General features: G+C 67.3%; 48 protein-coding genes and 1 tRNA gene (2 of these 49 running past the window's edge). 22 read left to right on the top strand and 27 right to left on the bottom strand.

Annotated elements, in window-relative coordinates; translation table 11 throughout:
- A protein-coding gene (betA, locus tag BMX57_RS08500) for a choline dehydrogenase (protein ID WP_092365085.1) crosses the window boundary here: on the bottom strand, positions 1-726 show its start. 933 nt of this gene lie to the left of the window's left edge; only the first 726 of its 1,659 coding nucleotides appear in the window; it begins with the start codon at positions 724-726; its stop codon lies beyond the left edge, outside the window.
- Positions 727-912: 186 nt separating this feature from the next.
- Here betA and choX point away from each other — a divergent pair, with 186 nt between their 5' ends.
- From choX to choV, 3 genes are all read left to right on the top strand, one after another.
- Positions 913-1,836 carry a choline ABC transporter substrate-binding protein gene (gene choX, locus BMX57_RS08495; RefSeq protein ID WP_092365082.1) on the top strand — a complete coding sequence of 308 codons (924 nt, stop codon included), beginning with the start codon at positions 913-915 and terminating at the stop codon, positions 1,834-1,836.
- Positions 1,837-2,083: 247 nt separating this feature from the next.
- On the top strand, positions 2,084-2,920 hold the full coding sequence (gene choW, locus BMX57_RS08490; RefSeq protein WP_092365079.1) for a choline ABC transporter permease subunit: 837 nt from the start codon (positions 2,084-2,086) through the stop codon (positions 2,918-2,920).
- Positions 2,917-3,942, top strand: a complete 1,026-nt coding sequence (gene choV, locus BMX57_RS08485) for a choline ABC transporter ATP-binding protein (protein WP_092365076.1) — start codon at positions 2,917-2,919, stop codon at positions 3,940-3,942. Before choW ends, choV begins: the two co-directional genes overlap by 4 nt.
- Before the next feature lie 6 nt (positions 3,943-3,948).
- Here the strand turns inward: choV and BMX57_RS08480 are convergent, their stop codons facing one another.
- Both BMX57_RS08480 and BMX57_RS08475 read right to left on the bottom strand, forming a co-directional pair.
- Positions 3,949-5,271: a GH1 family beta-glucosidase gene (locus BMX57_RS08480; protein ID WP_092365073.1), complete on the bottom strand. Its 1,323-nt coding sequence runs from the start codon at positions 5,269-5,271 to the stop codon at positions 3,949-3,951.
- Between the two features lies 1 nt (position 5,272).
- A complete protein-coding gene (locus BMX57_RS08475) occupies positions 5,273-6,304 on the bottom strand; it encodes a substrate-binding domain-containing protein (protein ID WP_092365547.1) in 1,032 nt (343 codons plus the stop codon).
- Between the two features lie 225 nt (positions 6,305-6,529).
- Here BMX57_RS08475 and BMX57_RS08470 point away from each other — a divergent pair, with 225 nt between their 5' ends.
- The 7 genes from BMX57_RS08470 to BMX57_RS20660 all read left to right on the top strand — a co-directional run bounded on the left by BMX57_RS08470 (position 6,530) and on the right by BMX57_RS20660 (position 14,663).
- Positions 6,530-7,798, top strand: coding sequence for an ABC transporter substrate-binding protein (locus BMX57_RS08470; RefSeq protein WP_092365070.1), 1,269 nt, complete (start codon positions 6,530-6,532; stop codon positions 7,796-7,798).
- A gap of 89 nt (positions 7,799-7,887) precedes the next feature.
- Positions 7,888-9,123, top strand: a complete 1,236-nt coding sequence (locus BMX57_RS08465; protein ID WP_092365067.1) for a carbohydrate ABC transporter permease — start codon at positions 7,888-7,890, stop codon at positions 9,121-9,123.
- Positions 9,124-9,137: 14 nt separating this feature from the next.
- On the top strand, positions 9,138-10,298 hold the full coding sequence (locus BMX57_RS08460; protein WP_092365064.1) for a carbohydrate ABC transporter permease: 1,161 nt from the start codon (positions 9,138-9,140) through the stop codon (positions 10,296-10,298).
- Positions 10,299-10,307: 9 nt separating this feature from the next.
- Positions 10,308-11,969, top strand: a complete 1,662-nt coding sequence (gene bglA, locus BMX57_RS08455) for a beta-galactosidase BglA (RefSeq protein WP_229724217.1) — start codon at positions 10,308-10,310, stop codon at positions 11,967-11,969.
- Between the two features lie 13 nt (positions 11,970-11,982).
- Positions 11,983-13,074, top strand: a complete 1,092-nt coding sequence (locus BMX57_RS08450; RefSeq protein WP_092365061.1) for an ABC transporter ATP-binding protein — start codon at positions 11,983-11,985, stop codon at positions 13,072-13,074.
- A gap of 614 nt (positions 13,075-13,688) precedes the next feature.
- A complete protein-coding gene (locus BMX57_RS08445; RefSeq protein ID WP_092365058.1) occupies positions 13,689-14,387 on the top strand; it encodes a fumarylacetoacetate hydrolase family protein in 699 nt (232 codons plus the stop codon).
- Between the two features lie 99 nt (positions 14,388-14,486).
- Positions 14,487-14,663, top strand: a complete 177-nt coding sequence (locus BMX57_RS20660; protein ID WP_177175422.1) for a hypothetical protein — start codon at positions 14,487-14,489, stop codon at positions 14,661-14,663.
- On the opposite strand, the gene BMX57_RS08440 is transcribed toward BMX57_RS20660, so the two are convergent.
- Positions 14,660-15,874: a winged helix-turn-helix domain-containing protein gene (locus BMX57_RS08440; RefSeq protein ID WP_092365055.1), complete on the bottom strand. Its 1,215-nt coding sequence runs from the start codon at positions 15,872-15,874 to the stop codon at positions 14,660-14,662. The two genes, BMX57_RS20660 and BMX57_RS08440, sit on opposite strands and share 4 nt — an antisense overlap.
- Before the next feature lie 4 nt (positions 15,875-15,878).
- Complete coding sequence (locus BMX57_RS08435; RefSeq protein ID WP_092365052.1) at positions 15,879-16,904, bottom strand: LacI family DNA-binding transcriptional regulator; 1,026 nt, start codon at positions 16,902-16,904, stop codon at positions 15,879-15,881.
- 113 nt (positions 16,905-17,017) lie between these two features.
- Between BMX57_RS08435 and BMX57_RS08430 the strand changes: the two genes are divergently transcribed.
- Together BMX57_RS08430 and thpR are read left to right on the top strand one after the other, a co-directional pair.
- Positions 17,018-17,094 (top strand) — tRNA-Arg (locus BMX57_RS08430).
- Between the two features lie 52 nt (positions 17,095-17,146).
- Entirely contained in the window at positions 17,147-17,692 is a 546-nt protein-coding gene (thpR, locus tag BMX57_RS08425) for an RNA 2',3'-cyclic phosphodiesterase (protein ID WP_177175421.1), read from the top strand.
- Here the strand turns inward: thpR and BMX57_RS08420 are convergent.
- The gene (locus tag BMX57_RS08420) at positions 17,662-19,038 is read right to left on the bottom strand and encodes an MmgE/PrpD family protein (RefSeq protein WP_092365046.1); all 1,377 of its coding nucleotides are present in this window, start codon (positions 19,036-19,038) and stop codon (positions 17,662-17,664) included. The two genes, thpR and BMX57_RS08420, sit on opposite strands and share 31 nt — an antisense overlap.
- 104 nt (positions 19,039-19,142) lie before the next feature.
- On the opposite strand from BMX57_RS08420, the gene BMX57_RS08415 reads away from it, so the two are divergent.
- On the top strand, positions 19,143-20,030 hold the full coding sequence (locus tag BMX57_RS08415) for a LysR substrate-binding domain-containing protein (protein ID WP_092365043.1): 888 nt from the start codon (positions 19,143-19,145) through the stop codon (positions 20,028-20,030).
- Positions 20,031-20,129: 99 nt separating this feature from the next.
- Here the strand turns inward: BMX57_RS08415 and BMX57_RS08410 are convergent, their stop codons facing one another.
- From BMX57_RS08410 to BMX57_RS08390, 5 genes are all read right to left on the bottom strand, one after another.
- On the bottom strand, positions 20,130-22,547 hold the full coding sequence (locus tag BMX57_RS08410; protein WP_092365041.1) for a GcvT family protein: 2,418 nt from the start codon (positions 22,545-22,547) through the stop codon (positions 20,130-20,132).
- 110 nt (positions 22,548-22,657) lie between these two features.
- The gene (locus BMX57_RS08405; protein ID WP_092365038.1) at positions 22,658-23,908 is read right to left on the bottom strand and encodes an aminotransferase class V-fold PLP-dependent enzyme; all 1,251 of its coding nucleotides are present in this window, start codon (positions 23,906-23,908) and stop codon (positions 22,658-22,660) included.
- 33 nt (positions 23,909-23,941) lie between these two features.
- Positions 23,942-24,439 (bottom strand): potassium channel family protein, encoded by a 498-nt coding sequence (locus BMX57_RS08400; protein WP_092365035.1) that lies wholly within the window; start codon positions 24,437-24,439, stop codon positions 23,942-23,944.
- A 71-nt stretch (positions 24,440-24,510) separates the two neighbouring features.
- Positions 24,511-25,416 carry an oxygen-dependent tRNA uridine(34) hydroxylase TrhO gene (trhO, locus tag BMX57_RS08395; RefSeq protein ID WP_092365032.1) on the bottom strand — a complete coding sequence of 302 codons (906 nt, stop codon included), beginning with the start codon at positions 25,414-25,416 and terminating at the stop codon, positions 24,511-24,513.
- Between the two features lie 38 nt (positions 25,417-25,454).
- Positions 25,455-26,330 (bottom strand): aminoglycoside phosphotransferase family protein, encoded by an 876-nt coding sequence (locus BMX57_RS08390; protein ID WP_177175420.1) that lies wholly within the window; start codon positions 26,328-26,330, stop codon positions 25,455-25,457.
- A gap of 142 nt (positions 26,331-26,472) precedes the next feature.
- Here BMX57_RS08390 and pncA point away from each other — a divergent pair, with 142 nt between their 5' ends.
- A complete protein-coding gene (gene pncA / locus BMX57_RS08385) occupies positions 26,473-27,063 on the top strand; it encodes a bifunctional nicotinamidase/pyrazinamidase (RefSeq protein ID WP_092365027.1) in 591 nt (196 codons plus the stop codon).
- 179 nt (positions 27,064-27,242) lie between these two features.
- Positions 27,243-28,532 carry a nicotinate phosphoribosyltransferase gene (gene pncB / locus BMX57_RS08380; protein WP_092365024.1) on the top strand — a complete coding sequence of 430 codons (1,290 nt, stop codon included), beginning with the start codon at positions 27,243-27,245 and terminating at the stop codon, positions 28,530-28,532.
- 10 nt (positions 28,533-28,542) lie between these two features.
- Here the strand turns inward: pncB and BMX57_RS08375 are convergent, their stop codons facing one another.
- The 6 genes from BMX57_RS08375 to BMX57_RS08350 are packed head-to-tail and all read right to left on the bottom strand — an operon-like array spanning position 28,543 to position 36,002.
- Positions 28,543-29,994 (bottom strand): aldehyde dehydrogenase family protein, encoded by a 1,452-nt coding sequence (locus tag BMX57_RS08375; RefSeq protein ID WP_092365021.1) that lies wholly within the window; start codon positions 29,992-29,994, stop codon positions 28,543-28,545.
- Positions 29,987-31,600, bottom strand: a complete 1,614-nt coding sequence (locus BMX57_RS08370; protein ID WP_092365018.1) for an ABC transporter ATP-binding protein — start codon at positions 31,598-31,600, stop codon at positions 29,987-29,989. Before BMX57_RS08370 ends, BMX57_RS08375 begins: the two co-directional genes overlap by 8 nt.
- Positions 31,597-32,412: an ABC transporter permease gene (locus BMX57_RS08365; protein ID WP_092365015.1), complete on the bottom strand. Its 816-nt coding sequence runs from the start codon at positions 32,410-32,412 to the stop codon at positions 31,597-31,599. The genes BMX57_RS08370 and BMX57_RS08365 overlap by 4 nt, the downstream gene beginning before the upstream one ends.
- Positions 32,409-33,356 (bottom strand): ABC transporter permease, encoded by a 948-nt coding sequence (locus BMX57_RS08360; protein WP_092365541.1) that lies wholly within the window; start codon positions 33,354-33,356, stop codon positions 32,409-32,411. The genes BMX57_RS08365 and BMX57_RS08360 overlap by 4 nt, the downstream gene beginning before the upstream one ends.
- Positions 33,357-33,398: 42 nt before the next feature.
- On the bottom strand, positions 33,399-34,463 hold the full coding sequence (locus BMX57_RS08355) for a ligand-gated ion channel (protein ID WP_092365538.1): 1,065 nt from the start codon (positions 34,461-34,463) through the stop codon (positions 33,399-33,401).
- A gap of 51 nt (positions 34,464-34,514) precedes the next feature.
- Positions 34,515-36,002 carry an ABC transporter substrate-binding protein gene (locus BMX57_RS08350; RefSeq protein ID WP_092365012.1) on the bottom strand — a complete coding sequence of 496 codons (1,488 nt, stop codon included), beginning with the start codon at positions 36,000-36,002 and terminating at the stop codon, positions 34,515-34,517.
- 174 nt (positions 36,003-36,176) lie between these two features.
- On the opposite strand from BMX57_RS08350, the gene panB reads away from it, so the two are divergent.
- Positions 36,177-37,019 carry a 3-methyl-2-oxobutanoate hydroxymethyltransferase gene (gene panB / locus BMX57_RS08345; protein WP_092365009.1) on the top strand — a complete coding sequence of 281 codons (843 nt, stop codon included), beginning with the start codon at positions 36,177-36,179 and terminating at the stop codon, positions 37,017-37,019.
- Positions 37,016-37,867 (top strand): pantoate--beta-alanine ligase, encoded by an 852-nt coding sequence (gene panC / locus BMX57_RS08340; protein WP_092365006.1) that lies wholly within the window; start codon positions 37,016-37,018, stop codon positions 37,865-37,867. Before panB ends, panC begins: the two co-directional genes overlap by 4 nt.
- Before the next feature lie 9 nt (positions 37,868-37,876).
- Here panC and BMX57_RS08335 read toward each other — a convergent pair whose 3' ends face one another.
- The 9 genes from BMX57_RS08335 to BMX57_RS08295 form a co-directional block, all read right to left on the bottom strand.
- Positions 37,877-38,419, bottom strand: a complete 543-nt coding sequence (locus BMX57_RS08335; RefSeq protein WP_092365534.1) for an isopentenyl-diphosphate Delta-isomerase — start codon at positions 38,417-38,419, stop codon at positions 37,877-37,879.
- Between the two features lie 142 nt (positions 38,420-38,561).
- Positions 38,562-38,966 (bottom strand): c-type cytochrome, encoded by a 405-nt coding sequence (locus BMX57_RS08330; protein ID WP_092365004.1) that lies wholly within the window; start codon positions 38,964-38,966, stop codon positions 38,562-38,564.
- 77 nt (positions 38,967-39,043) lie between these two features.
- The gene (locus BMX57_RS08325; protein WP_092365000.1) at positions 39,044-40,078 is read right to left on the bottom strand and encodes a P1 family peptidase; all 1,035 of its coding nucleotides are present in this window, start codon (positions 40,076-40,078) and stop codon (positions 39,044-39,046) included.
- Positions 40,079-40,109: 31 nt separating this feature from the next.
- Positions 40,110-40,856, bottom strand: a complete 747-nt coding sequence (locus BMX57_RS08320) for an SDR family oxidoreductase (RefSeq protein WP_092364997.1) — start codon at positions 40,854-40,856, stop codon at positions 40,110-40,112.
- Positions 40,857-40,917: 61 nt separating this feature from the next.
- Entirely contained in the window at positions 40,918-41,337 is a 420-nt protein-coding gene (gene arfB, locus BMX57_RS08315) for an alternative ribosome rescue aminoacyl-tRNA hydrolase ArfB (RefSeq protein ID WP_092365531.1), read from the bottom strand.
- 263 nt (positions 41,338-41,600) lie between these two features.
- Positions 41,601-42,239 carry a queuosine precursor transporter gene (locus BMX57_RS08310; protein WP_092364994.1) on the bottom strand — a complete coding sequence of 213 codons (639 nt, stop codon included), beginning with the start codon at positions 42,237-42,239 and terminating at the stop codon, positions 41,601-41,603.
- A gap of 93 nt (positions 42,240-42,332) precedes the next feature.
- Positions 42,333-43,253 (bottom strand): esterase-like activity of phytase family protein, encoded by a 921-nt coding sequence (locus BMX57_RS08305; RefSeq protein WP_092364991.1) that lies wholly within the window; start codon positions 43,251-43,253, stop codon positions 42,333-42,335.
- Positions 43,226-44,086, bottom strand: coding sequence for a penicillin-insensitive murein endopeptidase (gene mepA / locus BMX57_RS08300; RefSeq protein ID WP_177175419.1), 861 nt, complete (start codon positions 44,084-44,086; stop codon positions 43,226-43,228). Before mepA ends, BMX57_RS08305 begins: the two co-directional genes overlap by 28 nt.
- Before the next feature lie 2 nt (positions 44,087-44,088).
- Positions 44,089-45,453, bottom strand: a complete 1,365-nt coding sequence (locus BMX57_RS08295) for an MFS transporter (RefSeq protein WP_092364988.1) — start codon at positions 45,451-45,453, stop codon at positions 44,089-44,091.
- A gap of 128 nt (positions 45,454-45,581) precedes the next feature.
- Between BMX57_RS08295 and BMX57_RS08290 the strand changes: the two genes are divergently transcribed.
- The 3 genes from BMX57_RS08290 to yaaA all read left to right on the top strand — a co-directional run bounded on the left by BMX57_RS08290 (position 45,582) and on the right by yaaA (position 48,794).
- The gene (locus tag BMX57_RS08290; RefSeq protein ID WP_092364986.1) at positions 45,582-45,869 is read left to right on the top strand and encodes a YggT family protein; all 288 of its coding nucleotides are present in this window, start codon (positions 45,582-45,584) and stop codon (positions 45,867-45,869) included.
- A gap of 81 nt (positions 45,870-45,950) precedes the next feature.
- Positions 45,951-47,990 carry a DNA helicase RecQ gene (gene recQ / locus BMX57_RS08285; RefSeq protein ID WP_092364984.1) on the top strand — a complete coding sequence of 680 codons (2,040 nt, stop codon included), beginning with the start codon at positions 45,951-45,953 and terminating at the stop codon, positions 47,988-47,990.
- 33 nt (positions 47,991-48,023) lie between these two features.
- Entirely contained in the window at positions 48,024-48,794 is a 771-nt protein-coding gene (gene yaaA, locus BMX57_RS08280) for a peroxide stress protein YaaA (RefSeq protein ID WP_092364982.1), read from the top strand.
- Here yaaA and BMX57_RS08275 read toward each other — a convergent pair.
- Complete coding sequence (locus BMX57_RS08275; protein ID WP_092364979.1) at positions 48,782-50,974, bottom strand: response regulator; 2,193 nt, start codon at positions 50,972-50,974, stop codon at positions 48,782-48,784. The genes yaaA and BMX57_RS08275 overlap by 13 nt on opposite strands.
- A gap of 138 nt (positions 50,975-51,112) precedes the next feature.
- Between BMX57_RS08275 and BMX57_RS08270 the strand changes: the two genes are divergently transcribed.
- Positions 51,113-56,539, top strand: a complete 5,427-nt coding sequence (locus BMX57_RS08270; RefSeq protein ID WP_092364976.1) for an alpha-2-macroglobulin family protein — start codon at positions 51,113-51,115, stop codon at positions 56,537-56,539.
- 15 nt (positions 56,540-56,554) lie between these two features.
- Positions 56,555-57,671, top strand: the 5' portion of a protein-coding gene (pbpC, locus tag BMX57_RS08265) for a penicillin-binding protein 1C (protein WP_177175418.1). 914 nt of this gene lie beyond the right edge of the window; 1,117 of the gene's 2,031 nt are visible here — the first part of the coding sequence; the start codon lies at positions 56,555-56,557; its stop codon lies off the right edge, out of view.

The following is a 57,671-nucleotide window of genomic DNA, read 5'->3' as shown; positions in this document are numbered from 1 at the left end:
CACCTCGACCTGTCCGCCGCGTTCGACCTCGACACCGGTGGCTCGGCCATCCTCGATCACGATCTTTCGGGCCAGCGCGCGCACCAACTCGCAATTGGGCCGCTTCAGCGCGGGGCGCAGATAGGCGTTGGCCGCGGACCAGCGCCGGCCCTTCCAGACGGTCTGCTCGAACGGTCCGAACCCTTCCTGCTTTTCGCCGTTGTAGTCGTCGGTGACCTCATAGCCGGCCTGCCGTCCGGCATCGACAAAGGCCTGGTAGAGCGGGTTTCTGCGCGGCCCGCGGGTCACATACATCGGACCGTCGGTGCCGCGCCAGGCGGGGTCGCCGCCATGCCCGCCATCGTGCCATGATTCCATGCGCTTGTAATAGGGCAGCACATCCGCATAGCCCCAGCCCGCCGCGCCGCTTTCCGCCCAATGGTCGAAATCGCGCGCGTGACCGCGCACATAGACCATGCCGTTGATCGAGGACGACCCGCCGATCACCTTGCCGCGCGGCGTGACCAGGCGCCGGCCGCCCAGATGCGGCTCGGGCTCGGTCTGAAAGCCCCAGTCATACATCGACATGTTCATCGGATAGCTGAGCGCCGCGGGCATCTGGATGAACGGGCCGGCATCGCTGCCGCCATGTTCGATGACCAGCACCGAGGCCCCGGCCTCGGACAGCCGATAGGCCATTGCACACCCGGCCGACCCGGCCCCGACGATGACAAAATCCGCTTCCATATCCGCCTGTTTCGTTCCTGGCCATGGCCCCGGATCGCCTTGCACGGTGCCAAATGGTGGCTTGACCGGCAGGCAACCGCCAATAGGCTCGTGGCGCGAGCTTCGACCCAGCAGCTCAAATGAGTTGCAATGTGAAGCTTGTTGGATTTTAATTGACTCGTCAATCAAGAAAACGGGGAGCTGACAATGACCATGAAAACCGCCCTTTCCGCGCTGGCGCTGACCGCGCTGGCCGGCACCGCCTCTGCCGAATGCGGCACCGTGACCTTTTCGGATGTCGGCTGGACCGACATCACCGCGACCACTGCCGCGACGACTGTCGTGCTCGAGGCGCTGGGCTATGAGACGGACATCAAGGTCCTGTCGGTGCCGGTGACCTATACCTCGATGGCCGAGGGCGACGTGGATATCTTCCTGGGCAACTGGATGCCCACGATGGAGGGCGACATCGCCGCCTACCGCGAGGCCGGCACGGTGGACACCGTGCGCGAGAACCTGGAGGGCGCGAAATACACGCTGGCGACCAACGCGCCGGGCGCGGCGCTTGGCATCGGCGATTTCGCAGACATCGCCGCGCACAAGGACGCGCTGGAGGGCAAGATCTATGGCATCGAGCCGGGCAATGACGGCAACCGGCTGATCCAGTCGATGATCGACGGCAACGCCTTCGGCCTGGAGGATTTCGAGGTCGCGGAAAGCTCGGAACAGGGGATGCTGGCGCAGGTCGCGCGGGCCACCCGCAAGGACGAGCCGGTGATCTTCCTGGGCTGGGAGCCGCACCCGATGAACGCCAATTACGACATGACCTATCTGACCGGCGGCGACGAGTTCTTCGGCCCCGACCTGGGTGGGGCCACGGTCTATACCAACACCCGGGCAGGCTATGTTGATGAATGTCCCAACGTCGGCGCGCTGCTGAACAACCTCAAGTTCTCGCTGGAGATGGAGAACGAGATCATGGGCGCGATCCTGGACGATGGCGAGGATCCGGCCGATGCGGCAACGGAATGGCTCAAGGCCAACCCGGATGCCTACATGGCCTGGCTGGACGGCGTGACCACCAAGGATGGCGGCGATGCGGCCGCGGCGGTCAAGGCCGCGCTGGAATAAGGCACAAGGGGCGGGCCTTCGGGTCCGCCCCGCCGTGACATGAGCCATTCGACCCTGTTCCGGGGACACCAGCATCGCGGCGGCATTAATCACATCCAGCCTCCAGCGCAGGATGCGCCCGCGGGTCATGGGGTTGGTGTGGAACACGAACTCTGGCATGACGGTCTCTGCGACCCGTCTCGCCGCCGCCGCCCCCACACGCGCCCGTTTTCCGCACACGTGCCAAGCCAAAGCGAAGGAAGCGTTCATGCTTGACTGGATGACAGAACACAAGATTCCGGTGGGCGACACCGCCGGCGCGCTTTTCGACTGGGCGCAGGACAATGGCGCCTGGTTCTTCGACGGGCTGGCGGTGGCACTGGAAGCACTGATCGACGCGATCCTGTGGGTCATGCAGACCCCGCATCCGCTGATCGTGGTCGCAGTGTTCGTAGCGCTGACCTGGGTGCTGCAGCGCAGTTGGCGGACCTGCCTCTTCGTCGCGCTTGGGTTCCTTTTCATCCTCAACCAGGATTACTGGGAAGAGACCACCGAAAGCCTGACGCTGGTGCTGTCGGCCTGTGTGGTCTGCATGGCCATCGGTACGCCTATCGGCATCGCCGCGGCGCATCGCCCGGCGCTTTACCGAACAATGCGGCCGGTGCTGGACCTGATGCAGACCCTGCCGACCTTCGTCTACCTGATCCCGGCCATCGTGTTCTTCGGCATCGGCATGGTGCCGGGCCTGATCGCCACGGTGATCTTCGTTCTGCCGGCGCCGATCCGGCTTACGCATCTGGGGGTGTCCTCGACACCCACCGCGCTGCTCGAGGCGGCCGAGGCGTTTGGCGCCACCTCCAGCCAGAGGTTGTGGAAAGTCGAACTGCCCTATGCCTTTCCGCAGATCATGGCTGGACTAAACCAGACGATCATGCTGTCGCTGTCGATGGTGGTGATCGCGGCGCTGGTCGGGGCCGACGGGCTGGGCGTTCCGGTGGTCCGCGCGCTCAACCAGGTGAACACGTCGCTGGGGTTTGAAAGCGGCTTCATCATCGTCGTGGTGGCCATCATGCTGGACCGTATTCTGAGGGTGGAACGCAAATGACCGTGGCAGTCGAGTTCGACAAGGTGTCCATCGTGTTCGGCAAGCAGCCCGCAAGCGCTTTGCCGCTGATGGATCAGGGGCAGAGCCGTGGCGAGGTCCAGAAGGCGACCGGCCAGGTGCTGGGCGTGCATGATTGCTCGCTGACCGTGGAAGAGGGCGAGATCCTGGTGCTGATGGGCCTGTCGGGGTCGGGAAAATCGACCCTGTTGCGGGCGGTCAACGGGTTGAACCCGGTGGTGCGCGGGTCGGTGCGGGTCAATGACGGCGATCGGATGGTGGACATCACCGGCGCCGATGCCGCCACCCTGCGCCACATGCGGCTGGAGCGGATCGCGATGGTGTTCCAGCAATTCGGCCTGCTGCCCTGGCGCAGCGTGCGCGAGAATGTCGGGCTGGGCCTGGAGCTGGGCGGCGTGGGTGCCGACGAACGGGCCAAGCGGGTGGACCGGCAGCTGGCGCTGGTGGGTCTGTCGGACTGGGCCGAGCGCAAGGTGGGCGAGCTGTCGGGCGGCATGCAGCAGCGCGTGGGGCTGGCCCGCGCCTTTGCCACCGATGCGCCGATCCTGCTGATGGACGAGCCGTTCTCGGCGCTGGATCCACTGATCCGGACGCGGTTGCAGGACGAGTTGATCGAGCTGCAGCGCGACCTGAAACGCACCATCATCTTCGTCAGCCACGACCTGGACGAGGCCTTCAAGCTGGGCGACCGCATCGCCATCATGGAGGGTGGCCGGATCGTGCAATGCGGCACGCCCAAGGAGATCTTCTCGGACCCGGCCAACGACTACGTGGCGGATTTCGTGGCGCATATGAACCCGCTGGGCGTGCTGTGCGCGCGCGACGTGATGCAGCCCTCGGACACCGAGGCGGCGATCACCTGCGGCCCGGACACCGATATCCGCGAGGTGATGGGCATCGTGCAGGAAACCGGCAAGCCGGTCGGCGTGGTCGAGGACGGCGCGCAGATCGGCCAGATCACCCGCGACGGCGTTCTGACCAAGCTGCTGGATCCGCGCGCCTGAGCCCGCTCAGCCGCGCCGCAGGGCGCGGGCCAGCGCGTGATAGGACGCTTTCGGCGTGCGCTCCAGCGTGTCGAAATCCACATGCACCAGGCCGAACCGCTTTTCATAGCCCAGCGCCCATTCGTAATTGTCGAGCAGCGACCAGATGAAATAGCCCTGCAGCGGCACGCCCTCGTCGATCGCCCGCCTCGCCTGTTCCAGATGCGCGTCGATATAGTCGATGCGCGCCTGGTCCGGCACCGCGCCGTCGACGATTTCATCGGGATTGGCCATGCCGTTCTCGGTCACGTAGAGCGGCAGGTCCCCGGTGTATTCCCGCGCGGTGCGGGTGAGAAAGCGATGGATCCCCTCGGGAAAGATCTCCCAGCCCATCTGGGTCTTGGGCAGCGGCCCTTCGGCCTCCTCGTGATGCGGCCAGGGGCCCTCGCTGGGGCGGATCAGTTTGCGGGTGTAGTAGTTCAGGCCGCACCAGTCGACCGGGGTGCCGATGGTGGCAAAATCGTCCTGCCAGTTCTCGGGCAGATGCGGCTCTAACCCGGCCAGAACAGTGTCGGGATAGCTGTGCTTGAACACCCCGCTCATGAAGAACCGGTTGTAATAGCCGTCATAGAGGTCGGCCGCGGCGCGCGCGGCGTCGGTGTCGTCGGCCGGGTCGGCCCATTCCATGTTGAACACCGCGCCCAAATTGCCCATGCCCAGCGCGCGCATGGCCTGGATGGCGCGGCCATGCGCCAGCAGGACGTGGTGCATCGCCCGCGCGGTGGCGCGGATGTCGCGCAGCCCCGGCGCGTGATGGCCCAGGAAATGGCTCAGCCAGCCGACGCACCAGGGCTCGTTGATCGGCGCGACGCTGAACATGCGGTCGCCGATCCGGCCCATGATCGCGCTGGTGAAATCGGCGAAGCGGTCGGCGATGTCGCGGTTGCGCCAGCCGCCGATATCGGCCAGCGGCTGCGGCAGCTCCCAGTGATAGAGCGTGGCGCAGGGCTTGATCCCGCGGGCCAGCATCGCGTCGGTCAGCCGGTCATAGAAATCCAGGCCCTCGGGATTGACCCTGCGCCCGTCCGGCATGACCCGCGCCCAACTGGTGGAAAACCGGTAGGCGTCGAACCCGGCATCGGCGACCAGGTTCAGATCCTGCTCGTAGCGGTGGTAGTGGTCGCAGGCGCGATCCCCGTTTTCGGCCCGCACCACGTTGCCGGGCGTGGCCGCGAAACTGTCCCAGTGGGTCTGGCCGGCGCCGCCGAAGACGTGCCCCTCGATCTGATAGGCGGAAGTGGCGGTCCCGAACAGAAATCCGTCGGGAAAGTCCTGTCTGCTGTGCTGCATGTCAGTGTCCTGTCTTGGCTGGCCCGGTGGAGCGCCCGACCACCAGTTCGGCCTCGAGCATGAGCCGGTTCGGTTCGGGTGCGGGGTTCTCGATGCGGTCTATCAGCATCTCGGCCAGGATGCCGCCGGCCCGGCGCACGGATGATCGCGTGGCGGTAAAGATCGGCACGTCTCCGCCGTTCCTGAGGTAGGACAGATCGTCGTCATGGGTGATGACCGAGACGTCGCGCCCCATGACCAGCCCGGCCTCTTCGATGGCGCGGCGCACGCCGATGGCCGAGATCATCGAGGCCGCCAGGATCGCGGTCGGGGGATCGTCCATGCGCAGCATGTCGCGGGTTTCGCGATGCCCGTAGATCTCGGTCATCTCGGCGCTGCGCATCAGCGCCGGGTCGGGGTCGATGCCGGCCTCGCGCAGGGCGCTGAGATAGCCGTCGCGGCGGCGATGGGCGAAATCCATCGTCTCCAGCCCGTTGATCAGGGCGATCCGCCGATGCCCCAGGTCGGTGAGGAAACGGGTGGCGCGCTGGAATGACCGCTTGTTGTTCACGTCGACCCAGCCATAGGGCTGCGAGATGCCGCTGGCGCGGCCATGCACGATGAAAGGGATACCGATCTCGTTCAGGATCGGGATCCGCGTCTCGTTCACCCGCGGGCCCTGCAGGATGATGCCGTCCACCGACCCGCGCGAGATCAGCGCGCGGTAGGCCTGCGCTTCGTCGCCGTCCGCGACCCGGGAAAAGATCATGTCATAGCCCGCCTGCGCGCAGGCCTCGGACGCGCCGGCGACAAAATCCCCGAAGATCGGGTTGACCATCTCGTGCTGGGTCGAAGAGGGGATGACGTGGCCGATCACCCTCGCGCGGCCCGTGGCCAGCCCCTTGGCGCGGCTGTTGGGGTGGTAGTTGAACCGCCGCGCGGCCTCTTCGACGCGCTGGCGGGTGGCCTCGCTGACCTCGGGATAGCCGTTCAGGGCGCGGCTGACCGTGGTTTGCGACAGGTTCAGTTTTTCGGCCAGCGTCTTGAGGTTCATCGGTGTCAAAGCGGTTTGGATTTCGGATGACAGCATCAGAGGGCAGATTCCGTCGATGGTCAATGGATTATGATGGCGCGATCCTATAGTATTCATCCTAGCGTGATTTTTGAGCTTTGTGTTGACAGGTCGGGTCAAGGTTGCTCTAACGCTGTCACTCAAAGCGCTTTGAAAAGCGCGACTCAGGAGGACAATCCGCACATCTGTGCTGATGGGAGGAAGATTATGAGGAAACAGTTTCTTGCAGGCGCCGGGGTTCTGGCGCTGTCCACCGGGATGGCTCAGGCCGAAAGCCTGACCGTCTTCGGGCCCTGGCTGGGTCCGGACCAGGCGAATGTCGAGACCGTTCTGGCCGATTTCGCCGAGAAGAGCGGCCATGACGTGGCCTATGTCGGCTCCGACAGTTTCGAACAGCAGATCCGTATCGACGCCGAGGCCGGATCGGCCCCGAACGTCGCCGTGTTCCCGCAGCCGGGCCTGGCATCGGACATGGCCAGCGAAGGTTTCCTGACACCGCTCAAGGACGGCACCGGCGACTGGATCCGCGACAACTATGCCGCCGGCCAGTCCTGGGTCGATCTGGGAACCTACGAGGGTCCGGACGGGTCCGAGGATCTCTATGGCTTCTTCTACAAGGTCGATGTGAAGTCGCTGGTCTGGTACCTGCCCGAGAATTTCGAGGACGCCGGCTATGAGATCCCCGAGACGATGGAAGAGCTCAAGGCCCTGACCGACCAGATCGTCGCGGATGGCGAGACCCCGTGGTGCATCGGCCTGGGTTCGGGCGGCGCGACCGGCTGGCCGGCGACCGACTGGGTCGAGGACATGCTTCTGCGGACACAGCCGCCCGAGGTCTATGACCAATGGGTCGCCAACGAGATCCCGTTCGACGACGAGCGTGTCGTCGGCGCCATCGAGGAGTTCGGCGAGTTCGCGCGCAACGACGACTATGTGGCCGGCGGCGCCGGCGCGGTGGCGACCACCGATTTCCGCGACAGCCCCAAGGGTCTCTTCGATGCCCCGCCGCAATGCTACATGCACCGGCAGGCCAGCTTCATCCCGGCCTTCTTCCCCGAAGGCATGGTCGTGGGCGAGGATGTCGATTTCTTCTACTTCCCTGCCTACGAGGAAAAGGACCTGGGCACCCCGGTTCTGGGTGCTGGCACGCTGTGGGCCATCACCAACGAGAACGAGGCGGCGCACGACCTGATCGCCTATCTGCAGACGCCCGAGGCGCATGAGATCTGGATGGGTCTCTCGGGCTTCCTGACCCCGCATACGGGCGTGGACCCCGAGAAGTTCTCGGATCCGACCCTGCGCAAGATGAACGACATCCTGCTCAGTGCGACGACCTTCCGTTTCGACGGGTCCGACCTGATGCCCGGCGGTGTCGGCGCGGGCAGCTTCTGGACCGGCATGGTGGACTATGCCGGCGGCAAGCCTGCCGAAGAGGTCGCGTCCGAAATCCAATCCTCCTGGGAGGCGCTGAAGTAGGCGCAGCCCGACCGGGATGGCCCGTCCTCATGGGCCATCCCGTTTACTGACGTTTCTGACCAATACCAGCCAGTTCCAGGGAGGGCGCCATGCATCCTGCGATTCAGGGTTTATTGACGATCATCATCGGTGTCGGCGGCTGCATCGGGTATTTCTACCTCTCGAACCAGCTGCTCGACCGGGTGCTGTTCCCGGCCAGGGGGCCGAATGCGGGGCGCAACATCAACCGCGCCAACATCGTCCGCCCCTGGCTGTTCCTGTTTCCGGCGCTGTTCGCGCTGGGGCTCTACCTGGCCTACCCTGTGGTCGAGACCCTGCGCCTGTCGCTGACCGACCGGACCCAGGACGGCGCCTTTGTCGGGCTGGCCAATTACTCACAGATGTTCAGCGAGCCCAAGTTCTGGGAGGCCATGCGCAACAACATGCTGTGGCTGATCGTGGTGCCGGCGGCCTCGACCGCGTTCGGCCTGCTGGCCGCGCAGCTGACCGACCGGATCAAATGGGGCAGTCTGGCCAAGTCGCTGATCTTCATGCCGATGGCGATCTCGTTCGTCGGCGCTTCGGTGATCTTCAAGCTGATCTACGACACCCGCCCCGAGGACCAGGCGCAGATCGGCGTGCTGAACGCGATCTGGCTGCAGTTCGAGGGCGGCGCGGGCAGTTTCCTGTTCCTCAAGCTGCTGCCGATCCTGATCCTGCTCTGCTTTGCCGGAATTGTCGCCTATGTCGGCTGGATCTTCGTGCAGCCGATCATGAACTCCAGGGAAAAAGGCGGCGGTGCGGGCTTCGTTCCGCTGCGGGTGCTGGTCGCGGCGGCCTCGGTCTATCTGGTGGTGCTGTCGCTGATCTCGGTGGTCGAGACCCTGTTCGCGAGCCTGCCATACGGTGTGCCGCAGCAATGGCTGACCATCCCGTTCTGGAACAACTTCTTCCTGATGGTGGTGCTGATCTGGATCCAGACCGGCTTTGCCATGGTGATCCTGTCGGCGGCGCTGCGCGGCATCCCCGAAGAGACCATCGAGGCCGCGATCGTCGACGGCGCCAACCCGCTGCAGATCTTCTTCAAGATCAAGTTGCCGCAGATCATGGGCACGATCGTGGTGGTCTGGACGACGATTACCCTGGTCGTCCTCAAGATCTTCGACATCGTGTTCGCCATGACCAACGGCCAGTGGGAGACGCAGGTTCTGGCCAACTACATGTATGACAAGCTGTTCCGCACCAACGACTGGGGCGTCGGCTCGGCCAGCGCCATCGTCATCATGGTCCTGGTCTCACCGATCCTGATCTGGAACGTCTACAACGCGCGCAAGGAAATGCGCTGAGCGAGGGCTGAGAGATGGACAATATCGCAGGAACCAAATCCAGCCTGACATGGGCCGTGCATATCTCGGTGGCCCTGCTGGTGGCGCTCTGGCTGTTCCCGACCGTGGGACTGTTCGTGTCGTCCTTCCGCACGGCGGACCAGATTTCCAGCTCGGGCTGGTGGGCGTCGATCTTTCCGACCGAGCAGAATGTGGTACTGCGCGCCGCCGATCCCGAGGACAACCGGGTGGCCGATGGCGACGGGTTCGTAGTGTCGGGCAACATCTTTGACGACAGCGATCACGGCACCCAGACCGACATCCGCGCCTGGGGTACCTCGTCGCGGGACGTGGCCGCTTATGAGCCCGGCGAGACCGCCGACCTGGGTGAGGGCGAAAGCCTCACGCTCATGGCCGATGGCGGCTACGAGTGGCGCGGCGACGACGATCAGATCTCGGGCCGCGGCCAGCGGGTGTTCGTCTCGATCACCGCGCCGCCGGACTTCACGCTGGAGAACTATCGGCAGGTGCTGCTGTCGGGCGACGCCACGGACAGCATGGCCAAGGCGTTCTTCAACACGCTGACGGTGACCATCCCGGCGACGATCATCCCGATCGTCGTGGCGGCCTTTGCGGCCTATGCGCTGGCCTGGATGGACTTCCCGGGCCGGGCCCTGCTGATCGCCTGCGTTGTCGGCCTGCTGGTGGTGCCGCTGCAACTGGCGCTGATCCCGCTGCTGCGTCTGCATCTGGGGATCGGCATCGGCAAGGGATATCTGGGCGTCTGGCTGGCGCATACGGGGTTCGGCCTGCCATTGGCGGTCTACCTCTTGCGCAACTACATGGTCGGCCTGCCGCGCGACATCATCGAGAACGCGCGGGTGGACGGGGCGACCGAATTCCAGATCTTCACCAAGATCATCCTGCCGCTCAGCTTTCCGGCGCTGGCCTCCTTCGCGATCTTCCAGTTCCTGTGGACCTGGAACGACCTGCTGGTCGCCAAGGTGTTCCTGATCGACGCCACCGGGCAGACAACCGTGATGACGGCGCAGATCGTGGAGCTTTTGGGCACCCGCGGCGGCAATTGGGAAATCCTCGCCACCGCGGCCTTCGTGTCGATCGCGGTGCCGCTCGCGGTCTTCTTCGCAATGCAGAAATACCTGGTCCGCGGCCTGCTGGCCGGGTCGGTGAAATAGGGACTGACAATGAACATCAAGGCGGAATTCGACATGCCCGCACAACTTACGCCGGACAAGGACTGGTGGCGCGGCGCGGTGATCTACCAGATCTATCCGCGCAGCTTCCAGGACAATAACGGGGACGGAATCGGCGATCTGCTGGGGATCGCCAACCGTCTGCCGCATATCGCCTCGCTCGGCGTGGATGCGATCTGGGTGTCGCCTTTCTTCACTTCGCCGATGAAGGATTTCGGCTATGACGTGAGCGACTATTGCGACGTCGATCCGATGTTCGGCAGCCTGGCGGATTTCGATTCGCTGGTCAGTGCCGCCCATTCGCACGGGTTGCGGGTGATGATCGACCTGGTGCTGTCGCATACCTCGGACCAGCACCCCTGGTTCATCGAAAGCCGCGCGTCGCGGGATAATCCCAAGGCGGACTGGTATGTCTGGGCCGACCCCAAGCCCGATGGCACGCCGCCCAACAACTGGCTGTCGATCTTCGGCGGGTCGGCCTGGCACTGGGATTCCCGGCGCGAGCAGTATTACCTGCACAACTTCCTGACCTCGCAACCCGACCTGAACTTTCACAACCCGCAGGTTCAGGACGCGTTGTTGAACGTCGCGCGGTTCTGGCTGGACCGGGGCGTCGACGGCTTCCGGCTGGACACGATCAACTTCTATTTCCACGACGACCAGCTGCGCGACAATCCCGCGCTGGAGCCTGAGCGGCGCGACGATTCCATCGCGCCCAGCGTGAACCCCTATAACCACCAGGAGCACATCTATTCCAAGAACCGCCCCGAGAACCTGGACTTCCTGCGCCGGTTCCGCGCGGTGCTCGAGGAATACCCGGCGGCCGCGGCCGTGGGCGAGGTGGGCGACGCCCAGCGCGGGCTGGAGATCATGGGCGAATACACATCGGGCAACGACAAGGTGCAGATGTGCTATAGCTTCGAGTTCCTGTCCAAGACCAAACCGACCGCGGCGCGGGTGATCGAGGTGCTGCGCCGCACCGACGAGGCGGCGGCGGATGGTTGGGCCTGCTGGGCCTTCTCGAACCATGATGTTGCGCGCCACGCGACCCGGTGGGATCTGAACCCGGCCGCCCTGCGGGCGCTGTGCACGCTTCAAATGTGCCTGCGCGGCTCGGTCTGCCTCTATCAGGGCGAAGAGCTGGGCCTGCCCGAGGCGGATGTCGCCTTCGAGGATCTGCAGGACCCCTATGGCAAGGAGTTCTGGCCGGAATACAAGGGCCGCGACGGCTGTCGCACACCGATGCCCTGGGAGCCGTCGAACCAGAATGGCGGCTTCAGCGCGGGCTCTCCGTGGTTGCCGGTCAGCCACGATCACCTGCAACGCTCGGTGGCCGCGCAGGAGCGCGATCCCGGCGCGCTGCTGCATCACTATCGCAAGGCGATTGCCTTCCGGCATACCCATGCGTCGCTGACCAAGGGAAGCCACGACCGGTTGGAAAACGAGGGCAGCATCGTGCATTTCGTCCGCCGGCACGGCCGCGAGACGCTGTTCTGCGCGGTGAACCTGAGCGGCGAGCCCGCGGTGATGGATATGCCCCAGGGCGAGTGGCACCAGGTCGGGCTGGAGCTGGGCAGCGCGGCGCCGGCGCCGGACGGCAAGCTGCATCTGGGCCCGTGGCAACCGGCGCTTGCCGTTCAAATCGAACATTAGGAAAGGGACAGGGATGGCCAATCTCAAGCTGACAGGCGTCGACAAGACCTATGGCGGTTCGGTGAGCGTGCTGAAGGATATCAACCTCGATATCGACACCGGCGAACTGATCGTCTTCGTTGGCCCTTCGGGCTGCGGCAAGTCCACCCTGCTGCGGATGATCGCGGGTCTGGAACAGATCACCGGCGGCGAGCTGCAGATCGACGGGCAGGTCATGAACGACGTGCCGCCCGCCCAGCGCGGGATCGCGATGGTGTTCCAGTCCTATGCGCTCTACCCGCACATGACGGTGCGCGAGAACATGTCCTTTGCCCTGAGACTGGCCAAGAAATCGCAGGCCGAGATCGACGAGGCCGTGGACAAGGCGGCCAAGGTGCTGCAGCTCGACCCGTATCTGGACCGGCTGCCCAAGGCGCTGTCGGGCGGCCAGAGGCAGCGGGTGGCGATCGGTCGGTCGATCGTGCGCGATCCCAAGGTCTATCTGTTCGACGAGCCGCTCTCGAACCTGGACGCCGCCCTTCGGGTCGCTACCCGGATCGAGATCGCGCGTCTCAAGGAGGCGATGCCGGACCGCACCATGATCTACGTGACGCATGACCAGGTCGAGGCGATGACCCTGGCCAGCCGGATCGTGGTGCTGGCCAACAAGGGCATCGCGCAGGTCGGCAGCCCGCTCGAGCTCTATGAGCGCCCGGAAAACGAATTCGTGGCCCAGTTCATCGGCTCGCCGTCGATGAACCTGCTGCCCGGCAAGATCACCGGCACGGGCGAGACGACAACCGTCGAGCTGGCCGATGGCGGGGTTGCGGTGTCGGCGATTCCGACCACCGAGGGCGACAAGGGCAAGACGGTCAATATCGGCGTCCGCCCCGAGGATTTCGCACCGACCGAGGGGCAGCACATCTTCTCGGGGAAGGTGGACATCACCGAGGCGCTGGGCGAGGTGACGCTGCTCTATTTCGATGCCGATGGCGCGGAACCGGGCATGATCGCAAAGCTGCCGGGCATCCAGAAGGGGCTGCGCGGCGAAACCGTGAAACTGACGGCGGATCCGGACAAGGTGCATTTGTTCCACGACGGGCACTCGATGCGCCGGGCGAACTAGGCGGACGGGAATAATCGGGTACGGAGACCTGGGCGGCGCGTCATCGGCGCTCCGCTTTTTTCATGCGCTGCCGGTATCCAGGGACAAAAAAGTCCCGCCGGAGAGGAGGGGGGTTCTCTCCGGCGGGCGACCAGGCCGGGTGTAGCTGCTGTGCCTGGCAAGCGGTACGACGGACGGATCCGAAGCACCGCAGCCTCAGGGCGCGAGACGGGGCCGAAAAATAAGCCCCGTATGAACGTCCGCGGGTATCTGGGGGATAGTCCCGCAAACAACGCCCCGAAGGATTTTACTCTGACTACCGTCACCGGTCGAACCGGCATGCGACAGCCCGAGCAATCGTCTGATCCCACAAAGAGCGATCGGAAAGCAGAGTGCAAGGAATAACCTTTGCATCGAGGTTACTCCTTGGAAATTGCGCGGATTTATGCCGATACAATCCTAGGTTGTTGTTCGAAAGCGGCAGATTTCCGCCGGAATGGGCCTGATCGCGTGAATGAGCCGTCAGGTGGTTGCCAGGTGATTCGGTGCCGTGCCTTTGACGATGCAGCTTGGCGGGCTTGCTCCGAGCCACGACACGACCCACAGTCGCCACACCGAGATACCGGAGGATCCACATGGCCCGACCGCTGTTCCCGCTGCCCGACATCCCGGGTATCCCCGTCCGTGGCGAGACTGCCACCTATCCGATCGGCCGGATCTTCTGCGTGGGCCGGAACTATGCCGCGCATGCCGCCGAGATGGGCGTCGAGGTCGACCGTGAGGCGCCGTTCTATTTCACCAAATCGGCGGCCAACGCGGTGCTGAGCGGAACCGTGGCGTCCTATCCTCCCGGCACCGAGGATTACCACCACGAGATGGAGCTTGCCGTGGCCGTGGGGCGCCAATTGTTTCAAGCGGATAGGGCCGAGGCCGGCAGGGCCGTTTTCGGATATGGCTGCGCGCTCGATATGACCCGGCGCGACCTGCAGATCCGCGAGCGCAAGAAGCAGCGGCCCTGGGATCTGGGCAAGGATGTCGAGAATGGCGCGGTGTTCGGCCCGCTGACACCCGCCGCCGACTGGCAGCCGCGCGGCGACACTGCAATTCGCCTGAGCGTGAACGGAGAGGAGCGCCAGGCGGCGACCCTGTCCGAGCTGGTTTGGACAATCGACGAGATCCTGGCCCATTTGTCCGGATTCTACCACCTGCGCCCCGGCGACCTGATCCTGACCGGAACGCCGGCAGGTGTCGGCCCGGTCCGGCCCGGCGACCGCTTGCGGGGCGTGGTGGACGGGCTCGATCCGGTCGAATTGATGCTGGGCGAACCCGCCTGATCCGGCGGTCAGGTAACAAAACGTGACTTGCAGGGCATTGACCGACTCGGTTCGCTGACGGATTTTATGATTTCAGAGAGGGGCTCGGACCGAAAGAAAATGCAGATCGACCGTGGAAAAACCGACACCCGGAACGCCGACGCGCTGGCGACCGAGATCTATGGGCTGCAGGGCCCCTGCGTGGGCTGCACCGATTGCGTCGGTCTGTGCGAGGCGTTGATCGAGACCCTGGTGCTGCCCGACCTCGTCCTGTCCCGCAAGCGCGACAACGGCTAAAGCGCGTCGCGCAGCCAGCCCGCATCGAACCCGACATCGTCCAACCCGGCAAAGCGGCGCACCCGGTCCAGTTCCGCCTCGAGCCGGCGCGTGCGTGCGGGCGACCACCTGATACCGCGTTCGGGCCACAACGCGCGCACCTGCAGAACGCCCGCGTCGCGCCGGGCCTTCATGTCGATCCGCCCGATCAGGCGGTCGCGCTCCATCAGCGGAAAGACGTAATAGCCGTATTTGCGTTTCGCCTCGGGCACGAAGACCTCGATCCGGTAGTGAAACCCGAACAGCCGCTCGGCCCGCGCCCGGTCCCGCAGCGCCGGATCGAAGGGGCTCAGCACGCGTATCCGGCCCGGTGCGGGGCGCGCGCGGTCGGCCGCTTCGACGGCATCGAACCGGGCAAGGCACGGCCGGTCCGACCCGTCGGCACAGGTCACGGCGATGCGTTCGACCTCACCCCGCGCCAGCGCGCGCTCACACCAGGGCTTGGCCTCGTCCGGGCGCACGGTGTCCCAGAAGGCCGCAATCTCGCCCGATGTCGCAAAGCCCAGCCGGTCCAGTGCGGCATTGCACAGCCAGTCCACCGTCGCCCCCTCGTCGCAGGGCAGTGCACCGGGACAGAGATCCGCCTCGATCACCCGCTCGGTCAGGTCATAGACCTTTCGAAACCCCTCGCGCCCGACAACGGTCAATGCACCGGAGCGCCACAGATATTCCAGCGCGGTCTTGGACGGATGCCAGTCCCACCAGCCGCCCGAGCCTTTCCGCTCGTCGCTGCCCACATCGGACGAGCTGACCGGGCCGTGGTCGCGGATGCGACGCAGGACCGCCTCGAACCGCTCTTCGAACCCGTCGCGGCGCCAGTTCTTCCACCGCGCCTTGAGCAGGTCGGCATCGCGGCGAAAGCGCAGGTGCCACTGCGGGTAGAATGCCATCGGGATCACCGCGGCATCATGGGTCCAATGCTCGAACAAGGTCCGATCGACTTCGTAGAGCCTTTTGAGGTTGCGCGCGCGATAGGTCGGGCGACGCGAGAACAGGATCATGTCATGCGCGCGCGCGACGGTGTTGATGCTGTCGAGTTGGACGAAGCCGAGCCGGTGAATCAACTCCAGCAGGGCGTCCCCCTTGGCCGGCCCGGCGGGTTGTTCGGCCAGGGCGTGCCGGTCCAGGAACAGGGCCCGGGCCGCCGCATTGTCCAGACGTTGCACGGCCACCGGGTCAGCGCCGCTTCAGCGTGTCGCCATAGCTGATCTTGGGGGCCAGCGTCACCTGCGTCTCGATCCCGGTCTCCGGGTCTTCCAGGCGGGTCGCGATGATCTCGGCGGCGGTGCGCCCGATCTCCAGCCGGCAGGCATCCATCGTCGCCAGCCGGCGCGGCAATCCTTGCAGCAGTTCGACATCGTTGAACCCGGCCAGCCCGATCTGGCCGGGAATGTCCACGCCCTGTTCCAGCAGGTAGAGCAGCCCTCCGGCACCGATCATATCGTTGGAATAGTAGAGAAAATCCAGATCCGGCGAGCGTTCCAGCATGGCCTGCGTCATCTCGCGCCCCTTGGCCAGCGCCGAGCCGCCGGAGTAGAAATCCCGGTCTTCGATCTCGATCCCGTTCTTGGCCAGAACCTCGGTGAACCCCTCGAACCGCTTCCGCGCCCGGTGGTCCAGCGGCATCTTGGTGCCCATGAAGCCGATCCGGCCATAGCCCGCCTTGAGGATCGCCTGCGCCATCTCGCGCCCCGCCCGGCGATGCGAGATCCCCACCATCGCATCGACCGGCTTGCCGTCGGTGTCCATGATCTCGACCACGGGAATGCCCGCGGCCTGCAGCATGGCGCGGCTGGCATCGGAATGCTCCAGCCCGGCGATGATGACGCCCGAGGGACGCCAGGACAGCATCTCGTAGAGCACTTTTTCCTCTTTCTCCGGCAGATAGTCGGTGACGCCGACCACCGGCTGAAGATCAGTGTTCTCGAGCACCTGGTTGATCCCGGTCAGGACCTCGGGAAAGACCATGTTGGACAGCGACGGGATGATCACCGCAACCAGGTTCACCCGGCTGGAGGCCAGGGCGCCCGCGATCTTGTTGGGTACGTATCCCAGCTCCTTTGCCGCCTCCAGGACGCGGGCGCGGGTGGCTTCGGAAACGTCGCCGCGATTGCGCAGAACACGGCTCACGGTCATTTCCGAAACCCCGGACGCCTCGGAAACATCGCGGAGGGTGAGCGGGCGTTTTGTATCTGATGCCAAGGGATTTCCTGCAGGTGGTTTGGTCGGATGCTACAGTGAAGCAACGAACCGGCGCAAGCGCCAGCAAACCCCCATGACAACCCGAAGAATTCCGGCTAGACACGGCCGCGAACGGCCCCGTGGCTCAACTGGATAGAGCAGCCCCCTCCTAAGGGGCAGGTTGCAGGTTCGAATCCTGCCGGGGTCGCCACGCCGTGCATCGGCGCCGGCCAAGATGGATGATCCCAGGTCCGGGATGGAACATGCGCAGTTTTCTTGCCCTGCCACTCTCCGAAGACGCGCGCGCCCGGCTGGGTGCGTTGCAAGCGTCGATTCCGGTTGGGCGGGCGGTGCCTGTCGACAACCTGCATGTCACGCTGGCGTTTCTGGACGACCGCAGCGAAGCGGACCTGTCGGCGCTGAACGACGAGCTGGAGCTTGCGGACCTGCCGGCCTGCGCACTGCGCCTGGAGGGGCTGGTCGCGCTGGGTGGGGCGGCGCCGCGCGTGATCGGGGCCGCGGTCGTGCGGGACGCGGCCCTGGACGCCCTGCATTCGGAAGTGCAGCGCGCGGTGCGGCGGGCCGGCCTGAAGTTGCCGCGCCGGCGATTCCGCCCGCATGTGACCCTGGCACGGCTGCAACCCTGGGACGCGGGTGACGTGCCGCAGATCCTGGCGGCCGAGTCCGGGTTTCGTCTCGATGCGGGTCCGGTGGCCGAGCTTGTGCTCTACCGGTCGGTGTTGCGCCGGGACGGGGCGCGCCACGATGCGCTGGCGGCCTATCCGCTGGCCGGGGCCGACGGCGCATAGATGAGCTCGGCCAGGTCTTCAAAGCGGCTGCCGGGCTGCACCAGCCTCAGGGTGGCATCGCGGATGGCGCCGGCGCGCGTGGCGCCTAGAACCGGCGCCGCGAAATCAATGTATTTGCCGATCACCTCGTCACGCTCCATCGGAGCCTCGGGTCCGCCGCGCGCATGGACATCGCCCGAGGCCAGCTCTTGGCCATCGGTGGTCTCGATCACCACATCGGCCCAGCGCCCCTCGGGAAAACGCCAGTTGTGGCGGGGCGATTCGGACACGGTGATGCGCCGGATCATCTCGGCCACGCGGGCGTCGCGCAGACCGTCGCCCGAGATGTGCTCGACCCCGATCCGCCCGTGCACGATCTGCACTGCAACCGCGAATGGCAGCGAATACTGCGCCTGCGAGGTGGTGTCCGGAAGCCCGGGAAACAGGCAGACGGCCTGGTGAAAGCTTGCGATCCGCACGGCGCGGATCCGCTCGGGCGGCAGGTCGTGTTCGGCCATCACCTGGCGCACCGCGTCGATCGCGGCATGGGCCCAGCGGCAGATCGGGTAGGGTTTCACATATTGGTGGTCCATCTGCCAGAACCGGCCGAGATCCTGCCAATAGGCCGCGACCGCATCACCCTCGACGGTGATCGCCGGGGCGCCGGTGAAGCCGCGTTCCGCCAGGATGGCCGCCGACAGGCCGGTCAGCGCGCCCCAGCCCGAGCCGTCATGCAGCATGGTCGGATTGGCGATCTCGCGCATCATCTGGCTGCGCGGGCCGTGATATTCGGCGATGCCCAGCGCCTGCCGCAGCTGCTCCGGGCTGTGTCCGCGCAGGCGGGCGGCCATCGCGGCCACGCCCAGCGCGTTCCACGCCCCGGAGGTGTGATAGTCGCTGACCGTGCCGTGCAGCGCCATGCCGGCCCGGCCCGCGACCTCGTAGCAGATCACCAGGGCCGCCAGCGCCTGCTGGCCGCTCAGACCCGGCGCATGCTCGGCCAGTGCGGCCAGCGCGGGAACAGCCACCACGCCGATATGCCCCTTGGTCGGGTTATAGCCGTCATGGGCGTCCAGGTTGTCGGTCTGCGTCGCGGCGGCATAGGCCGCCCCGGCCAGGCCGACCGCGCGCCCGTCGAACAGCATCCGGGCCTGAGTCGCCTTCTCAGCGCTGGCAAACAGCAGCGTCGCCGTCTCGCGGGCGATGACCCCGGCCTGCATCGGCGCGGCGGCGATGGTGACGCCCAGCGTGTCGAGCATCATCAGCGCCGCGAATTCGCGTGTTCGCGCGGGGATCGCCTCGGGCGCGGTGTCGAGCGTGAAGGCGGCGAGGCGCCCGAACGGGGTCTGTCGGCTGCCGGTGTCCATCCTGTCAGGCTCGGACAGGCAAAAACCGGGCGCATGTCCTTTCCCGACATGGCATGTCGTCATCGGGGTCTTTTGCGCGGGATGCCGGTATTAGGGTGGGCGCCATGAAACACTTGCCGCATCTTCCATTCCTGCGCTCCTTCGAGGCCGCGGCGCGCCTGTCGAGCTTTACCGCCGCCGCCGACGAACTGAGCCTGACGCAATCGGCGGTCAGCAACCATGTCCGCTCGCTGGAAGAGTTCATCGGCCGGCCGCTTTTCGTCCGGCTGCCGCGGTCGCTGGCGCTCACTGAACTGGGCGAGGCCTATCTGCCCAGCGTACGTCAGGCGCTGCAACAGATCGACACCGCGACCGAGGCGATCCTGACCCAGCCGCGCAAGCGCGAGGTGGTGGTGTCCTGCCCCACCAGCCTGGCCGCGCATTGGTTGGCCGGGGCAGTGCGCGGGTTTCACGCGGCCCATCCCGAGATCCAGCTGACGGTGCACGGCACCGTCTGGTCCGATGTGGAGGCCGATGTCGCCGATGTCTCGATCACCGTCTGCCACGAAGACGAGTTGCCCGCCGACGCGACCCGGCTGTGGGCCGACCGGCTGGCGGTGATCTGCGCGCCGGATTTCCGCGTGCGCGGTGCCGCCCTGAGCGATCCGGCGCAATTGCCCGAGGCGGACCTGATCCGCATTCTCGGGCGGCTGGATTACTGGGATCGGGTCGCGCGGCATTTCGGCCTGCCGCGTCTGGCGATGCCGGGCGGGCTGCAGACCGACGTGACGGCGCTGGCCATCGAATGGGCCGCGCAGGGGCTGGGCTGTGCTGCCGTTCCGCGGTCGCTGATCGGCCCGTTCACGGCGCGCGGCCTCGTCATCGAACCGTTCGCGGCCGAGATGGACTGCCCCTGGCTCTATTGCGTGCGGTTCAAGGACCGGATGCCGGGGGCGGCGGTGCGGCTGTTCAAGGATTGGCTGCAGGGGCAGGCGGCGGAGATGGACCGGTGAGGTCGCAGCAGGTCGCGCCGGTGGCCCGGTCCGGGAGCCCTTGCCCGGCTTGACGGTCGAGGTCCCGGGTCAAGCCCGGGACGGGAATGCTGGAGGCGATCAGCCGCGCAGCCGCTTGCCCTCCGGGTCGAAGGGGGCCTGCGGCAGGATCCGCGCCTTGTGCGGTTTGCCCAGCACATAGACCTCGACCGCGTCGCCCGGCCCGGCCACCTTGGGATCGGCATAGCCCAGCGCCAGCGATTTGCCGACCGAATAGCCGTAAGCGCCCGAGGTGACGCGGCCGACGGATCTGCCATCCGGGGTAAAGACCGGCTCTCCGCCGCTGGCATCGGCGTTGTGGTCAGCCTCGATCTCGAAGACCGACAGGATCTCGCGCGGGGCGTTGTCCTTGATCTTCAGATACGCGTCCTTGTGCAGGAAATCCTTGTCCAGCTTGATCAGCCGATCCAGCCCGACCTCCTGCGGCCAGTATTCCTGGCTGTATTCGCGGCCCCAGGAGCCATAGCCCTTCTCGATCCGCAGGCTGCCCAGCGCGCGGCCGCCCACCGGCCCGCCGCCAGCCTCTCGCGCTGTGTCCAAAAGCGCGGTGTAGAGCCTGATCTGGTCGGATTCGGCGCAATGCAGCTCCCACCCCAGGTCGCCGGAGAAGCTGACGCGGATGGCGAGACAGGCCACGCCGGCCACCTCGATCTGCGCCGAGCGCATGAAGCGGAAGGCCTCGTTCGACAAGTCGGCATTGGTCAGCCGCTGCAATACTTCGCGCGCCTTTGGTCCCGCGATGTTGAATCCGGCGATGCGATCAGTGGCCACCTCCAGCGTCGTGCCTTCGGGCAGCGGCACCATGTTGAAGAACCGCTGGTGATAGCGTTCGGCCATGCCGGAACCCACCATCATGTATTCGTCACGATCGACCATGGTGATGGTGAAATCGCCCGCCACCCCGCCGCGCACGGAGATCAGCGGCGTGAGGCAGGAGCGGCCAACTTGCGTGGGAACCCGGTTGGCGACCAGCCGGTCGAGCCAGTCATGCGCACCCGGCCCCTTGATGACGTAATTGGCGAAGTTCGAGATGTCGATCACGCCGACGTTCTCCCGCAGCATACGCACCTCGCGGCCCACCGGCTCCCACCAGTTCTGGCGGGTGAAGCTGTTGGTGTCCTTCACGCCGGGTGTGTCGGCGAACCAAAGCGGATGCTCCCAGCCGCAGTTCAGGCCGTGAACGCAGCCCATCTCTTTCTGCATCTCGTAGGCGGGGCGGACCCGCGCGGGCCGGCCGGCGCTGCGTTCCTCGTTGGGGAAATGGATGGCGAAGCGGTGGGCATACTGGTCCTGCACCCGCGCCTTGGTGAAGGCCTTGCCGGCCCAGTCGCCGAACCGCGCCAGATCCCAGGCGAACATGTCGTATTGCGGCTCGCCCTCGATGATCCATTGCGCCGCCAACAGGCCCAGACCGCCGGATTGCGAGAAGCCGGGTATGATGCCGGTGCAGCAGAAATAGTTGCGCAGCTCGGGCACCGGACCCCAGATCGCGTTGGCGTCGGGCGACCAGATCATCGGCCCGTTGATGACCCGCTTGACCCCGGCTGCGGCGGCGGCGGGCACGCGCTCGGTCGCGCGGATCACGTTCTCCATGATCCGGTCCAGGTCGTCGGGAAACAGGTCATGGGCGAAATCCAGCGGCGTGCCGTCCTCGGCCCAGAACCGGACGTCGCGCTCATAGGCGCCGATGAGGAAACCGTTGCCCTCCTGCCGGAAGTAGTATTCGCCGTCGCGGTCGGCGATCGAGGGCAGGCGGCGGCCCATCGCGGCAACCTCGGGGATCGTTTCGGTGACGAAATACTGGTGCTCGGTCGGTTGCAGCGGCAGGGTGATCCCCGCCATCGCCGCCACCTCGCGGCCCCACAAGCCGCCGGCATTGACCACCCATTGCGTGCAGATGTCACCCTTGGGCGTGCGCACGATCCAGCTGCCGTCGGGCTGAGATTCAGTCCCTGTTACGGGGCAAAACCGCTGAATCTCGGCCCCCATGGCCCGGGCGCCGGCGGCATAGGCCATGGTCACGCCCGACGGGTCCACGTTGCCGCCTTCGGGTTCGTACATGATGCAGCGGATATCGTCGAACTGCGCCAGCGGGTGCAGCTCCATCGCCTGTTCGCGGCTGACCTCGTAGAAGTTCAGCCCGTAGAACCGCGCCTTGGCCTCCTGCAGGCGCAGCTGGTGCTCGCGATCCTCGGTCCGGGCCAGGTAGAGCGATCCGGGCTGGAACACGCCGCAGCCCTGTCCGGTCTCCAGCTCCAGCTCCTTATAAAGGTTCATGGTGTAATGCTGGATCCGGGTGACGTTGTTGTTGTCGTGCAGCCCGTGGATATTGGCCGCCGCGTGCCAGGTGGATCCGCTGGTCAGCTCGTCACGCTCCAGCAGCACCACATCGGTCCAGCCCAGCTTGGCCAGGTGGTAGAGGATCGAGCAGCCGACAAGGCCGCCCCCGATGACGACGACCTGCGCGTGGGTTTTCATGGGCGGGGGTCTCCTTTCGCTGCGAGGCGCAGGCTAACGCAGGGACAGGCCGCGCACCCACAAATTTTTCGTCGCCGTTGCGCATTATTTCGTTGTGCGCCGGCGAAGGATCAGTTGGCGATCTCGTTCATCGCGGCGAGGAACTGGGCGACCTCGTGCAGGCTGTTGTAGTGGCACATCGACACGCGCACGCAGCCGTCCAGGCCCAAAGGGTCCAGAATGTTGCCGGAGTAGTGGTCGGGCTTGCGCAGATGGGTGCGGATGCGCGCCGCGTTCAGACGGGCCACGACCTCGGCCGCGTCGATCCCCTCGACCCAGAGCGAGACCAGCCCCTCGCGCGCGGGGTTGTCGGAACCGCCGATGATGTGCACCCGCGGCATGGCGTCCAGCCCCGCCAGGTTGCCGGTGCCGTGGATCATCGCATCGGTCAGCGTCTTCTCCTGCGCATGGATCGCCGTGCCCGCGGCGACGATCCGTTCGCGCCGCTCGGTGGCATCGCTGATCTGGCCGCCCAGCCAGTCCAGGTACTCGGCCAGATCCGAAAGGGTCGCATAGGCCCCGGTGTCGCGGGTGCCCAGTTCCCAATTATCCGCGGGTCCGTCCAGAAGCGCGTCATGCGGCAATTTCGTCAGTCGGTCCGAGATCCAGGCCAGGCCGTAGCCGTGACGCGAGAACATCTTGTAGGGCGAGATCACATAGCCGTCGACATCGTAGGAGTCGATGTCGATGCGCCCATGCGCGGCGTGCTGGATGCCGTCGACGATGATGTAGCACTTGGGCGCCACAGCGCGGATCGCGGCAGCAATTGCGGCGACATCGACGCCCATCCCGGTGACGGGCGAAGTGTGGATGATCGTCGCGACCCTGGTGTCGGGCGTGACCGCAGCGGCATAGGCCTCGGTCCCGACCGTGCCGGTCGCGTGGTCATGGGCAACCAGCACGTGCCGCTGCCCGGCGATGCGGGCCCAGCGTCCACAGGCCGAGCGGGTCGCGGGATGCTCCAGCGTCGAGCCGAGAACGACGCCCGCGCCGCTGCCCAGGCAGGCGTTCATGATCAGCCGGAACAAAAGCTCGGTGCCGCTCTCGCCGACGAAGAACTGCCCATCGGGCGCGTTCATCAGCACGCGCATGTCCGCCTTTGCCCGGTCGATGGTGCGGACCAGCTCCTTGCTGCCGGGGTTGTCGCGCCCCTGGTTGTCGGGGATCGCCGCATACCGCCCCGAGGTCTCGACCACTGATTTCAGCGTCAGCGCGCCGCCGGCATTCTCGAAGAAGATGCGCGGACCCTGCTGCGGGCAATGGTCGATCTGGGCAAAGCGGCTGCGGATTTCGGTCAGAAGGTCCGGCGTGATCGCGGTCATGGGGTCTCCATCGGTTCGGGAAATCGGGTCGGGTCATCCGGCTTTGTGGCTGTTGCCGTACATGGCGACCGCGGCGGCCACGAAGAGGCCAAGAAGGATGTATCCGGTCACCGCCTCGGCCACCGCGAGGATCCGGCAGACGCCCACCGGGTGCAGGTCGCCGAAGCCGACCGTGGTGAAGGTGACATAGGAGAAATAGAGCAGATCCGAAGGGTTCTTTGCCCCGACGACGCAGATATCGGCATAGCCGAAGGCGCCGTAGACTGCCGCGAACAGGAACGGCACCACCTGGATGAAGGAGATCCCCATCAGGAACAGCTGCCGGCGCGGGGTCTGGATCCGGGTCATGTAGACCCAGAGCTGCACCACCAGCCAAAGGCAGAGCCCGAACATGGCCACGGTTCCGAAGGTGTTGCCGGCCGTGTCGGCGCCCAGGTTCGACAGCAGGTAGAAGGCCAGGACGCTGACCGACACCAGGCCCGAGGCGGCCAGCACCGTCGATGTCCAGTCTTCGCGCATTCCGGTCGTCATCTGCCGCCCCCTGTCCGTCGCCTCAATCTGTTCGGCAGATCGGCCGGGATGCAACCGTTTTCGGCATTTCCTCAGGTCCCGCCCAGATGCGCCTCGCCGCGGGCGCGGGCCAGGGCGATCTGCTTCTGGCGCTCGCGGAACCGTGCCTTGTCGGCCTCGGAGGTCTCGTCGATGCACTGATGGCAGGACACGCCCTGTTCATATTCCGGGCGCAGCTTGTCGTCGGGCAGGATCGGCCGGCGGCAGCCGTGGCACAGCTCGTGCGGGCCCTCGGCCAGCCCGTGGCCGACCGAGACCCGGTTGTCGAAGACGAAACACTCTCCATTCCAGGCGCTTTGATCCTCGGGCACCTCCTCGAGATAGCGCAGGATGCCGCCCTTGAGGTGATATACCTCGTCGATGCCCTGCCCCAGCAGGTAGTTGGTGGACTTTTCGCAGCGGATTCCGCCGGTGCAGAACATGGCGATCCGCTTGTTGTGGAACCGCTCCTTGTTGGCCTCCCACCAGGCAGGGAAATCGCGGAAACTGGCCGTATCAGGGTCTATCGCGCCCTCGAACGTGCCGATGGCGACCTCATAATCGTTGCGCGTGTCGATCACCGCCACATCCGGGCTGCGGATCAGGTCGTTCCAGTCCTCGGGTTCGACATAATGGCCGACGCGGGCGCGGGGGTCCACGTCGGGCTGACCCATGGTGACGATCTCTTTCTTCAGGCGGACCTTCATCTTGCCAAAGGGCGGGCTGTGGGATGTCGCTTCCTTCCATTCCAGCCCATCGCAGCCGGGCAGGCCGCGCAGATGCGCCAGCACCGCGTCGATGCCCGCGCGCGGCCCGGCGATCGTGCCGTTCAGCCCCTCGCGGGCCAGCAGAAGCGTGCCCTTGACCGAATGCGCCCGGCACAGATCCTCGAGCGCGGGTTTCAGCGCGGCGGGATCCTCGAACCGGGTGAAGTGGTAGAGCGCGGCAATCGTGTACATGGCGCTCAGATAGACCCGCCGCGCGCGCCGCGCAAGCGTCAGCCGGCGGTGTCGCCAAGCACCTGCTCGATGGTCCGCCGGCTGGCCCGCGCCAGCGGCACATGGCTGTGGCGGTAGTAGTCCAGCGCCACCAGCCCGGCATAGAGCGCCCAGCCCCGGCCGCGCCGGATTGTCGCCGGATCCGGGGACATCGCGTCGAGAAACGCGGCACGGCCCGCTGCATCGAACAGCGCCCAGGCCGGGATCAGGTCGACGGCGGGATCCCCGCGCGCCATCAGTCCGAAATCGATGACTGCCGCCAGCCGCCCGTCGCGCAGCAGCAGGTTGCCCGGTTGCAGGTCACCGTGGATCCACACCGGCGCCTTGTCCCAGGGCGGGCTGTCGCGCGCGGCGTCCCACCTGTCGCGCAGGTCGGCGGCGTCATAGAGGTCGCTCAGCCCGGAAATGGCCGCGCACACGCGGTCATCGAGCCGCTCCAGCGGCACCCCGCGCAGGTGGTTGGTGCTTCCGGCGATCGGCCCGTCGAGACCCGGCAGCGCCTGGAAGGCGCGCAGGAATCCGGCCAGTTCCCCGGCGACCTCCTGTGGGTCGCGCAGCGACGCGGGCGTCGCCTGGGTGCCCTCGATCCAGTCATAGACGGCCCAGGGCCAGGGGTATCCCTCGCCCGCGTCGCCGGTGGCCACGGGGCGTGGGATTGCCAGCGGCAGGCCCGGAAAGCGGGGCAGGCAGGCCAGTTCGCGTTCCAGCAGCCGCACTGCCGAGGCCCTGCGCGGAAAGCGCAGCACATGCGACGGCCCCAGCCGGAACAGCCAGTTGTCGGTGCCCAGCGCCGAAAGCGGGCGCACGGGGCGGCCCGCGAAACGCGGCATCTGCGTATCGACCAGCCGGGTCGCCAGCGCGGTCGTCAATCTCACGTCGTCGGCATGCATCCTTGCAGCCCCCCTGACAGCCGGTTACCCCGATTCCGGCAGTTTGACGAGAGGCGGCGGTTGACCCGAGCGAAAACCTGCGGCTTAGCTGGGGCCGACAGACCCGGCAAAAGACGAGGTTCCTTGCATGCACGCGCTCGTGGTGATCGACGTTCAGAACGATTTTTGCCCCGGCGGTGCGCTGGCGGTGCCCGGAGGCGACGAGGTGGTCGCCGCGATCAACGACATGATGGGCGAATTCGACGCGGTGGTGGTGACCCAGGACTGGCATCCGGCGGGCCACTCCTCCTTCGCGTCGTCGCAGACGGGCAAGGCGCCTTTCGAGACGGTCGAGATGCCTTATGGCCAGCAGATCCTCTGGCCCGACCATTGCGTCCAGGGTAGCCGGGGCGCGGAATTGCACTCCGATCTGCGCGCAGATGCCGACCTGATCCTGCGCAAGGGATTCCGCCCCGGCATCGACAGCTATTCCGCGTTTTTCGAGAACGACCGGACCACGCCGACCGGGCTGGAGGGGTATCTGCGCAATCGCGGGATCGACCGCGTGACCCTGGCCGGGCTGGCCACGGATTTCTGCGTGCACTACTCGGCGGTGGACGCCGCCGAGCTGGGGTTTCACGTGGCCGTGCGCCAGGACGCCTGCCGCGCCATCGACATGGACAACTCGCTGGCAGCGGCGCTGGGCGCGATGCGCGGCGCGGGCGTGGCCTTGATCTGAAATCGGTTGCGAGTTCCTGACCTGCCCGCGCGCAAGGCCGACAGGTTGAACCCCTCCCGCCCCGGGATCGTGGGTGGAGATCGCGGGCCAGGTGTCCACGCGCGACCCGGCCGCCGATAATTGCCTTGCCGGGCCGGCTGCCGTATCCATGACCGACTCACATCGACGAGGGCCGATCCGTGGATATCGCGACACGCGTCTATAATCACAAGTGGAAGATCGACCCGATCATCCGATCCCTGATCGACACCGATTTCTACAAGCTGCTGATGTGCCAGTCGGTGTTCCGCAACAAGCCCGAGACCCAGGTGACGTTCTCGCTCATAAACCGATCCAGGCATGTGCCGCTGGCCCGGCTGATCGACGAGGGAGAGTTGCGCGAGCAGCTGGACCATATCCGCTCGCTCCGCCTCAGCCGGGGCGAGAGCACCTGGCTGCGCGGCAACACTTTCTACGGCAAGCGGCAGATGTTCCGCCCGGATTTCATGGAGTGGTTCGAGGGGCTGCGCCTGCCAGCCTATCACCTGGAGCGCCGGGGCGACCAGTACGAGCTGACCTTCGAGGGCAAGTGGCACGAGGTGATGCTGTGGGAGATCCCGGCGCTGGCCGTGCTGATGGAGCTGCGCTCGCGCGCGGTGCTGCACGACATGCGCCGGTTCGAACTGCAGGTGCTCTATGCCCGCGCGATGACCCGCGTGTGGGAAAAGATCGAGCGGCTGCGCAAGATCGAAGGGTTGGGCATCGCCGATTTCGGCACCCGTCGGCGGCATTCCTTCCTCTGGCAGGACTGGTGCGTGCAGGCGATGATCGAGGGGCTGGGCAGCAGTTTCGCGGGCACCTCGAATTGCCTGATCGCCATGCGCCGCGAGGTCGAGGCGATCGGCACCAACGCGCATGAGCTGCCGATGGTCTATTCCGCCCTGGCCGAAAGCGACGAAGCGCTGGCGCAGGCGCCCTATGACGTTCTCAGCGACTGGCATGACGAGCATGACGGCAACCTGCGCATCATCCTGCCCGACACCTACGGCACCAGGGGGTTTCTCGACCACGCGCCCGACTGGCTGGCCGGATGGACCGGCATCCGCATCGACAGCGGAGATCCCGCGACCGCGGCCGAGATCGCCATCGACTGGTGGCGCTCGCGCGGCGAGGATCCGGCGGACAAGCGCATCATCTTCTCCGACGGGCTGGACGTGGAGAAGATCGCCGAACTGCACGCGCAATTCGCCCATCGCGCCAAGGTCTCGTTCGGCTGGGGCACCCTGCTGACCAACGATTTCCGCGGCCTGGTGCCGGGCGACGGGCTGGCGCCGTTCTCGCTGGTGTGCAAGGCGGTGTCGGCCAATGGCCGGCCGACGGTCAAGCTGTCGGACAATCCCGAAAAGGCGATGGGTCCGCCCGAGGAGATTGCCCGCTACAAGAGGGTGTTCGGCGTCGGCGCGCAGCAGGCGATCGAGGTCATCGTCTGACCCGCGCGGCTCAGCCGTGGCAGGCGGCCACGGTCTTGAGCTGCGAGAACCCGTAAAGCGCCTCGAATCCCTTCTCGCGGCCGTGACCGGATTTGCCGACCCCGCCGAAGGGCAGTTCGACGCCGCCGCCGGCGCCGTAATTGTTGATGAACACCTGTCCCGCCCGCAGCCGTTTCGCCAGCCGCATCTGGCGCCCGCCATCGGCGGTCCAGATCCCGGCCACCAGCCCGTAATCGGTGCCGTTGGCGATGGTCACGGCCTCGTCCTCGGTATCGAAGGGGATCAGCACCTGCACCGGCCCAAAGATCTCGTCGCGGGCCAGCGGATGATCGGGCGGCACGTCGGCAAAGAGCGTCGGCGGAACATAGGCCCCGGTATCGGGCGCATGATCGACGATCCGCCCCTGCGCAACCAGGTTGAGATCGGTTCCACGCTCCAGGAAACCGGTGACGATGCCCTTCTGCCGGTCCGAGATCAGCGGCCCCACCCGCAGGTCGTCCAATGCCGGACCGACCGTCAGTTCCGCGTAGGCGGCGGCCATGCGCTCGCGGATCTCGGCATAGACGCCGCGCTGGACCAGGATGCGCGACGAGGCCGAGCAGGTCTGTCCGGCGTTCTGGATGCCGGCGCCGACCAGAAACGGCAAGGCGGCCCCCAGGTCGGCATCGTCAAAGACCAGCTGCGGCGATTTCCCGCCCAGCTCCAGCGTCACCGGCACCACGTTGCGCCCCGCCGCCTGCTGCACCAGCGCGCCGGTAGCGACCGAGCCGGTGAACGAGACGTGGTGGATGCCCGGATGCGCCGAAAGTGCCGCCCCGGCCTCGGCCCCCAGTCCCGGCACCACGTTCAGCGCGCCGGGCGGCAAGCCGGCCTCCTCGGCCAGATGCGCGAAGGCCAGCGCGGTGAGGCAGGCCTCTTCGGCCGGTTTCAGCACGCAGGCATTGCCCATCGCCAGCGCCGCGCCGACCGAACGGCCGATGATCTGCATCGGATAGTTCCACGGCACGATATGGCCCGTGACCCCATGCGGTTCGCGCAGGGTATAGACGGTGTAGCCGTCGAGATAGGGGATGGTTTGGCCCGTCACCTTGTCGGCCGCGCCGCCGTAGAACTCGCAGTAGCGCGCCAGCGCCACGGCATCGGCGCGGGCCTGCGCCAGCGGCTTGCCGACATCCAGCGCCTCGAGCCGCGCCAGCTCGTCTATGCGCTGCGACACCAGTTGCCCCAGCCGGGTCAGGCAGCGGCCGCGCTCGGTCGCTGTCATCTTTCCCCAGTCACTGGCGCGGGCGGCCTCGGCCGCGGCCACGGCGGCGTCGATATCCTCGGCCGAACCGCGCGCGATGCGGGCCAGTTCGGACCCGTCCGAGGGGTTGAGCAGACCCAGCGTGTCGCCGCTCGCGGCCGCGCGCCAGGTGCCGCCGATCAGGCAGAGGGCGGGGTCGAACCAGATTGCGTCAGACATGGCCTTGGCTCCTGCGGATTTCCTCGGGATCGGGCAGCACCGGCGCGGCCTCGATCAGGCTTTTGGTATAGGGGTGCCGGGGGTCGCTGAACACCTGCTCGGTTTCGCCCTGTTCGACGATCCGGCCGGCCTGCATCACCAGCACCCGGTCGGTGATCGTGCGCACCACGCTCAGATCATGGCTGATGAACAGATAGGTCAGGTTGTGGCTGCGGCACAGCTCGGCCATCAGGTCGAGGATCTGCGCGCGCACCGAAACATCCAGCGCCGAGACCGCCTCGTCGAACAGGATCAGCTCGGGCTTGATGATGAGGGCCCGCGCGATGGCGATGCGTTGGCGCTGCCCTCCCGAGAACTCGTGGATATACTTTGCGGCATCCTTCGCGCGCAGCCCGACCGCCTCCAGCGCCTCGGCAATGGCCTCGGCCCGCTCGGGCCCCTCGGGCGGATCCTCCAGCAGGTGGAAGGGCTCGGTGATCAGCCGTTCGACCCGGTGGCGCGGATTGAAGCTGCCATAGGGGTCCTGGAACACGACCTGCATCTTGCGCCGGATGCGCATATTGGGGCGATGGCCGGAAAAGACCGGTTCGCCGTCCAGCCGGATCTGCCCCGACTGCACCTCTTCCAGACCCAGAATCGCCCGTGTCAGGGTCGATTTTCCGCATCCCGACTCGCCCACCAGCCCCAGGCGCTCGCCCCGGTCGAGGGCAAAGCTGACCCCGTCCACTGCGCGGTGATACCCGGGCCGCGCAAAAAGGGCGCGGCGCGGCAGGCGATAGTCGCGGCTGACGTTCTCGACCTGCAACAGCGGCTCTTCGGTGCGGGTCGGGGGCAGGTCGACGCGATGGCCCGACGCCTGGAACAGCATCCGCGTATAGGGATGCCGCATGTCGGCCAGCAGGTGCCGGGTCGGGCCGGTCTCGACCACTTCGCCGTGGCGCATCACCGCGATCCGGTCGGCCATGCCGGCGACCACCGCAAGGTCATGGGTGATCATCAGCAGCCCCATGCCGAACTCCTGCACCAGCCCCTTGAGCAGGTCGAGGATCTGCGCCTGGGTGGTCACGTCCAGCGCGGTTGTCGGCTCGTCCGCGATCAGCAGTTTGGGACGCAGCGCGATGGCCATGGCGATCACCACCCGCTGCCTCTGCCCCCCGCTCAGCTCATGCGGATAGCGCGCCAACGGAAACCGCTCGGGCGGCAGGCCAACACGGTCCAGAACCTCGCGCGCGCGGGCCTCGGCGGCCTCGGGTGACATCGCCTTGTGGATCAGGATCGTCTCCATCACCTGATCGCCGATGGTGCGCACCGGGTTCAGCGCCGTCATCGGCTCCTGGAACACCATGCCGACCGTGGCGCCGCGCAGGGCACAGAGCCGCGATTCGGGCAGGTTGAGGATCTCGGTCCCGTCCAGGCGGATCGCGCCGTCGCAACGCGCGCCGCCGGGCAGCAGCTGCATCACCGCCAGCGCGGTCATCGACTTGCCCGATCCGCTTTCGCCGGTGACCGCCACGATCTCACCCGGTGCGATCGACAGGTCGATGCCGTGCAGCACCGGCTGGGCGTGGATCGACAGCGACAGCCCCGATATCTCGAGCAGGCTCATGTGCGCGCCACCCTTATGCGCGGGTCCAGCCAGTCGCGCAGCCCGTCGCCCAGCAGGTTCAGCCCCAGCACCGTGACGATGATCGCCACGCCGGGAATCAACGCCATGTGGGGCGCGAAACTGACCATGGTCTGCGCATCGGCCAGCATCCGGCCCCAGCTGGGCGTGGGCGGCTGCGCGCCCAGGCCCACATAGGACAGCCCGGCCTCGGCGAGGATACCCAGCGAGAACTGGATGGTGCCCTGCACGATCAGCAGGTTGGCCACGTTGGGCAGGATGTGCTCGGCCGAGATGCGCGCCGCGCCCTTGCCGGCAACGCGGGCGGCCAGGATGAACTCGCGTTCCCACAGCGACAGCGCCGCGCCACGGGTGATGCGGGCGAAAACGGGGATGTTGAAAATGCCGATGGCGATGATCGCGTTCACCGCGCCGGGGCCAAAGACAGCGGTGATCAGGATGGCGATGACAAGGCTGGGAAAGGCAAAGACCAGGTCGTTGCCGCGCATGATCACCTCGTCCAGCCACGACCCCTTGCGCGCTGCAGCGGTCAGGCCCAGCGGCACGCCCAGGGTCATGCCGATGCCCACCGCCACCAGCGCCACCGCGATCGAGGTGCGCGCGCCGACCATGATCATCGAGGCGATGTCGCGGCCGAAATGGTCGGTGCCCAGCAGGTTCGCGCCGCCGGGCGGGCGCAGCTTGTCGGGGATGTTCATCGCGGCGTGATCGAACGGCGTCCAGAGGAACGAGACCAGTGCCGCCAGCACCACCAGCGACGACAGCGCCGCGCCCAGGATCAGGTTGCGGCTCATGTCCGCGCCCTCAACCGCGGATCGACGGCGGCATAGGCCAGGTCGACCAGGAAATTGACCGAGATCACCGCGAAGACCAGCAGCATGACCACCGATTCCACCACGATCAGGTCCCGCGACGAGATCGCCTGAAAGATCAGCCGGCCGAGGCCCGGCAGAAAGAACACCTGCTCGATAATGATCGAGCCCGCCAGCAGGAACGAGAATTGCAGCCCGATGATGGTCAGCACGGGGATCAGCGCGTTGCGCAGGCCGTGCCGCCACAGCGCCTGCCGCCGGGTCAGGCCCTTGGCGCGGGCGGTGCGCATGAAATCCTCGCCCAGGATGTCGAGCAGCGACGACCGCATCACCCGCGCCAGGATCGCCGCCTGCGGCAGGGCCAGCGCGATGGCGGGCAGGGTCAGGGCGTGGATGCCGGGCCACAGGCCCTTGTCCCAGCCCGGAAAGCCGCCCGCGCCGAACCAGCGCAGGTTGATGGCGAAGATCAGCACAAGCATCATCGCGAACCAGAAATTCGGCACCGCGACGCCCAGCTGCGTGGCACCCATCACCGCCATGTCGCCCGGCTGCCCGCGTCGCGCGGCGGCATAGATCCCGGCGGGAAAGGCAATGGCCGTGGACAGCGCCAGCGCATAGAGCGCCAGCGGCAGCGATACCCACAGGCGGTCGGCGATCATCTGGGCCACCGGCGTGCGATAGGTGTAGGAGGTGCCGAAATCCCCGCTCAGCATGCCGCCCACCCATGCCAGGTAGCGTTGGAGCTTCGGAACGTCGAGGCCAAGCTCGGCCCGGAGCGCCGCCAGCGTGTCGGGCTGCGCGTTGACGCCCAGCATGAACGCGGCCGGATCCCCCGGCGCCACTTCGATCACGGCGAAGATGACCACCGACGCGACGATCAGGCTCAGGCACAGGGACAGGAGACGTTTGAGCGCGTATCTCAGCATCGCGATCACGTTACGGATGGCGGCGGCGGCGGTCCAGAGCCATCAGGTCAGCAGGTAGCGGACCACGGCGAACCCGACAATGGCGGCATAGCCCAGCGGATAGACCCACCGGATCACGTAATAGTCCAGCGTCTCGGCCAGTTCGCCCTGACCCTTCAGCTGCATGCGCGCCAGCACCATGTTGAACACGATGATCGCGCCGGTGACCACAAAGACCCATTGCAGGATGAAATCCACGAAGGTCAGGTAGCCCAGCCGCGGCAGGTCGGCGGAGACCGCCCAGTTGAAGGCCACGAAGACCAGCAGGTTGGCGCCGGCGATCTCGGCGCGTTTCTTGTAATCGTCGAAGAAGAAAGCGGCCCAGGACACCGTGATCAGCACCAGAAGCGGCAGGAAGATGCGGATCATGTAATACTGCGTGTGGCGATGGCCCTCGAACACCAGGGTCACCCGGTCGCTTTCCTGGCCGCTGATGCCGGTTGTCGTCGACACCTCCAGGCGCGGGTTGTTCAGCACCCATTCCTCCTCGCCCAGCATGTCGCCCAGACCCGAGAACGCCTCGTCACCGGAATAGGTCACGACGTCGTTGGGAAACACCGAAACGATTTCGAAAAAGAAGGTCTGCGTGTCGAACGGGTATTTGTGAAAGTCGAAATGCGGGGCCTGGAGGGTCAGTGAGGAGCTTTCGAAATAGCTGGCCTCGCCATCGGGCGTGATGGCGATGACCGCGTGATGGATCCAGCGATTCGACTGCTGGTTGCTGATGATGAAACCCGGCGGGATGGTGTCCCGCTTGCTGGCATAGTCCAGGAACTCGTCGGGCTTGACGATCCGCGCCTTTCGCGAGTCTTCGTCGCGGTCATAGGCAAGTTTCGGGTCGGTCCAGCTGGCGCGGATGGTGACGACGGCACCGTAATTCTCGGATTTCTGATCGACGAACGAAATCTGGCTGATCTCGATGCCGACGCTGACATCCAGGGGCGCCCCGTCCTCGGGGATGTCGGCCTCCAGGCCGAGTCCCATGAGCTCCTGGGCCTGGGTCGGGGCCGTCCACAGGCTCAGGACCAGCAGCGACAGCGCCGCCAGCGACCGGACAAGCCGCATCATGCCGCCCCGGTGCAACGGCACCGGCCCCAGCAAGGCTTGGACGGGATCACGTCATTCCGCCCAGCTGATCGCGGCCAGGTCCACCGCGGCCGTCGGGGCGTTGGCCCACAGGCCCTGCACCTCGGCCTTGGCCACGCTCAGGTTGGCCAGCTGGAACAGGTAGCCGTTGACGTAATCCTCGGCGATGGTGGTCTGGGCCTGTTGCAGCAGCTCGGTGCGCTTGTCCGGGTCGGTGGTGGCGTTCAGCGTCTCCATCAGCGACTGGAACTCGGCATTGTCATACTGGAAGTAGTAATCGGGCCGGGCATAGATGCCGATATCCATCGGCTCGGTATGGCTGACGATGGTCAGGCCGAAATCCTTGCCGCGGAACACGGTTTCCAGCCATTGCGCCCATTCCACATTGGTGATCTCGGCGGTGATGCCGACCTCGGCCAGCTGCGCCGCGACGATCTCGCCGCCACGCCGCGCGTAGGAGGGCGGCGGCAGGTGCAGTGTGGTTTCGAACCCGTCGGCAAATCCCGCCTCGGCCAGTAGCGCGCGCGCCTTTTCGGGGTCATGCGCGGAATTGCCGGTCAGGTCCAGATAGGCCGGGTGATGTGGCGCGAAATGCGTGCCGATGGGCGTGCCGTATCCGAACATCGCCCCGTCGATGATCGCCTGCCGGTCGATGGCATGGGCCAGCGCCTGCCGCACCTTGGGATTGTCGAAGGGCGGCTGCTTGTTGTTGGTGGACAGGATCGTTTCGCCCTCGGTCGAGCCGACAAGGACCTGGAACCGGGGATCGGCCTCGAATTGCGGCAGGTTCTCGGGCGCCGGGAAGCCGGTGAACACGTCCACATCCTCGGCCATCACGGCGGCGAAGGCGGCGGTGGGGTCCGAGATGAACTTGAACGTCGCCGATGCCAGCGCCGGCTGGTCGCCCCAGTACTCGGGATTGCGCGTCACTTCGATCCGGTCGCCCTGCACCCATTCCGAGAAGGTGTAGGGGCCGGTGCCGACCGGAGCGGTCTTGATGTCCTCGATGCTCTCGGGGGCGACGATGACGGCATCGCCCCAGGCGAGATTGAACAGGAAGCTGCCATTGGGCTCGCTCAGCGTCACCTCGACGGTCAGCGGATCGACGACCGCGACCTCGGAGATGCCGGCGAAAAGGGCCTTCTGCGCGTTGGCGCTGTCCTCGGCGCGGGCGCGGTCGAGGCTGAACTTGACGTCCTCGGCATCCATCGCGGTGCCGTCATGGAAGGTCACGCCGTCGCGCAGCTTGAACGTATAGGTCGTGCCGTCCTCGGAAATCTCCCAGCTTTCGGCCAGCAGCGGCACGATCGACCCGTCGCCCTGGAACCGGGTCAGCCCCTCGAAGATATTGACATAGACCACCGAGTCGATCGCCTGTGCCGCGGCCCCGGTGGGGTCCAGATGCGGCGGTTCCAGCTGCATGGCGACGGTGATGTCCTCCTGCGCCCAGGCGGTGCCGGCAAACAGTGCCGCGGTGGCCGCAAGCGCCGGTGCCAGCGCGCGTGTGAATGAGATTGCCATGTCTGTTCTCCCCGTTTCTTGTCGCCGGTCGGACGCAGAGCGCCGAAGGGTCCGGATCGAATGTTCCCGCAAATCCGTCTCCGATCAAGGAATTGTTGGCGCAACCGGCCTTTCTCTGACGCGCCGCAATTGCTATTCCCGCCCCCATTCCGTTCCAGATCGCAGGATCCACGCATGAGCGCGACAGCCCGCAAGACCGCCCCGATGGCCGATGACATCCGCGCCAGGAAAGGCGGAACGCCGCTGGTCAGTCTGACCGCCTATACCACGCCGATGGCGCAGGCGATGGATGCGCATTGCGACTTCGTTCTGGTGGGCGACAGCGTGGGCATGGTGCTGCACGGCCTTCCCTCGACCCTTGGCGTCACGATGGAGATGATGATCCTGCACGGCCGGGCGGTGGCGCGCGGGTTGTGCCGGGCGATGATGGTGATCGACATGCCCTTCGGCAGCTACGAGGAAGGCCCCGAGCAGGCGTTCCGCAATGCCGCGCGGCTGATGGCCGAGACCGGCGCGGGGGCGGTCAAGCTGGAGGGCGGGGCCACGATGGCGGACACGATCCGGTTCCTGGTGGCGCGCGGTATCCCGGTGATGGGCCATGTCGGCCTGACCCCGCAATCGGTCAACACGCTGGGCGGCTACAGGGTCCAGGGCCGCGATGCCCGGGCCGAGGCGGTCCTGGCCGATGCCGGGGCGGTGGCGGATGCGGGCGCCTTCGCCGTGGTGCTGGAGAAGGTGCCGCAGGCGCTGGCCGACCGGATCACGGCCCAGGTGCCGATCCCGACGATCGGCATCGGCGCCTCGGCCGGCTGTGACGGGCAGATCCTGGTGGTGGACGACATGCTGGGCATCTTCACCGCCTTCAAGCCGAAATTCGTCAAGCGCTATGCCGATCTGGGGGCACAGGCGGAAGAGGCCATCGCGGCCTATGCCGAGGATGTGCGCGCGCGCCGTTTTCCGGCCGAGGAGCACGTGTTCGCCAGCCAGGCGCCAACACCCGGAGCCAGCGACGGATGAGCGCCCCGATCCTGCGCGACCGGAACACGTTGCGCCGCCTGCGGGAGGGCTGGGCGCGGGCGGATCAATGCATCGGTGTCGTGCCGACGATGGGCGCGCTGCACCCAGGGCACCTGTCCCTGGTCGAGGCGGCCAAGGCGGCCTGCGACCGGGTGATCGTGACGATCTTCGTGAACCCGACGCAGTTCAACAATCCCGCCGATCTCGACCGCTATCCGCGGACCGAGGCGGAGGATGCCGCGCTGCTTGCGCCCTACGCGGTGGATGCCGTTTATGCGCCCGCCCCGGATCAGGTCTATCCCGAGGGGTTTGCCACCACGGTTTCGGTTCAGGGGCTGACCGACGCTATGGAAGGGGCGTTTCGGCCGGGACATTTCGACGGTGTGGCAACTGTGGTCGCAAAGCTGTTCCTTCAGACCGGCGCGCAACAGGCGTTCTTTGGCGAAAAGGACTACCAGCAGCTTCTGGTGGTGCGCCGCATGGCGCGGGACCTGGACATCCCGATCACGGTCACCGGTTGCCCGACGGTGCGCGAACCCTCGGGTCTGGCGCTGTCGTCGCGCAACCGGCGCCTGTCGGCGGCCGGGCGGGACCGGGCCGCTGCGCTCTACAGCGTGATGTGCGAGACCGCCCGGGCTCTGGCCGCCGGGCAGAGCTTTGCCCCGCTGGCGCAAACGGCGCGGCAGACGCTTGTGGATCAGGGCTTTGCCGCGCCGGAGTATTTCGAACTGCGCAGCGAGGCCGCGCTGGCACCGCTCGACCGCCCGACCGAACCGGCGCGGCTGTTCGTTGCGGCCGAACTCGAAGGCGTGCGCCTGATCGACAATATCGCCGTGCCTGCGGTCTGAGGGCCGGTATCAGGCCTTGGCCGAGATGATCAGGTCCGGTCCGAAGATCGTGTCGGAGTGGTTTTTCAGGTAGATCTTGAGCCACGGGGTGAACCGCTCGGGGTGGCGTTCGACCTCGGCCAGCAGGTCGTGATAGGCGATCCAGCGGGTGTCCATCACCTCGGCGGGATCGGGCGCGACATCCAGGTCGCCGCGCACATGGGCCAGGAACACGTCCACGACCTCGTTCTCGATCATGCCGTTGCCGACATCGGCGTGGTATTCCAGCCGGTGGCGGTATTCCGGATAGAGACCGGTGATCCCCAGCTCCTCGCGCAGCCGCCGCACCGCACAGGTCGACGCCGGTTCGTTCCAGTCGGGATGGGTGCAGCAGGTATTCGCCCAGAGGCCCGGGGTATGATACTTGCCCATCGCCCGGCGCTGGATCAGGATGTCCAGGCCGCGCACGGCAAAGACCGACACCGCCTTGTGCTTCAGGCCGCGCTCATGGGCTTCCAGCTTGTCCACCGGAACCAGGTCGCCATCGACCCAGGCCGGGATCTTGATACCCACTTCCACGATCTCCCCTTGCCGCAACCGCGGCGCATCGCGCCCGGACATGCGTCAAGGGTGGCGGCGTTTCATCGGTGGATCAAGCGTACGAAAGGCCGCAGGGGGCTGCGGCCTTCGCTGGTCTCGACGAGGTTGCGGCGGATTACTCCGCGACGCTTTCCAGATAGGCATAGACGTCCTCGGCACCCTTGCGCAGCTTGAAGGACATCTTGGACTTGGCGCCGGTGTCGTCCAGATACTCCTTCAGGAAGCCCCTGGGATCCTCGGTATAGGCGACGAAGTTCTCCTCGTTCCAGACCAGACCCTTTTCGCCGGCCTCGACCAGGCTGTCACCATATTTGAAATCTGCGGTGCCTGCGGTCCGGCCCACGACGCCGTAGAGATTCGGGCCGGTCTTGCCGCCCTTGACGATCTCTTCGCCGGAATCGGACACGACCATGTGGCAGGACTTGCACTTGCGGAATTCCTTTTCGCCCTTCTCGGGGTCTCCGGCGACAGCGGGCATCGCCATCATCGAGACGGCTGCGGCTGCGATCAGATACTTCATTGGCTTAACACTCCTTGGGTCTCATGGGTGGTGAGGCTCGGGGCAGATAGTCGGTCGTGAGAGGCCGATGTCAACAGTCACTTTGACGCGCCCGAGACATCGGCGGCGCTCTGCGACCAACACGGCAGGAGGTCCCCGGGTTCCGGCCGGGCATGAAAAACCGCCCGCGCGATGGCGCGGCTGAGGCAGAGCGCGGCGGCATGGCCGATCCGGCTCAGGTTGGCCTCGGGCGCATCGATGGCACGGGTTCCGGTTGCCAGCGAAAAGACCAGATCGCCATCCCCGGGCGAGTGGGCCGGTACGATGGCACGGGCGATCCCGTCATGCGCGGCGACCGCCATGCGCTGGCATTGCGCCTTGCTGAGCGCGGCATCGGTCGCGACGATCGCGATGGTGGTGTTGCCCCGGTCCTGCCCGGCGCCGGCCATCGCCGCCATCTTGCGGCTGTCGAGCTGTCGGCCCAGCCCGCCGGCGGGATCCGGACCCAGCCCGCCGAATTCGCCGGCGATCTCGAACGGGGCAGCCCAGAAATGGCGTTCGCCCGGCGTGGTGACGCTGCCCATCGGGTTGGCCGCAACCAGCGCGCCCACGATGGTGCCGTCGTCGAGAACCAGCGAGGCCGAGCCCAGCCCGCCCTTGAGCATGGCCGTCATCGCACCGGTGCCGGCCCCGACGCTGCCCAGCGCGAAGTCCGGCTCGGCGGCGGCCAGCGCATCGCGGCCCAGGGCACGATAGGGGTTCTTCTGCCATGCCTTGTCGCCACCGCTCAGCAGGTCGAACAGGATCGCGCCCGGCACGATCGGAACCCGCGCCGGTCCCACCGCAAAGCCCCGGCCCGCGGCGTGCAGCGCGTCGGCGACCCCGGAACAGGCGTCGAGCCCGAAGGCCGAGCCGCCCGACAGCACCAGCGCATCGACCTGCGCCACCGACTTGTCCGGCGCCAGAAGGTCGGTCTCGCGCGTGCCGGGGGCGCCGCCCATCACCGCCACCGAGGCGGTGAAAGGGGCATCGGCCGTCAGCACGGTTACGCCGGATTTCAGCGCGCCGTCCTGCGCGTTCCCGACCATCAGGCCGGGGATGTCGGTGATCAGGTTCGCGGGTCCGGGGGTCATCGCACTCTCCTGCGTCTTGCGAGGGGCCGCTTCAGATGCAGCGGCCGCCGTCCACCTCCATCGCGACGCCGGTGATCATCGCGGCCTCATCGGAACACAGGAAACAGGCGGCGTTGCCCATGTCCTGCGGCGTCGAGAACCGGCCCAGCGGGATGGTCGAGAGGAACTTGGCACGCATCTCGGGCGTGTCCTCGCCCAGGAAGGACTTGAGCAGCGGCGTCTCGCCCGCCACCGGGTTCAGCGCATTGACCCGGATGCCGTCGGGCGCCAGTTCGACCGCCATGGTGCGGGTCGCGGTGATCATCCAGCCCTTGGAGGCGTTGTACCAGTTCAGCCGGGGCCGCGGCGACACGCCAGCGGTCGAGGCGACGTTGAGGATCGCCCCCGTGCCGCGCTGCTTCATGTGCGGGACCAGGACGCGGGCGGTCAGGTAGACCGGTTTCATGTTCACGCGGAACATCCGGTCGAAATCCTCCTCGCCGACCTCTTCCAGCAATGCGGGCAGGTGCGTCACGCCGGCATTGTTGACCAGGATGTCGAGATGCCCGAATTCCGCCAGCGCAGCCTGCGCCATGCCTTCGACCGCCGTTCCATCCGAGATGTCCACGGCATGAGCGATGGCCGCGTCGCCGATCTCGCGCGCCGTGTCATGCGCGGCGTCGGCGGTGATGTCGGCGATCATCACCCGCGCCCCCTCGGCCGCGAATTTCCGCGCGATGCCCGCGCCGAAGCCCGAGGCGCCGCCGGTGACGATCGCGGTTTTTCCCTTCAGCCTCATGACATTGCCCTTTCGTCCCGAAACCCGGTTCAGATTATCAGCGCAGGCCACGGACGCCAGATCATTCGTCCTCGACCCGGCCGCGCAGGGCCTTGACCTGGCCGCGGGCCTTCTTGCCGTCCAGCCGCCGGCGCACCGATCCGCGGGTGGGTTTCGTGGGTATCCGGCGCTTGGGCGCCACCAGGGCGCGGGCGATCAGCTGGGCCAGCCGGTCGCGGGCGATCTCGCGGTTGCGGGCCTGGCTGCGGGTCTCGTCGCACTGGATGATGATGGCCCCGTCCTTGGTCCAGCGCCGCCCGGCCAGCCGTTTCAGCCGGCTCTTGACCGGTGGCGGCAACGAGGGCGAGCGCGCCGCTTCGAAGCGCAGCTCGACGGCGGTGGAGACCTTGTTCACATTCTGCCCGCCGGGACCCGAGGCGCGCACGAAGCTCTCGGTCAGTTCCCAGTCCTGTAGGGTGATGTCATCCGAGACGTGCAGCATGGGCCGGACCATATCGCGGCCCATCGCAATCAGAAAGGGCCACCCGATCGGGGTGGCCCTTCGAAAGTTCCGGAGGCTGTGCCGGGCGGCCTATCGGCCGGTCCGGGGCGGCATGGCCGCCGAGGGCTGCCTCAGCGAGCGGACGCGCTCAGGTTCCGGCACCTCTCTCCAATCCCTTTCTCGACACTGGACCACCTCCTTTGCTTTGCTGTTGAACTCAGGGCAAAGGTGGCACAGGTCGCGGATTTCGCCAAACGAAATCGTCAGGCCAGGCGCGAGGCGGGATCGAGCCGCGCCACGATGGCGCGGAACGGGACCAGTGCGATCAGCGCCAGCGTCAGCTTCACCAGCCAGTCGGCAAAGGCCAGCGTCACCCAGAGCGGTGCCACCGTTCCGGCGGTCATGAAGGGCATCGGCTCCCACGCCCAGGACACGGCGGCATCGGCATCCGCGCCGAACAGCGTGACCGAGGCGGAGAAGGCGATGGTGAAGAACAGCGCGGTGTCCAGTGCCGAGCCGGTGAGTGTCGAGACCAGCGGCGCGCGCCACCAGCGCCCGCCGCGCAGGCGGTCGAACACCGCCACGTCGGTCAGCTGCGCGATCAGGAAGGCGGTGCCCGAGGCGACCGCGATTCGCAGCGGCACAGCAGGGCCGTATTCCAGCATCACCTGGCTGCCGATCAGCGAGCAGATCACCCCGGTGACGAAGCCCGCGAATACCACCTTGCGCGCGGGTCCCGCGCCATAGACGCGGTTCATCACGTCGGTGACCAGAAAGGCCAACGGATAGGTAAATGCGCCCCAGGTCAGCAGACCGTCGAGGATGAGGAACTGAACCAGGATGTTCGAGGCCACGACGATGGCGGCCATGGCAAGAATGCCGGGAAGATGCGTGCGTGTCATGTCTGATGCCCGTTTTGACAAGGTTGCGGCGACTTGGCCCGGCGCAGGTCCGGGCAGGGCGCGCTGATAGCCGGTTCGCGCGGGCTTGGCAAGTCAGTCCGGCAGGCGGTATTCGACCAGCTCGGTCCGCTGCAGGGCCAGGAAATTGTCGTCCGAGATCATCGTCGCGCGCAGGCGGCCCGCGCCGTCGCGCCAGATCGAGACGCCTTCGAGATTGTCATGGGTGCCTGTCGCGGTGGTCAGAAGGATCTCTTCGCCGGCGATGCCCGAGGGTGCGATGCGAAACCGCCGCAGCCGGGTGCGGAACCCCACGAACCCGGTCGCGCGCTCAAGAACATAGAGCCGCCCGCCGGGTCCGAAATCGGCCCCGACCGGCAGGAACCGGTCGCGGGCAGGCAGGTCGAAGGGCTGTGTCCAGCGCCGGCCGTCCCAGCGATAGACCGGGATCCGGCCCTGCGCCGTCCGGTTGCTCTCGGGCATGGTATAGAGCCGGCCCGCCCGGTCGATGGCCAGCGCCTCGAAGGATCCGTTTGCGGCCAGCGACCGGAATGCCCGGGGCCGGTCCAGAACGACGGCCCGGTCGCCCGCGCGGCGATAGCGGGCGACGCGGTGAACGCCTTCGAACGAGACGTTGAGCGTGCCGTCCGGCGACAGGGCCAGCCCTTCGGAATCACCGGCCCGGCCGCGCAGCACCTTGCCCCGGCTGGAGAGCAGCTTGACCGCCGGCCCCGGCCGGATGTCCGTGATGCGGCCCCCGTCGCGGGTGATCTCCGCCGTCAGCAGCGTCGCGCGGTCGCCCAGAACGGTCATGCGGCGGCCGTCTTGGGACAGTTCAAGCCCCGAGAACCCGCCGAACCAGCCCGCGTTCATCCGCCAGGTGAAACTGCCCAGATGGGTTGCCGAGCCGCGGTCCACCGCGCCGGCCGAGCCGCCGGTCAGCGCCGCCCCGGTGGCCAGGACCGCAATGGCGACGACCCCGGCGGCGGCTAGCGCGAGCGCAGGACGTTTGTGCATTGCTGGGGCAGATCCGCCAGGACGTATTCACGGCGTTTCTTGGGGGCCGGCGCGTTGGGGTCCGGCGGCGGCGGGTTGAGGATGTTGCGCACCCATTGCTGCGCCTCGGCGCAGCCATCCCCGCGCGGCGGCGGGTTCTGGTCGACGCAGCCGCGCTGTCCGCGCGGGCAGTTCAACCGGACGTGGAAATGATAATGGTGGCCCCACCAGGGCCGGATCTTGCGCAGCCAGCGGCGGTCGCCCTTCTCATCGTTGCACATCTGCACCTTGGCGCCCGGAAAGACGAAGATGCGCGCCACCCGCTTGTCCTTGGCCGCCGCGCGCAGCAGGGCGTGATGCGCGCCGGTCCAGTTGCCGTTCACATAGGCGCCGTTCGCACGCCGCAACGAGATCGACGAAATGTTTTCGCGCGCGTTGCGCGACAGGCGCAGGTTGTCCGCGGGCCGCATCCAGATGTCGACGTCGAGGCCCAGCTGATGGCTACGGTGCCCCGACAGCATCGGGCCGCCGCGCGGCTGGCTGATATCGCCGATATAGAGCCCGTTCCAGCCCGGCAGCCGCGCGGCGAATGCGCTGAGATCGCGGATATAGTCGACGGTCTCGGGATGGCCCCAGTTTCGGTTGCGGCCCAGGCGCATCGCCTGCCAGGTCGGGCCGGTCTCGGGCAGTTGCACCGCGCCGGCCACGCAGCCCTTGGAGTAACCGCCATAGACGGCAGGTTTCTGCGCAGAGCTCTGGCGCTGGGCGCCGAACAGCTGCTTGGCCAGCGGCTCGGCACCGGCGGGCGCGGCGAACAGGGCGATGGCGGATAACAGGATGAAGGTGCGCAGCATGGCTAGTTCTGGTCCCCTTCCGGTCTGACCCAATACAGCAGGAACAGTCCCAGAATAAACAACAGCACGATCGGTGAAACCCCCAATCTCGCGCTGCCGGTCAGGTTGGTCGCCAGGTCGATCAGCGCCGGCGCGACAAAGGCGGTGGCGCGTCCCGACAGGCCGTAGAGGCCGAAGCTCTCGGTCGGGGCGATGGGATCGGTGTGGCGCACCATCAGGCTGCGGCTCGAGGATTGCAGGATGCCGCCCATGCCGCCGATAAGGACACCGCAGACGAAGAAGAGCGTGTCGGGCAGGGTCGAGCCGGTGGCCAGCGCGATGCCGAAGACCTGCTCGCGGTCCATCGACACGATCGTCGTGCAAACCGCGATCAGCACCCAGATCGCCAGCACGATCACCGGCTTCGGCCCGATCCGCTTGTCCAGCTTGCCGCCGAGATAGGCAAAGACGGCCGAGGCCAGAACGCTGACGATGCCGAAGATGCCGATGCGGATCAGATCCCATTCCAGCACCAGGCGCGCATAGACACCGCCGAATCCGTACAGCCCGTTCAGCGCGTCGCGGTAGAACATCGACGAGCCCAGATAGGCCGACAGGCTGCCGCGGTGGCGCAGGTTGGCGACCGATTTTCCCAGCAGGCGCAGCGCCGTGCCGAAGCTGCCGTGGCGGGTGGCGTTCTGGTCGTCGCGCACCCACAGGAAATAGGGGGTCATGAACAGAACGAACCAGGCGGCGGTGAACGGGCCGACAAAGCGCGTGCCCTCCATCCGGCCCGCATCCAGCCCCAGCGCCGGGTCCAGACCGATCAGCGTCTTGCCGCTGGGCTGTTCGACGAACAGAAGCAGCATGATCGCCAGCGAGACCAGCCCGCCGAAATAACCGAAGGCGAAACCGGTGCCCGAGATCGCACCCACCTCGTTGCGGTCGCCCAGGTCGGGCAGTTGCGAATTGATGAAGACCAGCGCGTATTCCGCACCCACGAAGCCCAGCCCGAAGGCCGAGAGCATCAGCCACATGTTCGACCCGTCGGGCATCGTGAACCACAGCGCCGCGGAGCCGGCGGCATACATCACCGAAAAGCCGAAGATCCACGGCATCCGCCGGCCGGTTACGTCGGCCATCGCCCCCAGCAGCGGCGCGCCGAAGGCGATGATCAGCCCGGTGATCGCCAGGCAGCGCGCCCAGGCGCTCTGTGCGCTGGCGGCGGCGGCCTGCGGTTCCATCCCGGTCGACGCGAAATACTGCGCCGCGACGCCGGCGAAATAGGGCCCGAAGATGAAGGTCACCAGGAGCGTGTGATAGGGCTGGCTGGCCCAGTCGAAAAACCACCAGCCCCAGATGCGCTTTCGCGCGGAAATCTCTGCCATGCCTGTCCCCAGCGCCCTTTTCAGCCGTTATGGCGGTGCCGCGGCGGGCAAGGCAAGCGTTTCCTCGGTCTTGCCCTTGCCCGGTCTTGCGCTTAGGTCTTTCACCGATGTGAAAATGAGGTTCCCGGATGCAGTCACTCTTTCAAATCCTGATGCTGATCCTCGACGTGGTCTGGTTCCTCGTCATCGCCCATGTGATCATGAGCTGGCTGATCAACTTCCAGGTCCTGAACCTGCACCAGCAATTCGTGGCGCAGATCTGGTATGGTCTGAACCGGCTGATGGAGCCGATTTATGGCCCGGTGCGGCGGATCCTGCCGCCGATGCAGGGGCTGGACCTGGCGCCTTTGGTGGTGCTGCTGGGGGTCTTCGCGCTGCGCATCATCCTGACCAACAACGCGGCGTTCTTCTACTGACGCAGCCTCTTGTTCATCAATTCTTAGTATGTGAGACTGCAATCCAAGAGCAGATATAGATTTCTTGGACAGGTTTCCCCGATGCCCGACGCCGCTCCGCTGCTGCGAGAGGTCTTTGGATTCGACGCGTTCCGCCCCGGGCAGGAAGAGATCGTCGGCGCCGTGACCGCCGGTGAGAACGTGCTGGCCATCATGCCCACGGGCGGCGGCAAGTCGCTGTGTTTCCAGCTGCCCGCGCTGATGCGCGGCGGTGTGACGGTGGTGATCTCGCCGCTGATCGCGCTGATGCGCGACCAGGTCCGCGCCCTGCAGGAGGCCGGGGTGGCGGCCGGGGCGCTGACCTCGGGCAATACGGCCGAAGAGACCGATGCCGTGTGGGAGGCGTTGGAGCGCGGCGACCTCAAACTGCTCTACATGGCGCCGGAACGTCTGGCCGCCGGCTCGGCCCTTGGCATGCTGCGGCGCATCGGCGTGTCGCTGATCGCGGTGGACGAGGCCCACTGCGTCAGCCAATGGGGCCATGATTTCCGCCCCGATTACCTGCGCATCGGAGAGCTGCGGCGCGATCTGGGCGTGCCGCTGGCCGCCTTCACCGCCACCGCCGATGCCGAGACCCAGGACGAGATCGTCGTCAAGCTGTTCGATGGGGCCGAACCGCGCCGGTTCCTGCGCGGTTTCGACCGGCCCAACATTCACCTGGCCTTTGCCGCCAAGGACAGCCCGCGCCGCCAGATCCTCGACTTCGCCGGTGCGCGCAAGGGCCGCTCCGGCATCGTCTATTGCGGCACCCGCAACAAGACCGAGGTGTTGGCGCAAGCCCTGCGCGAGGACGGGCACAGCGCCTGTCACTATCACGGCGGGATGGAGGCCGAGGACCGCCGCGTGGTCGAGGCGCGCTTTGCCCGCGAGGACGGCTTGATCGTGGTCGCCACCGTCGCCTTCGGCATGGGCATCGACAAGCCGGACATCCGCTGGGTCGCCCATGCAGACCTGCCGAAATCCATCGAGGCCTATTACCAGGAGATCGGGCGCGCGGGCCGCGACGGGGCGCCGGCCGAGACGCTGACCCTGTTCGGCCCCGACGACATCCGCCTGCGCCGGTCCCAGATCGACGAGGGGCTGGCCCCGCCGGACCGGCGCGCCGCCGATCACGCCCGGCTCAACGCGCTTCTGGGTCTGGCCGAGGCTCTGGATTGCCGCCGCAAGAGTCTGTTGGGCTATTTCGGCGAGGAGGCGGGGAATTGCGGTCATTGCGACCTGTGCGACACCCCGCCCGAGACCTTCGACGGCACAACGCCGGTGCGCATGGCCCTGTCGGCCATCCTGCGCACCGGCGAATGGTTCGGCGCGGGCCACCTGATCGACATCCTGACCGGGACCGAGACCGACAAGATCCGCGCCCGGCAGCATGACCGGCTGCCCACCTTTGCGGTCGGGCGCGACCGTACCCGGCCGCAATGGCAGGCGATCTTTCGCCAGATGATGGGCCGCGATCTGGTCCGCCCCGACCCCGAGCGCCACGGCGCTTTGCGCATGACCGAGGCGGCCAAGCCGATCCTGCGCGGCGAGGCCGGGATCGAATTGCGCCGCGACACCATCCGCAAGGCAACCCGGCGGCCGGCGGTCAAGGCGATGGTCTCGGATGAGGACGCGCCGCTCCTGTCGGCGCTCAAGGCCAAGCGCCGGGCGCTGGCCGAGGCCGCGCGGGTTCCGGCTTATGTCATCTTTCCCGATCGGACCCTGATCGAAATGGCCGAGACGCGGCCCGCCACGCTGGACGCGATGGCCGGGATCGCCGGGGTGGGCGCCAAAAAGCTCGACCGCTACGGCGCCACGTTTCTGGAGGTGATCACCGGAGAGGCCCGCGCGGCACATCCGGTCCAGCGTCGGCTGGCGGGCCGCGGCCGCGCCGGGATCTATGACCAGCTGCTCGAAGTGCAGGCCGAACTGGCGCGCGGCCAGGGCGGCATCGACAAGCCGCTCAGCTGCTCGGCCGCGCAGCTGGCGAAGGTGGCGGAACTGACCCCGGGCGACCGTCCGGGGCTGGAGCGTGTGCTGGGGGATCGCCGCGCCGAGAGATTCGGAGACGCCTTTCTGGACGTTCTTGGCGCCGCGGACTAGATCAGGACGGATGACGGAACCAAGGGGGCGGGAATGCTGGTTGTGATCTCTCCGGCCAAGCGGCTGGACTGGGCGGAACGCGATGTCGAGATGACGCAGCCCGCGATGGCGCAGGATGCCAACCGGCTGGCCCGCACTGCGCGGAACCTGACCCTGGGCGGCCTGCGCGACCTGATGGATCTGAGCGACGACCTGGCCCGGCTGAACCGCGACCGGTTCCGCGCCTTCGAGGATGCGCCCGCGCCGGCCGCGACCCGCCCGGCGGTTCTGGCCTTTGCCGGCGACACCTATCAGGGCTTGGAGGCGTCCTCGCTTGAGCCCGAGGAACTGGCCTGGGCGCAGGATCATCTGCGCATCCTGTCCGGTCTCTACGGCCTCTTGCGCCCGCTCGACGCGATCCAGCCCTACCGTCTGGAAATGGGCAGCCGTCTCAGGACGCGGCGCGGCGGCAGCCTCTATGACTATTGGCGCGACCAGCTGAGCAAGGCCCTGAATGCGCAGGCCGAGGCGCTTGGCACCGATGTGCTGGTCAACTGCGCCAGCCAGGAGTATTTCGGCGCCGTTGCGCCCAAGGCGCTCCGGCTGCGGGTGATTTCGCCGGTGTTCATGGAGGACAAGGGCAGCGGCCCGAAGATCGTCAGCTTCTTCGCCAAGAAGGCGCGGGGCGCGATGGCGCGCCATGTCATCCAGAACCGGTTGGAGGATCCCGCGGCGCTGCGCGATTTCGACAGCGGCGGCTATGCCTATCGGCCCGACCTCTCCGAGCCGGACCGTCCGGCCTTCGTGCGCCCCTATCCGGACTGATCCGCCGTGGCGGGGACCGGATCGCGCGCCCCTTGCGGCCGTGCCAGAACGATCCGCTCGACCAGCTGCGCCTTCTGCAGCGGTTTCGTCAGGTAGTGGTCCAGCCCGGAGGCCAGGATCTCGCCCGAGTCGCCCTGCATCGCATGCGCGGTCAGCGCGACGATCGGCACCCGGACGCCCGAACCAGCCTCGATGCGGCGGATCTCGGTTGTGGCCTGCTTGCCGTCCATGCCGGGCATCGAGATGTCCATGAACACCAGATCCGGCGCGAAACCGCGGTAGAGCGCGACCGCTTCATGGCCGTTGCCGGCAAAGCGCAGCTCGATATCCAGCGCCTGCAGCATCTTGCGCAGCACCAGCTGGTTGGTCCGGTTGTCCTCGGCCGCCAGCACCCGCATCCGGCGGGGCGTGGGTGGAGCAGTGGCGTCCTGACCACCGGCCGCACCCGACGGATCGGCGCCAAGCGCTGCAAGGTGCCGGAACAGTACGCCGCGCGGCACCGGTTTCTGCAGGATACCGTCGAGCAGGCCGGCGGAGGGGTCCGCCTGCACGGCGCCGGGGCTGGAGGTCAGCATCAGCACCGGCACGTCCCGCCGCCCTCGTTCGCGCAGGGCCGTGGCCAGTTGCAGACCGTCCATGCCGGGCATGTTGTGATCGGTCAGCACAATGTCGACACCGTCATCGAACCGCTCCAGCGCCTCGTCGCCCGAGGCGCAGGCGGTGACGCGGATGCCAAGCTGGTCCAGCTGCTTCTCCAGGATGGCGCGGTTCACCGCCAGGTCGTCCACGATCATCGCGTGCCTCAGGCCCCGCGGCATTGCCGGCAAGGCCGGCCGGTTGGTGTTGGCCAGCGGCAGGGTCAGGCGGAAGCCGAAGCACGATCCCTGGCCCGGCGCGCTGTCGACCCACATCTGGCCACCCATGATCCCGACCAGCCGTTTCGAGATCGCAAGTCCCAGCCCGGTGCCCTCGAACTGGCGATTCCGGGCTTCCTCCAGCTGGTTGAACTCGCCGAAGATGTGGTCCTGTTTTTTCGACGGAATGCCCGGCCCGGTATCCTCGATCGCCAGGTGCACGGCGCATTTGCCGCTGGCGGGATCCGGCACTCCGGTCACCCGCACCAGGACGTGACCCGTTGCGGTGAACTTGACCGCGTTGCCGATCAGGTTGGTCAGAACCTGCCGCACCCGCCCCGGATCGCCCTTGAACTGTGTCGGCAGGAACAGGTCGTAATCCACCAGCAGATCAAGCCCCTTGTCGCGCACTCTCGGCTGCAACAGCATGACGATCTCGTGGATGCAGCGTTCCAGGTCGAACGGCTCGGGATGCAGGGCCATCCTGTCCGCCTCGATCTTGGAGTAGTCCAGCACGTCGTTGATGATGACCAGAAGCGCCTCGCCCGAGCTTTTGATCGTGCTGGCATAGAGGCGCTGATCGTCGTCCAGCGCGGTTTCCATCAGCAGGTCGGCCATGCCGACGACGCCGTTCATCGGGGTCCGGATCTCGTGGCTCATGTTGGCCAGGAAAGCGGATTTCGCCCGGTTCGCGGCCTCGGCCCGTTCGCGCGCGGCGCGCAGTTCGGCCTCGTAGCGGACGGTGGGGGTGATATCCAACGCCAGGCTGACGACATCGCCGCCATGCCCGCGCTGGTCGATCAGCTTGATATATTTGTCGTTCCACAGGCGGATCACCGTGGGTTTCGGGTTCGGTGCGGTCCAGCGAGCGATCATCTTCTGCCGCCAGTCCGCGGGGTCCTCGGGGTCGGGATCCACCAGCCCCTCGTCGATCAGCAGCTCCAGAAGCCGGATGTAGCTGACGCCCGGCGCGACGTCGTCCAGCCCGTCGAAGACCCCGAGATAGGCCGCATTGGCGCCGATCAGACGGCTGTCGGCGTCGAAGAAGGCAAACCCGTCCTGGATCGTCTGGATCGACAGCCACAGGCGGCGCTCGGCCAGCTCGATCTTGGCGTTGGCCGCGGTCAGGTCGGATTTGACCTTTTCGTTCTCGTCGCGGACGGTCTCGACCTCGGCCCGGGTTTCGCCGATTTGCCGGGTCAGGGCGAGGGCATGGCGCCCCAGTTTTCGGTTGGCGGCCGACAGCTCGGCCTCCTTCAGCGCCAGCAGGCGTTCCGCTGCCAGCCGCGCGCGCCGTTCCTCGGCCAGTTTGTTCGCCAGGCTCATCGCGCCGAATCCAGTCTGCCCCTTGACGCAGCCAGACTGCTCCGCCTCCGGTGAAGATCCGCTTAATCAGCGCGGCGGCGGAAACGATTGCCTCACGTGACGCCTCATGCAACCCTTGCGGCATTGCAGGAGGTCCGCATGGCACGGTTCGGTTTCGCCCTTGGCGCTTGTTTCGCAACGCTTTTCTCCCTGTCCGGCGCGGCCGGCGCGCAAGAGGCGGTGCCAACGTTCCGATACCTGGCCAGCGCGGACATGGATTTCTATGGCGCGGACCTGGATCCGCTCTTCGACACCGATCTGGCCTCCTGCGTGCGGGCCTGTTCGGCCAACGACCAATGCACCGCCTTCACCTTCAACCGCCGTTCCAACGCCTGTTTCCCCAAGCGCGGTGTCAGCGAGGAAACAGCCTATGAGGGTGCGCTCTCGGCGCGGAAGATCGGCACCGACCCGGCTTATCTGGCGGCGGTGCCAGCCCGATTGCAGAGCCTCGGCTTTCTCAAGCCGGCCGATCTGGCGACCGCGGCGCGGCAGGCGCGGGAACTGGGGTTGCGCCACCCGACGGCGGGCAACGACCTGCAATCGCTTGTCGATGCCGCTCGGGCGACCGAGGATCCGCAGCGCGGGGCGGGCTGGGCCGGTGCGGCGGCGGCGCTGGGCGACCGGTCGGATCTCTGGGCCGACTATGCCGCCCGCCTTCTGGCGGTGGAGGAGGACAATTCCAACGCGAAACGTGCGCTTCGTGACCGGGCGCTGAGCGCTGCGGTGAACGCGGTGCTGCGGGCGCAAGGCGCCGGGGCCGAGGTCAGCGCCCTGTCGGTGCTGGCCGATGCGCTGGAAGCCACGGGGCGGGGCCGAGACATGGTATCGGCCCTGCGGCGCGCGACCGAGTTGCAGCCGCGCAAGGACCTGCTGGCCGCGCTGGATCGGGCGGTCGCGAAATACGGGTTCCGCGTGGTCGAGACCACTGTGGAAAGCGATTCCGCCGCGCCACGGATCTGCGCGCAGTTCTCGGAACCGCTGGTGCGGGCGGGGGTGGATTACGAACCCTTCGTGCAGCTGCCCGACCCGGCGCTGGTGGTGCAAGCCGAGGAGAGCCAGATTTGCGTCGATGGAGTCGCGCATGGCACGCGGTATCGGATGACGCTCCGGCGGGGTCTGCCCGCGGCCTCAGGCGAAACGCTGATCAAGGACGTGGTGCTGACCCATTACGTGCGCGACCGCAGCCCTTCGGTCCGGTTTCCCGGCCGGTCCTACGTGCTGCCAAAGGCCGCCGATGCCGCGCTGCCGGTCGAGACCGTCAACCTGACCGAGCTGGAGCTGCAGCTGCGCCGCGTCAGTGACCGCAACCTCCTGCAGGCGGTACGGCAGGGGTTCTTTGCCCGGCCGCTCAGCCATTGGCAGGAGCAGGAATTCGCCTCCGACATCGCCCAGGATGTCTGGACCGGGACCGCCACGGTGCCGAGCGAGCTGAACCGCGAGATGACCACGCGTCTGCCGATGGGCGCGGCGATTGCGGGTCAGCCCGCGGGGATCTATGCGCTGACCGCGCGGGTGCCCGGGGCCGATCCCTATGACGATCCGGGCGCGACGCAGTGGTTCGTGCTGTCCGATCTGGGGCTTTCGACGATCTCGGGCAATGACGGGCTGCATGTCGCGGTGCGCTCGCTCGCCGATGCGAAGCCGCGTGACGGGATCGAGGTCACGCTGGTGTCGAAGGCTAACGCGGTTCTGGGCACGGCCCGGACCGGCGAGGATGGTGTCGCGGTCTTTGCGCCGGGTCTGACCCGTGGCACGGGCGGGGCTGCGCCCGCGCTGGTGCTGGCGGCGCAGGGCAACAGCGACATCGGCTTCCTGTCGCTTGTCGATCCGGCCTTCGACCTGTCCGATCGCGGGGTCGAAGGGCGCGCGCCGGCCGGGCCGGTGGACGTGTTCCTGACCACCGATCGCGGCGCCTATCGCGCGGGCGAGACGATCCACGCCACGGCACTGGCGCGGGACGGCATCGCGCAGGCAATCGAGGGCCTGCCCCTGACCGCGATCCTGCGGCGTCCCGACGGGGTGGAGTATCGCCGCGCCGTCTCGGATGGCGGGGTGGCCGGGGGGCATGTGTTCGGCCTCGCCGTGGGCGACACCGCCCCGCGCGGCACCTGGCGTCTGGATGTCTTCAGCGACCCCGAGGGCGCGGCGCTGGCCAGCCGGCAGGTGCTGGTCGAGGATTTCCTGCCCGAACGCATCGATTTCGACCTCTCGCTGCCCGACGCGCCGCTGCGCCCCGGGGACAGCCCGCCGCTGACGATCTCGGCGCGCTACCTGTTCGGCGCGCCCGGCGCGGATCTGAGCGTGGACGGGCAAGTCAGCTTGCGCCCCGCCGAAACGGTCGAGGGGTTCCCCGGCTTCCGGTTCGGCCGGCATGACGCTTCGGGCCAGGCCCAGAGCAGCCAGTTCGGCGGCCAGCGCACCGATGCGCAGGGCCAGGCGGTGGTCCCGGTCGAAATCCCGGCGGCGGGCGCCGAGGGCAAGCCGATGCAGGCCAGCGTGACCGTGCGGCTGGCCGATGGCTCGGCCCGCCCGGTGGAACGCCGGTTGACCGCCCCGGTGCGGCCCGCCGGTCCGGTGATCGGCATCCGCCCGATGTTCGATGACGTGGTGCCCGAAGGGTCCGAGGCCGCCTTTCGCATCGTCGGCCTGTCGCCCGACCTGACGCCCGCGCCGATGCAGCTGCGCTGGACCCTGAACCGGGTAGAGACGCGGTATCAGTGGTATCAGCTCTATGGCAACTGGAACTGGGAACCGGTGACGCGCCGGTCGCGGGTCGCCACCGGCGAGGCCACGCTGGCGGATGCGGCGCTGTCGCTGTCGCAGCCGGTGGATTGGGGCAGCTATGAGCTGGTCGTCGAACGCACCGACGGGCCATATGCGGCGGCCTCCATCGGGTTCGACGCGGGCTGGTACCAGGCCGCGGATGCAAGCGCCACGCCTGACCGGCTGGAGCTTTCGCTAGACCGGGACAGCTATCGCCCGGGCGAGACCGCGCGGCTCAGGATCGTGCCGCGGATGGCGGGGCAGGTGCAGGTCGCTGTGCTGTCCGACCGGGTGATCGAGCGCCAGATGCTGACCGTCGAGGCCGGCGAGACGGTGATCCCGTTGCAGGTCACCGACGACTGGGGCACCGGCGCCTACGTCTCGGCCACGCTGATCCGGCCGATGGATGTGGATGCAGGCCAGAACCCGGCGCGGGCACTGGGCCTGGCGCATGCCGCCGTCACGCCGGTCGGCAAGGCGCTTGACGTCGCGATCGACGCACCCGAGATCGTCCGCCCGCGCGGGATCCGACAGGTCAGCGTCCAGGTAGATGGCGCGGCCGAGGGGCAGGACGTCTGGCTGACGCTTGCGGCGGTGGATCAGGGCATCCTCAACCTGACCGGGTTCGACAGCCCCGATCCCAAGGGGCACTATTTCGGCCAGCGCCGGCTGGGGGTCGAGCTGCGCGATGTCTATGGCCGACTGATCGACGGCATGAGCGGCGCGATGGGTCAGGTGCGCTCGGGCGGCGATGCCGGATCGGGGCTGCGGATGCAGTCGCCGCCGCCGACGCAGGAGCTGGTCGCCGAGTTCAGCGGCCCGGTGCGGGTCGGCTCGGACGGCATGGCAGATGTCGACATCGACCTGCCGGACTTCAACGGCGCGTTGCGGCTGATGGCGGTGGCCTGGTCGGCCGACGCGGTGGGCCAGGCCGAGGCCGAGATGATCGTGCGCGACCCGGTGGTGGCGAGTGCGTCGCTGCCGCGCTTTCTGGCGCCGGGCGACCGCAGCCGTGTCCGGCTGGAGGTGGTGCATGCCGATGGGCCGGCGGGCGAAATGGCGCTGGACCTTAAGGCCGGGCCGGGCTTGTCACTGGGCGAGGTGCCGGGCCGGTTCACGCTGACGCCGGGCGGCAAGGCGGTGTTCGAAGTGCCGGTGCAGGCGGTGGCGGTGGGCGATCCATCACTGACGCTGACCCTGACCACGCCGGCGGGCGAGGATCAGACGCAAGAGCTGGTTCTGCCGGTGCGCGCCAACGATCCCGTGGTGGCGCAGTCACGGCGCTTTGCGCTGGGCGCCGGCGACAGTTTCCTGTTCTCGCGCGATGTCTTTGCCGAGCTTCGGCCCGGGTCGGCCCGTGCGATCCTGTCGGCCGGCCCGCTGGCGCGGTTCGACGCGCCGGGGCTGCTGTCGATGCTTGACCGCTACCCCTATGGCTGCACCGAGCAGGTGACGTCGCAGGCGCTGCCGCTGCTCTACCTGACCTCGGTGGCCGAGGCCACGGGGCTGGGCGCCGGCCCGGCCGTGCGCGACCGCATCGCGGCGGCGATCACCCGGGTGCTCAGCCGGCAGGCGCCGAACGGGGCCTTCGGCCTGTGGCGGGCCGAGAGCGGTGAATTCTGGCTCGACGCCTATGTCGCCGATTTCCTCAGTCGGGCGCGGGCCGAGGGGCATGCGGTGCCCGACCGCGCCTATGCGCAGGCGATGGACAACCTGCGGAACCGCATCAACTATGCCCCCGATTTCGACTGGGGCGGTGAGGATATCGCCTATGCCCTGTCGGTTCTGGCGCGCGAAGGCGCGGCGGCGATGGGCGATCTGCGCTACTATGCCGATGTGAAGGGCGATGCCTTTGCCACCCCGCTGGCGGCGGCACAGCTGGGCGCGGCGCTGGCGGCCTATGGCGACCAGACGCGGGCCGATGCGATGTTCGCGCGGGCGGCGCGGATGATCGGCGGCGCGGATGCCGACGAGCGGCTGTGGCGCGCCGATTTCGGCACCGGCACGCGCGACGCGGCAGGGGTTCTGGCGCTGGCGGCCGAGGCCGGCAGCGCGGCGGTGGATCGCGACGCGCTGGTTGCGCGGATCGTCGGGGACACGCCGCGCATGTCGCCGCAGGAGGCCGCCTGGACGCTGATGGCCGCGCAGGCGCTGATCCGTGACCCCGGCCAGAGCGGATTGCGGGTGAACGGCGCCGAGGTCTCGGGGCCGTTCGTGCAGGTGCTGGAGGGCGATGACGATGCGGTGCTCAACATCACCTCCGCCGAAGGCGCGGCGACCGAGATCACGCTGACCACCCTTGGCGTACCGCTGGTGCCGCCGCCCGCCGGCGGGACCGGATACAGCATCGCACGGCAATACTACTCGATGGAAGGCGCGCCGCTCGACCCGATGTCGCTGCGCATCGGCGACCGGTTCGTGACGGTGCTGACCGTGACCCCGCACGAGGCGAATGGCGGGCGGCTGATGGTCGACGATCCGCTGCCGGCGGGTGTCGAGATCGACAATCCCAGCCTTCTGCGCTCGGGTGATGTGCGGGCGCTGGACTGGCTGGAGCCGGACGAGGCCGAACATGCCGAGTTCCGCAGCGACCGCTTCCTGGCCGCGCTGGACCAGCGGCAGGCCAGCAAGGCGACGCTGGCCTATATCGCCCGCGCGGTCAGCCCGGGCACGTTCCATCACCCGGCCGCCTCGGTCGAGGACATGTATCGCCCGGATCTGCGCGCCCGCACCGCCACCGGCCAGGTGGTGGTGGCGGAATGATGGCGGCAGCGGCGCATGGCTAGATCCGCGGGATGGCTGTTCGGGCTGGCGGCGCTGCTGCTGTCGCTGGCGGCGCTGCGCGATGCCGCCGACCGCTGGGTCGACGCGACCGACCTGCCGGTTCTGCTGGCCGAGACCTCGGTCGAGATCCGCGACCGGCAGGGCGCGCTGTTGCGGGCCTATCCGGTTGCGGACGGGCTGTGGCGGCTGACACCCGGCGCAGTGGATCCCGATTTCACCCGCATGCTGATCCGCTACGAGGACAAGCGGTTCCGGCGCCATGCCGGGGTCGATCCGCTGGCGATGATCCGCGCGGCGGCGCAGGCGGTGTGGCAGGGGCGGACTGTTTCGGGCGGATCCACCCTGACCATGCAGGTCGCGCGGCTGCTGGAGGATGGCGGCACCGGGCGCTGGGCCGGCAAGCTGCGGCAGATCCGCGTGGCGCTGGCGCTGGAGCGGCGGCTGGACAAGGAGGCGATCCTGTCGCTCTACCTGACCCATGCCCCTTATGGCGGCAATCTCGAAGGGGTGCGGGCGGCCACGCTGGCCTGGTTCGGCAAAGAGCCGCGCCGCTTGACCCCGGCGCAGGCGGCGTTGCTGGTCGCACTGCCGCAATCGCCCGAGACCCGGCGGCCCGATCGGTATCCGGACAGCGCCCGCGCCGCGCGGGACCGGGTTGTCGAGCGGATGCGCGCGCAGGGCATGCTGACCGAACAGTCCGCCGCTGCGGCGCTGCGCGCGCCCGTGCCGGGGCGGATGCGCGCCTTTCCGCGTCTCGCGCCGCACCTGTCCGACCGCGTCATCGCCGAGGCACCGGATCGCGCGCGCCACGTGCTGACACTGGACGCGGGCGTGCAGACCCGGATGCAGGCGCTGGCGAGCCGCGCGGCGTTCGAGGCCGGGGCGGGCCTGTCGGTGGCGCTGGTCGTGGCCGAGCACCGCAGCGGCGCGATCCTGGCCTCGGTCGGCTCACCCGGCTATGCGCCGGCCCGGCAGGGGTTCGTCGACATGACGCGGGCGCTGCGCTCGCCCGGCTCGACGCTGAAGCCGCTGGTCTACGGGCTGGCTTTCGACCGCGGCCTGGCGCATCCCGAGACGTTGATCCATGACGGGCCGGTGATGTTCGGCCGCT

This window comes from Cribrihabitans marinus (assembly GCF_900109035.1).
In the GTDB taxonomy this organism is placed as follows: Bacteria; Pseudomonadota; Alphaproteobacteria; order Rhodobacterales; family Rhodobacteraceae; genus Cribrihabitans; species Cribrihabitans marinus.
This window is presented reverse-complemented; position numbering and strand designations above follow the sequence as displayed.

Bases quoted from the DNA above. Each gene is read 5' to 3' on its own strand.
- choX (WP_092365082.1), top strand. From the start codon at position 913: ATGACCATGAAAACCGCCCTTTCCGCGCTGGCGCTGACCGCGCTGGCC.
- choW (WP_092365079.1), top strand. From the start codon at position 2,084: ATGCTTGACTGGATGACAGAACACAAGATTCCGGTGGGCGACACCGCC.
- choV (WP_092365076.1), top strand. From the start codon at position 2,917: ATGACCGTGGCAGTCGAGTTCGACAAGGTGTCCATCGTGTTCGGCAAG.
- BMX57_RS08480 (WP_092365073.1), bottom strand. From the start codon at position 5,271: ATGCAGCACAGCAGACAGGACTTTCCCGACGGATTTCTGTTCGGGACC.
- BMX57_RS08475 (WP_092365547.1), bottom strand. From the start codon at position 6,304: ATGAACCTCAAGACGCTGGCCGAAAAACTGAACCTGTCGCAAACCACG.
- BMX57_RS08470 (WP_092365070.1), top strand. From the start codon at position 6,530: ATGAGGAAACAGTTTCTTGCAGGCGCCGGGGTTCTGGCGCTGTCCACC.
- BMX57_RS08465 (WP_092365067.1), top strand. From the start codon at position 7,888: ATGCATCCTGCGATTCAGGGTTTATTGACGATCATCATCGGTGTCGGC.
- BMX57_RS08460 (WP_092365064.1), top strand. From the start codon at position 9,138: ATGGACAATATCGCAGGAACCAAATCCAGCCTGACATGGGCCGTGCAT.
- bglA (WP_229724217.1), top strand. From the start codon at position 10,308: ATGAACATCAAGGCGGAATTCGACATGCCCGCACAACTTACGCCGGAC.
- BMX57_RS08450 (WP_092365061.1), top strand. From the start codon at position 11,983: ATGGCCAATCTCAAGCTGACAGGCGTCGACAAGACCTATGGCGGTTCG.
- BMX57_RS08445 (WP_092365058.1), top strand. From the start codon at position 13,689: ATGGCCCGACCGCTGTTCCCGCTGCCCGACATCCCGGGTATCCCCGTC.
- BMX57_RS20660 (WP_177175422.1), top strand. From the start codon at position 14,487: ATGCAGATCGACCGTGGAAAAACCGACACCCGGAACGCCGACGCGCTG.
- thpR (WP_177175421.1), top strand. From the start codon at position 17,147: ATGCGCAGTTTTCTTGCCCTGCCACTCTCCGAAGACGCGCGCGCCCGG.
- BMX57_RS08420 (WP_092365046.1), bottom strand. From the start codon at position 19,038: ATGGACACCGGCAGCCGACAGACCCCGTTCGGGCGCCTCGCCGCCTTC.
- BMX57_RS08415 (WP_092365043.1), top strand. From the start codon at position 19,143: ATGAAACACTTGCCGCATCTTCCATTCCTGCGCTCCTTCGAGGCCGCG.
- BMX57_RS08410 (WP_092365041.1), bottom strand. From the start codon at position 22,547: ATGAAAACCCACGCGCAGGTCGTCGTCATCGGGGGCGGCCTTGTCGGC.
- BMX57_RS08405 (WP_092365038.1), bottom strand. From the start codon at position 23,908: ATGACCGCGATCACGCCGGACCTTCTGACCGAAATCCGCAGCCGCTTT.
- BMX57_RS08400 (WP_092365035.1), bottom strand. From the start codon at position 24,439: ATGACGACCGGAATGCGCGAAGACTGGACATCGACGGTGCTGGCCGCC.
- trhO (WP_092365032.1), bottom strand. From the start codon at position 25,416: ATGTACACGATTGCCGCGCTCTACCACTTCACCCGGTTCGAGGATCCC.
- pncA (WP_092365027.1), top strand. From the start codon at position 26,473: ATGCACGCGCTCGTGGTGATCGACGTTCAGAACGATTTTTGCCCCGGC.
- BMX57_RS08375 (WP_092365021.1), bottom strand. From the start codon at position 29,994: ATGTCTGACGCAATCTGGTTCGACCCCGCCCTCTGCCTGATCGGCGGC.
- BMX57_RS08370 (WP_092365018.1), bottom strand. From the start codon at position 31,600: ATGAGCCTGCTCGAGATATCGGGGCTGTCGCTGTCGATCCACGCCCAG.
- BMX57_RS08365 (WP_092365015.1), bottom strand. From the start codon at position 32,412: ATGAGCCGCAACCTGATCCTGGGCGCGGCGCTGTCGTCGCTGGTGGTG.
- BMX57_RS08360 (WP_092365541.1), bottom strand. From the start codon at position 33,356: ATGCTGAGATACGCGCTCAAACGTCTCCTGTCCCTGTGCCTGAGCCTG.
- BMX57_RS08355 (WP_092365538.1), bottom strand. From the start codon at position 34,463: ATGATGCGGCTTGTCCGGTCGCTGGCGGCGCTGTCGCTGCTGGTCCTG.
- BMX57_RS08350 (WP_092365012.1), bottom strand. From the start codon at position 36,002: ATGGCAATCTCATTCACACGCGCGCTGGCACCGGCGCTTGCGGCCACC.
- panB (WP_092365009.1), top strand. From the start codon at position 36,177: ATGAGCGCGACAGCCCGCAAGACCGCCCCGATGGCCGATGACATCCGC.
- panC (WP_092365006.1), top strand. From the start codon at position 37,016: ATGAGCGCCCCGATCCTGCGCGACCGGAACACGTTGCGCCGCCTGCGG.
- BMX57_RS08330 (WP_092365004.1), bottom strand. From the start codon at position 38,966: ATGAAGTATCTGATCGCAGCCGCAGCCGTCTCGATGATGGCGATGCCC.
- BMX57_RS08325 (WP_092365000.1), bottom strand. From the start codon at position 40,078: ATGACCCCCGGACCCGCGAACCTGATCACCGACATCCCCGGCCTGATG.
- BMX57_RS08320 (WP_092364997.1), bottom strand. From the start codon at position 40,856: ATGAGGCTGAAGGGAAAAACCGCGATCGTCACCGGCGGCGCCTCGGGC.
- arfB (WP_092365531.1), bottom strand. From the start codon at position 41,337: ATGCTGCACGTCTCGGATGACATCACCCTACAGGACTGGGAACTGACC.
- BMX57_RS08310 (WP_092364994.1), bottom strand. From the start codon at position 42,239: ATGACACGCACGCATCTTCCCGGCATTCTTGCCATGGCCGCCATCGTC.
- BMX57_RS08305 (WP_092364991.1), bottom strand. From the start codon at position 43,253: ATGCACAAACGTCCTGCGCTCGCGCTAGCCGCCGCCGGGGTCGTCGCC.
- mepA (WP_177175419.1), bottom strand. From the start codon at position 44,086: ATGCTGCGCACCTTCATCCTGTTATCCGCCATCGCCCTGTTCGCCGCG.
- BMX57_RS08295 (WP_092364988.1), bottom strand. From the start codon at position 45,453: ATGGCAGAGATTTCCGCGCGAAAGCGCATCTGGGGCTGGTGGTTTTTC.
- BMX57_RS08290 (WP_092364986.1), top strand. From the start codon at position 45,582: ATGCAGTCACTCTTTCAAATCCTGATGCTGATCCTCGACGTGGTCTGG.
- recQ (WP_092364984.1), top strand. From the start codon at position 45,951: ATGCCCGACGCCGCTCCGCTGCTGCGAGAGGTCTTTGGATTCGACGCG.
- yaaA (WP_092364982.1), top strand. From the start codon at position 48,024: ATGCTGGTTGTGATCTCTCCGGCCAAGCGGCTGGACTGGGCGGAACGC.
- BMX57_RS08275 (WP_092364979.1), bottom strand. From the start codon at position 50,974: ATGAGCCTGGCGAACAAACTGGCCGAGGAACGGCGCGCGCGGCTGGCA.
- BMX57_RS08270 (WP_092364976.1), top strand. From the start codon at position 51,113: ATGGCACGGTTCGGTTTCGCCCTTGGCGCTTGTTTCGCAACGCTTTTC.